The sequence below is a fragment of the Microbacterium sp. genome (assembly GCF_047607465.1).
In the GTDB taxonomy this organism is placed as follows: Bacteria; Actinomycetota; Actinomycetes; order Actinomycetales; family Microbacteriaceae; genus Microbacterium.
The window spans coordinates 1-56,381 of record NZ_JASGCY010000033.1; the positions used below are offsets into that span (position 1 = coordinate 1).

The window sequence follows — 56,381 nt, forward strand, 5'->3', positions numbered from 1 at the left end:
GCCGCGATCGGCGCCGGCGCGCGACGCGGCGCCGACCCGCGGCGCGCTCAGTACCAGTTGACGGCCTGGGAGTGCTCCCAGGCGCTGCACGGGGTTCCGTAGACCGACGAGATGTAGCCGAGCCCCCAGGCGATCTGCGTCGCGGCGTTGTCGGCCCAGTCGGCACCGGCCGAGGACATCTTGCTGCCGGGAAGCGCCTGCGGGATGCCCGTCGCCCCCGAGGAGTTGTAGGCCCGGTAGTTCCAGCCCGACTCCTTGTTCCACAGCGAGTTCAGACACTGGAACTGGTCCTCGCCCCATCCGTACCGACTCGCCGCCATCTCCCGGGCGGTGGCGCGGGCGCCATCGGGGGTGTTCGCCGCCGCGAGGGCGGCTGCGGCCACTGCCGCCTGCTCGGCGGCGAGCTTCGCAGCATCCTCTGCCGCCTTCTTCTCGGCGGCGGCCGTGAGCTGCGCCTGCAGCCGCTGGGTGTCCGCGACGAGGGCTGCCGTCTTCTCGGCCGTCGTGCCCTCGAGCACGGCGAGGAGGATGACCGCGCGCTCGTCGCCGTACTCCAGCGCATTGACGTCGCGCTGCAGGTCTCCGGTGTCGAGCGACATCGCCGCGTCGCCCAGGTCCAGACCGGAGAGCACCGCCCGCGCGCTGAGATCGATGGCCGCGTCGATGGCCGCGTGCGCCGCGTCGAGCACGGGCGAGGTCTGCACGGCCGCCTTCGCCGGGGTCTCCTCCACGGCGTCTTCGCCGCCCGCAGCCGGCGCCGCGACGAAACCGACGGAGAGGGTGATGCCGATGAGGGCGGCGGCGATCAGAAGGACAGGCCGCCGTGCGGCCACGGGGGCGTGGGCGGATGCCGCGGCGGAGGCGCGCCGGAGCGCACGGGTGTTCTCGAGCATGGTGGAGGGGCTTCGACTTTCGGGTCGTCGTTCGGGTCTTCGTGCGCGTCTCGGAGACGATCCGTCGGGAGCTCCGCTGAAGGGAGCGGCCCCGGCACGAGTCATCGAGTCTGGGTGACGCTCCTGAACGAAAAATCCGCATCGCCTGGACGAACCATGAGAAAAAGGGCCCTTCACCGCCGTTTAGGCGGTGAAGGGCCCTTTTCGCAGAGGTCGCGCTGGGCGATCTCTCAGGCGGTTGTCACGCGTTCGCGTCCTGGCGCTTGAGGCGCGAGGCCTCGCGACCGCGGACGGTCTGATCGAGGATCACCTTGCGTATGCGCACCTTCTCGGGGGTCACCTCGACGCACTCGTCGTCACGGGCGAACTCCAGGCTCTCCTCGAGGGTGAGCAGACGCGGCGGCGTCATCGACTCGAAGTTGTCGGCCGTGGAGGAGCGCATGTTGGTGAGCTTCTTCTCCTTGGTGATGTTCACGTCCATGTCGTCGGCGCGGGAGTTCTCGCCGATGACCATGCCCTCGTAGACCTCCTCTGTGGGCTGCACGAAGAACGACATGCGCTCCTGCAGGGCGATCATCGCGAAGGGGGTGACGACACCGGCGCGGTCGGCGACGATCGAACCGTTCTGACGCGTCGTGATCTGTCCAGCCCACGGCTCGTACCCGTGCGAGATCGCGTTCGCGATGCCAGTGCCGCGGGTCGTGGTGAGGAACTCGCTGCGGAAGCCGATGAGGCCGCGCGAAGGCACGATGAACTCCATGCGCACCCAGCCGGTGCCGTGGTTCGTCATGTTCTCCATGCGACCCTTGCGGTTCGCCAGCAGCTGGGTGATCGCGCCGAGGTGCTCCTCCGGCGTGTCGATCGTGAGGTGCTCGAAGGGCTCGTAGGTCTTGCCGTCGATCTTCTTCGTGACCACCTGGGGCTTGCCGACGGTGAGTTCGAAGCCCTCGCGGCGCATGTTCTCGACGAGGATCGCGAGCGCGAGCTCGCCGCGCCCCTGCACCTCCCACGCGTCGGGGCGGCCGATGTCGACGACCTTGATCGACACGTTGCCGATGAGCTCGCGGTCGAGGCGGTCCTTCACCATACGGGCGGTGAGCTTGTGCCCCTTGACCTTGCCCATCAGCGGCGAGGTGTTCGTGCCGATCGTCATCGAGATGGCGGGGTCGTCGACCGTGATCGCCGGCAGCGGACGGACGTCCTCGGGGTCGGCGATGGTCTCGCCGATCGTGATGTTCTCGAACCCGGCGATGGCGACGATGTCGCCGGGGCCGGCCTCCTCGGCCGGGTAGCGCTCGAGGGCGCGGGTCTTCAGCAGCTCGGTGACACGGGCGTTGCTGGTGGTGCCGTCGGAGCGCACCCAGGCGACGGTCTGACCCTTCTTCAGAGTGCCGTTGAACACGCGCAGCAGGGCGAGGCGGCCGAGGAACGGGCTGGAGTCGAGGTTCGTCACCCACGCCTGCAGCGGCGCCTCGTCGTCGTACGAGGGCGCAGGGACGTGCTCGAGGATCGCCTGGAACAGCGGCTCGAGGTCGTCATTGTCCGGCAGCGATCCATCGGCCGGACGGTTGCGCGATGCAGCACCAGCGCGCCCGGAGGCGTAGACCACCGGCACGTCGAGGAGCGCGTCGACGTCGAGGTCGGGCACGTCGTCGACGAGGTCGGATGCCAGACCAAGCAGCAGGTCGTGCGCCTCCTCCTCGACCTCGGCGATGCGGGCGTCAGGGCGGTCGGTCTTGTTGACCAGCAGGATGACGGGGAGCTTGGCCTCGAGCGCCTTGCGCAGCACGAAGCGGGTCTGCGGCAGCGGACCCTCCGAGGCATCGACGAGCAGCACGACGCCGTCGACCATGGACAGGCCGCGCTCGACCTCGCCGCCGAAGTCGGCGTGACCGGGGGTGTCGATCACGTTGATCGTGATCTCCTTGCCGCCGGCGTGCTCGCCCTTGTAGGTGATCGCCGTGTTCTTGGCGAGGATCGTGATGCCCTTCTCGCGCTCGAGGTCGTTCGAGTCCATGGCGCGCTCTTCGACGTGCGCGTGCTCGCCGAACGAGCCGGTCTGGCGGAGCATCGCGTCGACGAGGGTGGTCTTGCCGTGGTCGACGTGGGCGACGATTGCGACGTTGCGGAGGTCAGAGCGGAGGGCGTGCGCCATGCAGGAATCCTAAGAAGGTGGGTGGGAAACGCCGGGAAGCCGACGTTCCAGGATACCGTATGCACGACCCCGGTTCCTGAGCGAGGAGCCCTTCGTCTCGCTGCGCTCGCTCAGGAACCACGAAGCGACGAGACGAAGTGCGCTCAGCAACCGGACCCGGCAGCCGTCGTACGATCGGGACGTGATCATGACCCCGGTGCCTGAGCGAGGAGCGCAGCGACGAGACGGAGGGCGCGCCCGCCTCTGGTGGGAGATCGCCATCGTCCTCGCGCTCGGGCTCGGGCAGGCCGGCGTCTATGCCGTCGTCCGGCTCGCCTACCTCGTCACCGACACCACTCCCCTGGCCGAGACCACCACGACGCTGAACCCCTCGCGCAGCGACCGGGAGGTGTTCGACCTGATCTACCAGCTGCTCTCGATCGGGTTCTCGATCGTCCCCGCCCTACTGGTGTGCTTCCTGCTCTGGCAGAACGCGCGCCCGCACCTCGGACGCCTCGGCCTCGACGGCACACGGATCGGGAGGGACGCCGGCCGCGGCATCCTGCTCGTCCTGGCCATCGGCATCCCCGGCCTCGCCCTCTATCTCGGCGGTCGGGCGCTCGGGCTCTTCGTCGGCGTCGATCCGGCCGGTCTCGACGCGCACTGGTGGACCGTTCCCGTGCTGCTCCTCGCAGCGGCGCGCGCGGCGGTGCAGGAGGAGTTCGTGCTCCTCGGCTACCTGTTCACGCGGTTACGGCAGCTCGGCTGGGGGCCGTGGCCGATCATCATCGCGACCTCGGCGCTGCGCGCGAGCTACCACGTCTACCAGGGGCCGGGAGCGTTCATCGGGAATTTCGCGATGGGGATGCTGTTCGGATGGCTGTTCCAGCGCTCCGGGCGCCTGCTGCCGTTCCTCGTCGCGCACTTCCTCATCGACGCGGCAGCCTTCGTCGGCTACGACTGGGCGGCGGCGACATGGCCGGCGCTGTTCGGGCTGCCTGGCTGACTCTCAGGAGTTCGCGATCGCGATCGCTGCCACCGCCCACACGGCGATGACACCGAGCGCGATCAGCGCCGGCACGTCCCACGAGCGCCTGATGGCGGCATCCGCCGCGGCAGGGGCCGCCTGCCAGCGGTCCCTGATCTCGGTGAGCTCCCGGATGCCCGCCGGGGCCTTAGCCTCTTCGTCTTCGCGCGAGCGGCGCACTGGCCGTGACCTGGCCGGTCCTCCGAAGCAGGTGAGGTCCTTGCCGTCGGCGAGCGTGAACACCAGCTGCCAGCGCAGATCGATATCACGCACCTGCGCCCAGCCGAACGTCGTGCGCCGCAGCAGGTTCTGCACGACGGCGCCCTGCGCGTCGATGCGCACGCACGAGGCCCACGTGAACTCGTAGAGGACCCACAGCGCCAGGAGCACCCACGGCGCGAGCAGGAACGTCTGACCCCAGCCGCCGCGGACGACCGCGTCTCCCAGCAGGAACAGCGCCACGAGCGCGCACAGGACGAACGAAGCGAGGCCGGTGGCCGCGCGGAACGTCCGCGCGGCCACCGGCCGTATCGCATCGCTCACGCGCCGTGCCCACCCAGGGCGATCGACACGCCGGGAATCGCCTGCAGCAGGCGCTCCGTGTACTCCTGCTGCGGGTTGGCGAAGATCTCATCGACCGTGCCCTGCTCGACGACGCGGCCCTTCTCCATGACGCAGACGAGGTCGCTCGACACGCGGACGACGGCGAGGTCGTGCGTGATGAACAAGTAAGTGAGATCGAGCTCCGACTGAAGTTCGGCGAGCAACTGCAGCACCTGGTCCTGCACGAGCACGTCGAGGGCCGAGACGGCCTCATCGAGCACGATGATGTCGGGCTTGAGCGCCAGAGCGCGTGCGATCGCGACACGCTGACGCTGACCACCGGACAGCTCGTTCGGATACCTGGTCGCCAGCACGCGGGGCAGCGCCACCTGGTCGAGCAGCTCCTCGACGCGCTGACGTTGCGAGGCCCTGTCTCCGACGCCGTGGATCTGCAGCGGCTCTGCAATCGTGTTGCCGATGTTGCGCAACGGATCGAGCGAACCATACGGGTCCTGGAACACGGGTTGCATACGGCGGCGCAGACCAAAGGCCTGAGCGCTCGACAGTCGCGACACGTCTTTGCCGTCGATCTCGATCGTGCCGCTTGTCGGCTCCTCGAGCTTGAGCACCATCTTCGCCACGGTCGACTTCCCTGAACCGGACTCGCCGACGAGAGCCAGCGTCTTGCCCTTGGGGATTTCGAACGAGACATCGTCGACCGCACGGAAGTCCTCGCTGCGGAAGCCTCCCTGCCGGATCTTGTAATCCTTGGTCAGCCCTGCCACGCGCACGGTCGGCGGGATGTCGGCGAGATCATCGAGCGTCTCGATTCCTCGATCCTCCACAACCGCCTGAATGCGCTGCGACGCGATGCTCGGCGCAGCGGCGACCAGGCGCTTCGTGTACGGGTGTTGCGGGTTCTCGAGGATCTCGCGGCTGGGACCGGCCTCGACGATGTTGCCGCCGTTCATCACGATGATCTTGTCTGCACGCTCGGCAGCGAGCCCCAGGTCGTGGGTGATCAGCAGCACCGATGTGCCCTTGTCGCGGGTGAGCGAGGCCATGTGATCGAGGATCACGCGCTGCACCGTGACGTCGAGGGCAGAGGTCGGCTCGTCTGCGATGAGGAGCTTCGGGTCGGCTGCGAGACCGATGCCGATGAGCGCGCGCTGGCGCATACCGCCGGAGAACTGGTGCGGGAACTGGTGCAGACGCCGCTCGGCGTCGGCCAGGCCCGCCTGCTGCAGCACTTCGATAGCGCGTTCCTTGACCGCCTTGCGCCCCTGGGCAACGCCGTTCGCGCGGATCGCCTCCTTCACCTGGAAGCCGATGCTCCATACCGGGTTCAGGTTCGACATCGGGTCCTGCGGCACGAAGCCGATGTCGCGGCCGCGTACCCCTTCCATCGCGGCGCGGTCGAGGGTCGTCAACTCACGCCCCTCGAGGGTGATCGACCCGGCCGTGATATGCCCGGTGCCTGGCAGGAGGTTCAGGATCGCGGTCGCGGAAGTCGACTTCCCGGAGCCGGATTCCCCGACGATCGCCACGGTCTCACCGGGCATCACGTCGAAGCTAACGCCGTGCAGGACCTCCTTGACGCCGTCCTGCGTACGGAACGCGACGGCGAGGTCGCGCACGCTGAGCAGCGGGGTTTTCCCGCTGGTGTTCTCGAGACCGCTCATCGCCGAGCCCTCGCCTTCGGGTCGATGGCGTCTCGGATGAGCTCGCCCAAGGTGACGAACGCGAGCACCGCGAGAGTGAGCGCGATCGACGGATAGATGAGCGCCATCGGCGCGACGCGGAGCGAGTTCTGCGCCTGGCTGATGTCAAGGCCCCACGACATCACGTCACTGCCCAGACCCACGCCGAGGAACGACAGCGTCGCCTCGGCGACGATCGATCCGGCAAGGCTGAGCGTCGTGACGACGAGGAGCGGGGCGATCGCATTCGGGATCACGTGACGCAGCAGCGTCTTGAACCGGGAGAGGCCGAGCGACTCCGACGCCATCACGAAGTCCGCCTGCCTGACCCGCAGGATCTCGGCTCGGACGACACGAGCAGTGGACGCCCAGGCGAAACCACCGATCGCGACCGCGAGCACCGGAATCGAGCGGATGTCACGGAATACCGTCATCACGACGACAGCCGCGAGGATGTACGGGACGGCGAAGAAGATGTCGCCGATCCGAGAGAGGACCGAGTCGATCCAGCCACCGTAGTAGCCGGCCAGCGCACCCATGAACAACCCGAGAACAGACGAAACAAACGTGGCGAGCAGGCCAACGGAGAGCGACGTCTGCGAGCCCCAGACGATGCGCGCATAGATGTCACAGCCCTGGAACGTGAACCCGAGCGGGTGCCCGGCCGTCGGCTCCCCGTTGCTGTTGGCGAGCTGACAGTCCAGGTTGGGTGGCGTCTGCGTGAACAGCGTCGGGAACAGCGCCATCGCCACGAACAGCGTGGCCAGCGCGACAGAGAACCAGAACAGCGGACGGCGGCGCAGGTCGCTCCATGCGTCGCGCCAGAGGTTCGTCGGCTTCTCCCCGACCTTCACGGCATCGACGGCGATGCTCTCGGTTTCGACCGGTGCGACGTAGTGCGTAGGGGTCGTGAACTCAGACATAGCGGATCCTCGGGTCAAGCAGGCCGTACAACAGGTCGACGAGCAGGTTGACGAGCACATACAGGATGACGAAGACGGTCACGAAAGAGACGACGGTCGGGCCCTCCCCGCGTTTGATGGCCTCGAACAGCACCTTGCCGACACCGGGCACGTTGAAGATGCCCTCTGTGACCGTCGCGCCGACGAGCAGTACGCCGAAGTTGGTCGCCGAGTTCGTGATCACCGGGATCAGCGAGTTGCGCAGCACGTGCACCGGGATGACCCGGCCGCGCGAGAGCCCCTTGCTGTAGGCGGTGCGCACCCAGTCCTGGTTCAGCGTGTCGATCATCGAACTGCGCATCAGACGCATGCTCACGGCGAAGAGGCTCACGCCGAGCACGATGGCGGGCAGCCAGAGCCCGTCCCAGCCGTTGTCCGCACCGACGGTCGGTTTGAACCAGCCCCACTGGATGGCGAGGAAGAACTGGGCGAGGAAGGCGAGGACGAAGATGGGCACGGCAATCGCGATCAGTGCCACGATGAGCGCGACGTGGTCGAAGAGCTTGCCCTTGCGCAGCGCCGAGATGGTGCCGATGATGATCGCGAGCGTGAACTCGATGGCGATCGCCATCACGGCCAGGCGTCCGGTGACCGGCAGCGTCGCGCCGAGCACCTCGGCAACAGGGCGACCGGAGAACGAGGTACCGAGATCGCCGCGGAACACGCCGGTGATGTAGTACCAGTACTGCACGATGAACGGCTCGTCGAGGTGGTACTGCGCCCGCAACTGGGCGAGGACCGCCGGGTTGGGCGTCTTGTCTCCGAACAGGGCGAGGATCGGGTCGCCGGGCATGGAGAAGACGAGGAAGTAGATGAGCAGGGTGGCCCCGAAGAACACCGGGATCACCTGCAGAAGACGTCGGAGGATGTAACTGAGCATCCGCTGTCCCTTCGGTGGAACGCGAGTAATACGGCACAGCATACGAGGCGGTGACGAATCCGTCACCGCCTCGCGTGCTGTCGGTGGCCGTTGTTACTCGGCTGCCTTGGTGATCTCGTAGAAGATCGGCACGGAGTTCCAGCCGAACTTCACGTTGTCGACGTTCTCGCTGAATCCACCGGTGACGTTGGAGTACCACAGCGGGATCGCGGGAAGGTCCTGGAACAGGATCTCCTGCGCCTTCGTGAAGTCCTCGAGCTGGCCGGCCGGGTCAGCGTTGCTGATGCCGGCGGCGATGGTCTCGTCGAACTCGGGGTTCGAGTAGTCGCCGTCGTTCGAGCCTGCGCCGGTCGCGTAGAGCGGGCCGAGGAAGTTGTACAGACCCGGGTAGTCCGCCTGCCAGCCGGAGCGCGCAGCCGTCGTGATGGTGCGGTCGTTGACCTTGGAGCGCAGATCCTGGAAGGTCGGGTACGGGTCGCCTGATGCGTCGATGCCGAGCGTGTTCTTGATCTGGTTCGACACCGCGTCGACCCAGGCGTCGTGACCGCCGTCGGCGTTGTACGCGATCTTGAAGGTGCCCTCCCACGGCGCGATGGCGTCGGCCTCGGCCCACAGCTTCTTCGCCTCTTCGGGGTTGTACTCGAGCACCTCGGAGCCGGGCACCGAGTCGGACCAGCCGTCGATCACCGGGGAGGTGAAGTCGGATGCCGGGGTGCGGGTGTCGGAGAAGATCGTCTTGGTGATCTCCTCGCGGTTGATCGCCATCGAGATCGCCTGACGACGCAGCTGTCCCTCTTCGCCGCTGAAGTGCGGGAGGAACTGGCCGATGGTGAACGACTGGAACACGGCGGCGGCCTGGTTCACAGCACGGTCGCCGAGCTCATCCTGGAAGACGGGGAGCGAGTTCGAGGGGATCGCGTCGATGACGTCGACCTCGTTGGAGAGCAGGTCGGCGTATGCCGCTTCCTGCGTGGCGTAGGAGACGATCGTGAGGCCGCCGTTGGCGGGCTGGCGGCCGCCCTCGTAGTCGTCGTTGCGCACGAGGTCGATCTGCACATCGTGCTGCCACGCGTCATCGCCGTCGAGCTTGTACGGGCCGTTGCCGATCGGGTTCTCCCCGAAGGCCTCCAGGTCTTCGAATGCGACGTCGGGCAGCGGGTAGAACGCCGAGTAGCCCAGGCGCAGCGCGAAGTCCGACGCCGGCTTGTTCAGCGCGATCGTGAAGGTGTAGTCGTCGACCTGCTCAAGGCCCGTGAGCTCCGAGTCCTCGTCGTAGCTGAAGCCCTCGATGTCCTCGAAGAAGTAGCTGGACAGGTGTGCGTTGGATGCCTTGGCGCCCTCGTTCCAGGCCTTGATGAAGTTGTCGGCGGTCACCTCTTCGCCGTTGGTGAAGGTCTGCCCCTTCTTCAGGGTGACCGTCAAGTGCTGCGGGTCGTCGGTGACGATGGATTCAGCCATGTCGTTGACCGGAGCGCCGTCGGCGTCGTAGTAGATGAGGCCAGCGAAGATGCTGTCGAGGATCTTGCCGCCGCCCACTTCGTTGGTGTTCGTCGGGATGAGCGGGTTCTCCGGCTCCGATCCGTTGGTCGTGATGATGGCATCGGCGTTGACGCCGCCGCTGGTGCTGCCATCTTCGGTGGTTTCTCCACCACCGGATGCGCAACCCGCGAGGGCGAGCACGCCGATCACGAACAGTGCGGTGCCCGCGAGGGCGATCTTGTTCCGCTTCACTTTTGTGTCCTCCTGTGGACGAATCTCAGTCTGCGCACGCATCATCGGGCGCGCAGGGATAATTGAGCGTAACCCGCGCTGAACCCCCAGAACGAATCAGGTGAATGAACCGTTACTGAGTTGCGATCAACGCGTCACATGCCAGAAACCCGGCGCCGGGGAAGCAGGCGCACGACGACGCGGCGCCCCCGGGGATCCGGGGCGCGCAGCGCCGTCGTGGGTGCTCAGATCGTCAGGCGAAGGCCTCCACCGGCGGGCAGGCGCAGACGAGGTTGCGGTCGCCGTAGGCCTGGTCGATGCGCCGAACCGGCGGCCAGTACTTGCCCGAGACGAGGGCGGGCACCGGGTACGCGGCCTCCTCGCGGGTGTAGGCGTGCTCCCACTCCCCCGAGATCAGCGACACGGCCGTGTGCGGCGCATTCACGAGCGGGTTGTCGTCGGCCGGCCAGCGACCCGCCGCCACGGCATCCGCTTCGGCCTTGATGAGGATCATCGCCTCGATGAAGCGATCGATCTCGCCGAGGTCCTCGGATTCGGTCGGTTCGACCATGAGGGTCCCGGCGACCGGGAACGACATCGTCGGCGCATGGAAGCCGAAGTCGATGAGGCGCTTGGCGACGTCGTCGACGCTGATGCCGGTGGCCTCCTTCAGCGGGCGCAGGTCGAGGATGCACTCGTGCGCGACGCGGCCGTTCTCCCCCGTGTACAGCACCGGGTAGTGCTCGGCGAGGCGCGCGGCGATGTAGTTCGCCGAGAGCACCGCGGCGGCGGTCGCATCGCGCAGGCCGTCCGCGCCCATCATCCGCACATACGCCCAGGAGATCGGCAGGATGCCCGCAGACCCGTAGGGCGCTGCCGACACCGGTCCGCCCTCGAAGACGAACCCTCCGGCGTGCTCGGCGCGCTGCGCGAGCGGATGAGAGGGCAGGAACGGCGCGAGGTGCGCCTTGGCCGCGACCGGGCCCACGCCGGGCCCGCCGCCGCCGTGCGGGATCGCGAAGGTCTTGTGCAGGTTGAGGTGCGACACGTCGCCGCCGAGGTCGCCGAAGCGCGCGTAGCCGAGAAGCGCGTTGAGGTTGGCGCCGTCGACGTACACCTGGCCGCCGGCCTCGTGCACCGCAGAGGTGATCTCGACCACGTCCTGCTCGTAGACGCCGTGCGTCGACGGGTAGGTGATCATCAGCGCCGCGAGCTCATCGGCGTGCTGGGCGATCTTGGCCCGCAGATCTCCGAGGTCAACGTTGCCGAGCTCGTCGCAGGCCACCACGACGACCTTCATGCCGGCGAGCACGGCGGATGCCGCGTTCGTGCCGTGCGCGGAGGAGGGGATCAGGCACACGGTGCGCTGCGTGTCGCCGTTCGCGTGGTGATAGCCGCGGATCGCGAGGAGACCAGCGAGCTCGCCCTGCGAGCCGGCGTTCGGCTGCAGCGATACGGCGTCGTAACCTGTCGCCTCGGCGAGCCAGCCCTCGAGCTGAGTGATGAGGTCGAGGTACCCCTGGACGTCGGATGCCGGTGCGAACGGATGGATGCCGGCGAACTCCGGCCAGGTGATGGCGGCCATCTCGGTGGCGGCATTGAGCTTCATCGTGCACGAGCCGAGCGGGATCATGCCGCGATCGAGCGCGTAGTCGCGGTCGGCGAGGCTCTTCAGGTACCGCATCATCGCCGTCTCGCTGCGGTACGAGTGGAAGACGGGGTGGGTGAGGTACTCGTCCTGGCGCAGCAGGGCTGCGGGCAGAGCACCCGTGGTGCCTGCGCCGAGGAAGCCGAAGACGCGCTCCTGCGCGCCGCCGAAGACCATCGCGACCTGGTGCAGCTCGCTGACGCTCGTGGTCTCGTCGACGGAGATGCCGATGGTGTCGGCATCTGCGACGTGCAGCAGGATGCCGTAGCCATCGCGCGCCTGGGCGGCGTACTCCGCCGCACGCCCCGGAACGCGCACCTGCAGCGTGTCGAAGAACTCGCCGTGCACGATCTCCGCCCCGGCATCGACCAGCCAGTCGCGCAGCAGCGCGGCCTTCGCGGCGACCTCCGCGGCGATCGCCCGCAGCCCGTCAGGCCCGTGGTACACCGCGTACATCGAGGCCATCACGGCCAGCAGCACCTGGGCGGTGCAGATGTTCGATGTCGCCTTCTCGCGACGGATGTGCTGCTCGCGGGTCTGCAGCGAGAGCCGGTAGGCGGGCTTGCCGTCGGCATCCACCGAGACGCCGACGAGGCGCCCTGGCAACTGACGCTCGAGGCCAGCGCGCACGGCCATGTAACCCGCGTGGGGCCCTCCGAAGCCCATCGGCACGCCGAAACGCTGGGTGGTGCCCACCGCGATGTCGGCGCCGAGCGATGCGGGCGAGGCGATGAGGGTGAGGGCGAGCAGGTCGGCCGCGACGACGGCGAGGCCCCCAGCGAGGTGCGCGGCGTCGATCACGGCCGCGGGATCCCAGACCCGGCCGGAAGCCCCCGGGTACTGCACGAGCACGCCGAACAGGTCGGCCGGCAGCGCGTCGCCCGCGGCGAAGTCGACGGTCACGAGCTCGATGCCGACAGCATCCGCTCGTGCCGCCAGCAGCGCCTTCGTCTGCGGGAGGGCGTCGGCATCGACCGCGAACACGTTCGAGGTCTTCTTGGATGCGCGGCGCGCGAGCAGCATGCCCTCGACGACGGCGGTCGACTCGTCGAGCATCGACGCGTTCGCCGTGACGAGCCCGGTGAGCTCGGCGACCATCGTCTGGAAGTTGATGAGCGCCTCCAGGCGCCCCTGGGAGATCTCCGGCTGGTACGGCGTGTACGCCGTGTACCAGGAGGGGTTCTCGAGGACGTTCCGCTGGATCACGCTCGGGGTGACCGTGCCGTAGTAGCCGAGGCCGATCATCGAGCGGTTCACGGTGTTGCGCGAGGCGAGCGCCCGCAACTCGGCAAGAGCCTCGGTCTCGCTCGCGGCGCGCGGGATGACGCTGTCCGCTCGCGCCTCCGTGAAGATCGCGGACGGCACCGCCTGGCGCATCAGCGCCTCGACGGACTGCTCCGAATCGGTTGCTGAGCCCTCCGAGAACCCGAGGGCATCGAGCATCCGCCGCTGAGCGGGTTCCGGGGTTCCGATGTGACGATCGGCGAAAGAGACCACTGGTGGATCAGCCCTCCGTGTGCGCGACGTAGGCGTCGCGGTCGAGCAGGCCGTCGAGTGCGCCGTCGGCGACCTCGATCTTGATCAGCCAGGCGTCCTCGAACGGCGAGGAGTTCAGCAGGGACGGGTCGTCGACGACGGCCTCGTTGATCTCCGTGACCGTGCCCGCCACGGGCGCGTAGAGCTCGGAGACCGACTTGGTCGACTCCGCCTCGCCGAACACATCGCCACGGGCGAACGTGGTACCGACGGCGGGAAGCTCCACGAAGACGATGTCACCGAGGGCGTCGGCGGCGAAGTCGGTGATGCCGACGGTCGCCACGGCGCCGTCGAGGGCGACCCACTCGTGCTCTTCGCTGTACTTGAGGGTGGTCAGGTCGGTCATTTCGTCCTCCGGTAGAAAGGCAGAGCGGTCACGGTCGCGGGGATCTTCGTCCCCCGCACATCAAGGAATACTGCGGTTCCCGCTTCAGCGGAAGACGGATCGACGTAGGCCATCGCGATGGGATGGCCGAGAGTCGGGCTCAGGGCGCCGCTGGTGATCTCGCCGAGGACGGCGCCGTCCTCGGCGACCACGGCGTAGCCGGCGCGGCCGGCGCGCTTGCCCTCGGCTTCGAGGCCGACGAGAACCGGGGCATCGGCTGCGGCCTCGACGCCGTCCTTGCCGACGAAGCTCTCCTTGGCGGTGATGACGACGCGGCCGAGACCAGCCTGGGCCGGCTTCGTGTCGAGGTTCAGCTCGTGGCCGTAGAGCGGCATGCCCGCCTCGAGGCGCAGCGTGTCACGGGCCGCAAGGCCGGCCGGCACGAGCCCGTGGGCCTCCCCTGCCGCGAGGACCTCATCCCACAGCGACGCCGCGTGGCCCGCTGGGACGAGCAGCTCGAACCCGTCCTCGCCGGTGTATCCGGTGCGGGCGAGCAGCAGCGGCTCTCCGGCGTACACCGCGGACGCCCAGGCGTAGTACTTCTGCTCCGACCACGGGATGCTGACATCGGCGATGCCTGCGGTCTCCGCGAGGATCGCCTCGGCGTTCGGTCCCTGCACCGCGATCAGCGCGTAGTCGTCGGAGACGTCGACGACCTCGACATCGCGGCCGTCGGCACGGGCGAGGAGCGCCTCGCGCACAGCATCCCGGTTGCCGGCGTTGGAGATGATGAGGAAGTCGTCGTCCTGCAGGCGGTAGACGATGACGTCGTCGATGATGCCGCCGGTCTCGGCGAGCAGCAACGAGTACTTCGCCTTGCCGACGGCGAGGGCCGACAGCCGGCCGGCGAGCGCGTAGTCGAGGTAGTCCGCGGCGCCGGCGCCGCGGATCGTGAACTCGGCCATGTGCGAGATGTCGAAGATGCCAGCGGCCTCGCGCACCGCGTGATGCTCGGCGAGGTCGGAAGTGTAGCGGACGGGCATCTGCCAGCCGCCGAAGTCGGTGAAGGAGGCGCCGAGCGCCTCGTGGCGCTCACGCAGGGGGGTGTAGCGAGGGTCGGACATCGAGTTCTCCCGGGCTGGAACGGGTGGAGCGGCGTCGCCGCTCCTCGGAACTCCCCCTCTGTCATGGGCCTGAGAGCTTCGCCCGCAAGGGGCTTTCACCGTCGGCGGATTCGAAGAATCGCTTTTCAGAGTGGCCGGACGCGAGCGGTGGGGGTACCTGAGAGATTGGCGGGGAGGCTTGCTCCTTCGGTGCCCGGCCGCATTCACCGGGCTCTCCCGCACGCGTCGTGCGGCCTGTGTTCTGTTGTGGCTCCATTCTAGCGGGTCGCCCCGCATCGCTCATCCCTTCACGGCCCCCGACACCAGTCCGCCGACCATGCGCCCCTGGACGAACATGAAGAAGATGACCACGGGAAGGGCGATCAGGGTCGCTCCCGCCATCACGGCGCCCCAGTTGGTCGCCTCGGTCGCCGACTGGAACGAGTTCAACCACGGCATGAGCGTGAGGTTGTACCCCTTCATCAGCAGCAGCGCCATCGTGAACTCGTTCCACGACTGGATGAACGCGAAGATGCCGGTGGAGACGAGACCAGGAGCGAGCAACGGGAACGTCACCCTCCAGAAGGCCTGGGTCTTGGTGCATCCGTCGATCATCGCCGCCTCTTCGAGGTCGGCCGGCACACCGGCGACGAAGCCGCGCAACGTCCAGATCGTGAAGGGGATGACAGCGGCCGTGTAGACGATGCCGAGACCGAGGAGCGTGTTCAGCAGGCGCCAGTCGTCGATCATCCCGTAGATGGTGAACATCATCGCCTCACAGGGGATCATCTGCACGATCAGCACCGAGATGATGAATCCGCGACGCCCCCGGAAGTGGAAGCGGGCGACGGCGACCGAGGCGAGGAACGCGAACAGCAACGTGACGATGAGCACGCCGACAGTGACGATCGCCGTGGACATCAAGCCGTGCGGGAAGTCGGTCTGGCCCTGGGCCGCCTCCTTCGTCCAGGCGGTGACGAAGTTCTTCCACGTGAAGTCCACCGGGAACATGCTCGGCGTTCGGCTGATGATCTTGTTGCTGGGGGTGAACGCCATGTTCACCATCCAGTAGACGGGGAACACCGAGCATGCGAAGACGATCGCGGCGGCGCAATTGAGCAGGGTGCGGTTGACCGCCTTGCGCGGCGAGGTGGCGCTCACAGCTCTTCCTCCTTGAGAGTGGTGCGGACGTATCCCCAGGACAGACCGAGCAGCAGGATCACCATCAGCACTCCGATCGCGCTCGTGACACCGAACTCTCCGACGCCCTGACGGAACAGGTACGTACCGAGCACGTTCGTCTCGCTGGCCACGCCGCCGCGCGACTGGAGACCGTAGACCTGGGTGAAGATGCGCAGGTTCCAGATGATCTGGAGCACGAGCACGACGGTGAGCACGCTGCGGATGTGCGGGAAGACGATCTCGCGGAAGCGGCGGAATCCTGTCGCTCCGTCGAGAGAGGAGGCCTCGAGCACCTCGTCCGGCACCTGCCCCAGTGCCGAGTACGTGGTGAAGGCGACGAAGGGAACGCCCTGCCACACCACGATGATGATGAGCACGACGAAGAACGTCCACGGATCGGCGAGCCAGGAATGGTTCGTGAAGTCGCTGGATCCGGTGATCGTGTTCAGGACGTAGTTCACCAGGCCGTACTGCGTGTCAAAGATCCACCCCCAGACGACGGTGGCGGCAAGCGGCGGCATGGCCCACGCGAGGAGGAGCCCGATCGACACGGTCGTGCGCCACGCCTTGCCGAGGCTGCGCATGAGCGCCGCGATCGAGACGCCCAGCACGATGATGAGAGCCGACATCACGACCATCAGGCCGAGGCTGCGCGCGAGCACAGCGAGGAAGTCCGACGCCGTGAACACCTCGATGTAGTTGTCGAACCCGATGAAGTCGGCCCAGGTGCCCTGCACCTTGTTCTTGATCGAGTAGTTCGTGAACGACTGGTAGATCATCACGCCGGCGGGATAGCCGACCATGACGGCGAGGATGATCACGGAGGGCGACAGCAGCGCCCATCCTCCGCTGTTCTCGCGCCGTTGTTTCCGGCGCTGCACGGCGTCGGGATGCCGACGCTCGTGCTCCGACGCCCGGCGGGGCGCTTCGGTCAAGGTGTTCATGGGTACTCCACTCCAGGCATATTCCACACGGCCCCGGCGCCGCGTTTTCGGGTCAGCGCCCTGAACAGATGCCGGGGGCATCCGGTCTCGGATGTCCCCCGGCACAGGCTGATCAGATCAGCCGTTGAGGATCGACTCGATCTCCTTGTCGAGGTCGGTGGCGATCTGCGTGACGTCGCCGCCCTGCGCGATCTTCACCAGCGCGTCGGGGATGACCAGCGAGGACTCGACCTCCGACCACTTCGGGGAGGCCGGGACCGACTTCGACGAAGCCGTGGCCGTGGCCGCTGCCGCCGTGATCTCGTCGTCGGGCAGGAACTCGGCGAAGGACTTGAGCGCCGGGATGAGACCGTTCGCCGCGAGCTCCTTCTGGTAGCCCTCCGAGAGGAGGATCTTCAGAGCTTCCGCAGCCTTGTCCTTGGCATCGCTCTTGGCGGCGATCGCGACGTTCGATCCGCCGGCGAACACGGGAGCGGCTTCTCCGGCCTTGATGCCGGGCAGCGGGAACGCGTGCAGGTCCGATCCGAAGGTGTCGGGGCAGCCGGGGTTCTCGGCATCGGTCGGAGCGAGGATCGACCACTTCACCCACGACGGGGCGGAGAGGTAGCCGGTCTCACCCGCGCAGAACGGAACCTGCGGGTCCTGCTCGTTCGAGTCGGCGGGCGCGACGTTCGCGTTGAGGTAGACATCCTGCAGCATCTCGAGACCCTTGACGGACTCATCGCTGGAGAACTGCGCGTCCCAGTCATCGCCGTCCTTGACGGCGATCTCTCCGCCGTTGGCCCAGACGAACGCCAGAGCGTTGTACCAGTCCTTGCCCGGAGCCCAGATGCCCGAGCGCGTGTCGGTCTTGAGCGACTTGCCCTTGGCGACGTACTCCTCGAGGGTCTGCGGCTGCTCAGCGCCGGTGACCTGCTCGGAGTAGAAGACGATGCGGGATCCCGCGTAGTACGGCACGGCGTAGGTCGCGCCGTCGGCCGACCCCAGGTCGACGAAGCTCTGCAGCAGGTCGTCGCCGCCGAGGTCGGCGACCTGGTCGGTGATGTCTTCGAACAGTCCCTGCTCGATGAAGCCCTGCGACTGGGTGTTGCCGACCTCGACCACGTCGGGCGAGTCGCTGGAGGACAGCGCTGCCACGTACGCCTCGTTCGTGTCGGCCCAGGTCTTCTCCTCGATCTGGAGGGTCCAGCCCTCGTTCTCGGCTTCGAAGGTCTTCTTCAGGTACTCGCGTGCCGAATCCGGGGTATCGGATCCGACGAGCCACACGGTGAGTTCGCCGGTCTCGGCAGACTCGCCGCCGCCGTTGTCGGTGCCCGACTGGCAGCCGGTCAACGCCATGGTCAGGAGCGAAGCTCCAGCCACGGCGGTGAGTGCGATCTTGCGCTTCCCGTTTCTGATCATTCTGATATTTCCTCTCGGTGCTGCACTGCAGGAGGGATCTCCGGGTGGAGTGAACCCCGACCGGGGTTCGCGGATACCCCTGTTGGGGTTTGTTAGGACAGTAACCTAACAAACCCCACCGAGACAGACAAGCCTCATCGGCGATTGTAGATAACGTTTCGGACTCGGCATCCGGGGCTACTCTGCATTGACAGAAAAGGTGCGACTGACACTAAGATGGATCCGGAGGTTAAGGTGATGATGACTCAAAGCATCAGGGTTGCGGTCTCGACCGTCATCCTCACCCTGCGGCGCACCGAGCGCGGCGAACGGGTGCTCGCCCTGCCCCTCGTGCTGCGCACTCGCGAGCCGTTCGCCGACCAGTGGGCGCTTCCTGGCGGCTGGCTCACCCCCACAGAGTCGCCGGTCGATGCGGCCGCCCGCACCCTCGCCGAGACCACCGGCCTCGCACCCAGCTACCTCGAGCAGCTCTACGCCTTCGGCGCTGTCGACCGCTCCCCCACCAGAGTCGTCTCGATCGTGTACTGGGCGCTGCTGCGTCAGGACGAGGTCGATAAGCACAGCGCCGCCCACCACGCATCCGGTCACGCCCCCGAGAACGTCCGCTGGTTCGACGTCGACGACCTGCCGCCCCTCGCCTTCGACCACGCGGCGATCATCGAGTACGCCCTCTGGCGCCTGCGGAACAAGGTCGGCTACAGCCGCGTCGCCCACGGGTTCCTGCCGGCCGAGTTCACCCTCGCCGACCTCCGCGAGGCCTACGAGGCGATCCTCGGAAAGAGCCTGGACCCCGCGAACTTCCGCCGTCAGGTCGAGGCGTCCGGAAACCTCATCCCCACCGACGGCTTCCGTACCGGAAGCCACCGCCCCGCCCGCCTCTACCGCTACAACACCGATGTCGCGTTGGCCGATCGCGGCCCGCTCAGACCCGAAGAAACGAGCATGCGATGAGCATCACCTTCGTCCCCGTCACCCGGCTCGACCCCTCTGTCGACCATCATCTGCAGGCGATCGTGCAGGGCACGTCGACCGACGCGACCTGCAGCACCGATCTCGCCGCAGGCCCCTGGGACTTCGACACCCGTCCCGGGTACGGCCCCGGTTCATCGATGGGCGACGTGATCCCCGCCGGGGCGCCCCGCCAGGGCGAGCTGCCTGCCGAGTACCGCGAGGCGAGCGAGGCCGAGCTCGACGAGCGGATCCGCGCCGCGAAGCGCACTCTCGGCGACCGCGTCGTCATCCTCGGCCACTTCTACCAGCGCGAAGAGGTCGTGCAACACGCCGACTACGTGGGCGACTCGTTCCAACTCGCGACGGCCGCGAAGGGACGCACGGATGCCGAGGCGATCGTCTTCTGCGGCGTGCACTTCATGGCCGAGACCGCTGACCTCCTCTCCACCCCCGAGCAGGCGGTCATCCTGCCGAACCTCGCCGCCGGCTGCTCGATGGCCGACATGGCCGACATCGACCAGGTCGAGGACTGCTGGGAGCAGCTCTCCGAGATCTACGGCGACATGGACGCGGCCGACGCCGACGGGCGGGTGCCGGTGATCCCGGTGACCTACATGAACTCCTCCGCAGCGATCAAGGGCTTCGTCGGCCGGCACGGCGGCATCGTGTGCACCTCCTCGAATGCGAAGACCGTGCTGGAATGGGCGTTCGAGCGCGGCCGGCGGGTGCTGTTCTTCCCCGACCAGCACCTCGGGCGCAACACCGCGAAGGCGATGGGCGTGCCGCTCGAGCGGATGCCAATGTGGAACCCGCGCAAGGCGCTCGGCGGCTCGACGGTCGCAGAGCTCGCCGAGGCCCAGGTCATCCTCTGGCACGGCTTCTGCTCCGTGCACCGGCGCTTCACGGTGGCGCAGATCGATCAGGCCCGCGCCGAGCACCCCGGCGTGCGCGTGATCGTGCACCCCGAGTGCCCGATGGAGGTCGTCGACGCCGCCGACGAGGCGGGTTCGACCGACTACATCCGCAAGGCCATCGACGCGGCGACCGAGCCGACGACCTTCGCGATCGGCACCGAGATCAACCTCGTCCGTCGGCTCGCGGCCCAGTACCCGCAGCACGAGATCTTCTGCCTCGACCCGGTCGTCTGCCCCTGCTCGACGATGTACCGCATCCACCCCGGCTACCTCGCCTGGGTGCTCGAAGAGCTCGTCGCCGGACGCACACCGAACCGCATCACGGTGTCGGACGACGTCGCAACCCCTGCCAGGGTCGCTCTCGAGCGGATGCTGGCGGCGAAGCCCCCGGTCGCGGCGGGTGCGAAGTGAACGTCGTCGTCGTCGGATCCGGCATCGCCGGGGCGACCGCCGCGCTGCACGCGCACGAGGCCGGCCACGACGTCACCGTGGTGACCAAGGGCGCGCTCGGCGACGGCAGCACCGGTTTCGCCCAGGGCGGCGTCGCCGGCGTCTACGGACCCGGCGACTCGGCGGCCCGGCATGCCGCCGACACGCTGGATGCCGGGGCAGGGCTCTCCGACCCCGCAGCCGTCGACGTGCTCGTCGCCGAGGGCTCGGCGCGCATCGCCGAGCTCATCGCGCGCGGTGTCGCCTTCGACCGCTCCCCCGACGGCGACCTGCTGCTCGGACGCGAGGCCGCGCACAGCCATGCGCGCATCGTGCACGCGGGCGGCGATGCGACTGGAGCGGCGATCTCGCGCGCTCTGAGCGCGCGGGTGCGCGAGAGCGGGATCACGATCATCGAGGGCGGTTTCCTCTCAGACCTCTCCGTCCGCGATGGCGCGGTGCGCGGCATCCGTCTGCTCCTGGACGGCGCGCCGGTGCAGCTCGACGCGGATGCCGTCATCCTCGCCACCGGCGGCGCCGGCCACCTCTACGCGCACACGACGAATCCCGCTGGTACGACGGGTGACGGGATCGCCGCGGCGATCAGGGCGGGCGTCGAGGTCGCCGACCTCGAGTTCGTGCAGTTCCACCCGACGATCCTCGCCACGGGCCCCGCGTTCCTCGTCTCCGAGGCCGTCCGAGGAGAGGGCGCCGCACTCATCGACGACGAGGGGCGGCGATTCGTGTTCGACAGCCACCCCGATGGCGAACTCGCTCCGCGCGATGTCGTCTCCCGAGCGATCGCGCGGCAGGCCGCAGCTCAGGGTTCGCCGGTGCGGCTCGATGCGACGGCGCTGGGCGCGGAGCGTCTGGCCGCACGGTTCCCCACGATCGATCGCGTCACCAGGGAACGCGGCTTCGACTGGAGCCGGGAGCCGATTCCGGTGACGCCGGCCGCGCACTACCTCATGGGCGGGGTCGTGACCGATCTCGACGGGCGCGCATCGCTGCCTGGGCTCTTCGCCGTCGGCGAGACCGCGCGCACCGGCGTGCACGGCGCGAATCGCCTCGCCAGCAACTCGCTGCTCGAAGGGGCCGTCTTCGGCGCCCGTGCCGCCGCCGCGCTCGGCGCAGGGGAGCGGCCCCTCAGCGAGCGCAGCGAGACGAACCGCCTCGACCCCCGGCCCCTGAGCGAGCGCCCCGACCCCCGGTCCCTGAGCGAGCGCAGCGAGACGAAGGGCGCCCGAGCGGCCCTGCAGCAGCTCATGTGGCACGAGGTCGGGCTCATCCGCACCGCCGCCGGGCTCGAGCACGCCCTCGCGACGCTCCGTGCGTGGCGCGCCGCCGCCGCGCCACCGGTCACCGTCGCCGACCACGAGGACGCGAACCTGCTCCTGCTCGCCGAGGCGACGGCATCCGCCGCCCTCGGGAGGACCGTCAGCGTCGGCGCCCACTACATCGAAGCCCCCGAACTGGAGAGAGTCTGATGCTCACCGCCGCCACCGTCGCCCGCGTCGTCGGCGCCGCCCTCGAAGAGGATGCGCCGTGGGGCGACCTCACGAGCACCGCGCTGCTGCCCGCCGAGGCGACCGCCACCGCCGATCTCGTCGCGCGCGAGGCGGGCGTCTTCAGCGGCGGCGAGGTGTTCGCCACCGCATTCGCCCTCACCGACCCGCACGTGAGCGTCGACGTGCACGTCGGCGACGGCGACGAATTCGCTCCGGAGGACGTCCTCGCCTCGGTGAGCGGATCGGCCCGCAGCATCCTCACCGCCGAGCGCGTCGCGCTGAACTTCACGCAGCGCATGAGCGGCATCGCGACCCTCACCGCGGCGTACGTGCGCGCCATCGACGGCACCGGCGCACGGATCGCCGACACCCGCAAGACCACCCCCGGCCTGCGTGCCTTCGAGAGGCATGCGGTCGCCTCGGGAGGCGGGCGCAACCACCGCTACTCCTTGTCGGATGCGGTGATGGCGAAGGACAACCACCTCGCCGTGCTGCAGCGCTCGGGCGCGGATCTGGCATCCGCCCTGCGCGAAGCCTTCTCCCACCTGCCGCACACCACGCACATCGTGATCGAGGTCGACCGGCTCGACCAGATCCCGGCCGTGCTCGACGGCGGCGCGCACACGGTGCTGCTCGACAACTTCTCGCTCGACGATCTGCGCTCAGGCGTCGCCCTCATCGGCGACCGCGCCCAGGTCGAGGCATCGGGAGGGGTGAACCTCGACACCGTCCGCGCCATCGCCGAGACCGGTGTCGACGTGATCTCCGTCGGCGCCCTCACCCACTCGGCCCGCGCTCTCGACCTCGGTCTGGACGTCAGGATCGGCTGATGCTGTACCTCGACCACGCCGCGACCTCACCGGTCAGACCCGAGGTGCTCGAGGCGATGCGCCCGTACCTCACCGGCGTGTTCGGCAACCCGTCGAGCCACCACACCGCCGGAGAGGCCGCGGCGAGCGCGCTGGACGATGCACGGGCGCGCGTCGCCCAGACGCTCGGGATGCGGGCAGGAGACGTCGTCTTCACCAGCGGCGGCACCGAGGCGAACAACCTTGCGCTCAAGGGCATCGTGCTCGGCTCGGCGAAGCGGCATCTGATCGTCTCATCGATCGAGCACGAGTCGATCCTCGAGTCGGCGGCGTATCTGCGCAGGCTCCACGGCGTCGAGGTGACGGCGGTGGATGTCGACGGGTGCGGTCGCATCTCTGCGGATGCCGTCGCCGCGGCCCTGCGCGACGACACGGCGCTGGTCGCCATCGGCCACGCGAACAACGAGATCGGCACCGTGCAGGACATCGCGGCGGTCGCCGCTGTGACGACGGATGCCGGTGTGCCGCTGCACGTCGACGCCGTGCAGTCCGCGGGCTGGCTCGCGCTCGACGGGCTCGGAGCGGATGCCGTCGCCATCGCCGGCCACAAGCTCGGCGCCCCCAAGGGCATCGGGACGCTGGGGGTGCGCGGTCGGGTTCCGCTCGAGCCGCTCCTGCACGGCGGAGGCCAGGAGCGCGGCCGGCGCTCTGGCACGGAGAACGTCGCAGGGGCCGTCGCGCTCGCGACCGCGTTAGGGCTCGCCGAGGCCGAAAGGGACGGTGTGGCAGCGCAGGTGGCCGAGCAGACGGCGCGCTTCATCGCGGCCGTGCTCGCGGCGGTTCCCGAAGCCGCGCTGACCGGCGATCCGGTGCGCCGGCTCCCCGGCACGGCGAGCTTCACGTTCGCCGGGGTCAGCGGAGAGGCGGTGCTGCTGGAACTCGAGCGCCGCGGGGTGATCTCATCGAGCGGATCCGCGTGCGCCGCCGGCAGCGACGAGCCATCGCACGTCCTGCTCGCGTGCGGCATCGCGCCCGAGGTGGCGCAGACCTCCGTGCGCTTCACCTTCGGCCGCGAGCCCCTGCCCGCCGATGCCCCCGAGCACCTCGCGGCCCTCGTCGCCGCATCGATACGCGCGGTCTCCGCCCTCTGAGCGGCCCTCTCTCGCCGGGCCCGTGCGGCGGCGAGGTGGCAGACGTTCCGTGATCCCGCGCTTCAGGGCGGCACAACGGCCACCTCGCCGGCACAACTGCCACCCGCCAGCGCAGCGGCGCCCCGACGCGGACCACCAAGCGCCCCAGCCGCCATAGACTCGGCTGGTGCCCGCATCCGCTCCGATCGTGACGATCATCGTGCCGGGGCGCGACGTCGCCGCGTTCGCACCCGCGGCTCTGGACTCGTTGCGGGCGCAGACCGAGCCGCGATGGCAGGCGATCCTCGTCGACGACGGATCCGTCGACGAGACGGGCGCGATCTTCTCGGATGCCGCTTCCTCCGACGCGCGGTTCCGGATGCTCCGCAACGACGAGCCGCGGGGCCTCGGCGCCGCGCGGAACCTCGGACTCGATCACGTCGACACTCCCCTGCTCGGCTTCCTCGACGGCGACGACGAGCTCACCCCCACCGCGCTGGCACGCCTGACCGGCACCCTCGACACCACCGGCAGCGACTTCGCCGTCGCCGCCTACACCCGCGCCCGCTTCGACGGCACCGCCTATGCACCCGGGCGCGTGCAGCCCTGGGTCGCCGCCGCCACATCGCCCGAGCGCCTCGGCACGACGATCCTCGCGCATCCGCAGGCGTCGGGGAACATCGTCGCCTGGTCGAAGATCAGCCGCACCGCGTTCTGGGGCGACCTGCGCTTCCCGGAGGGCGTCGCCTATGAGGATCAGGTGATCGCGCAGCGCCTGTACACGAGGGCGCGGGCCTTCGATGCGATCCCCGATGTTGCGGTGCACTGGCGAGTGCGCGCAGACGGCACCTCGATCACGCAGGGCAAGGCGCAGCTCCCCGTGCTCCGCGACTACCTCGCCGCCCTCGACGGCGGCATCCGCGTGCTGCACGACGCCGGAGCGTCCGCCGCTGTCGTCGCCCGTCTCGAGCTGATCCTCGCCATGGACGTCCCTCCCCTGCTGTCCATCGCCGCAGAGCACCCCGACCCCGAATACGCGGCCGCGGTCACCACCTTCATCGACGGCCTGAAGGCCTACCCCGAGTTCACCGACGCCCGTCCCGACCACACGCTCGCCGAGGCGCTCGCCTGGTGAGCCGAGGAGCCCCCATGAACGCCTACCTCGATTCCCTGTTCGGCCTCGCAGAGCGCGTCGCGATCGTCACCGGGGGGCAGCTCGGGCATCGGCCGCGGCATCGCGACCGCGCTCGCGCGCGCGGGCGCTGCGACCGTCATCGTCGCGCGCGGCGAGGACCGCATCGACGATACGGTGCGGGAGCTGACTGATGCCGGATGCCGCGCCGCCGGTGTCGTCGGCGACCTCGGCACGCGTGCCGGCATCCGTGCCGCGGCGGATGCTGCGACCGTGCCCTTCGGTGAGCCGGACATCCTCGTGAACTCGGCGGGCATCAACATCCGCCCGCCGTTCGCCGAGATCAGCGACGACGACTGGGACGCCACGATGACAGTCAACGCTCTCGCCCCGTTCCTGCTCGGGCAGCGCTACGCGCCAGGGATGGCGGAGCGCGGATACGGACGCCTGATCCACATCAGCTCGCAGCAGGCGCATCGTGCCTTCGTCGGCAGCGGCGTCTACGGTGTGTCGAAGGGCGCAGTCGAGTCGCTGATGCGCTCGGAGGCCGAGGCGTGGGGCGGCACCGGGGTCACCAGCAACACCCTCGTCCCCGGCTTCGCGCTGACCCCGCTGAACGCGCGCCTCCAGGAGGATGCCGAGAAGGTCGCCGCCCTCGCCGCGCGCACCATGATCGGCCGCAACAGTCTGCCCGCGGACTTCGCGGGAGCCGCCGTGTTCCTTGCCGGCGCCGGATCGGCGTACGTCACCGGGCACTCGCTGTTCGTCGACGGCGGGCTGTCTGCGCACTGACCGGGCTCACCCCGTACGAACCCCGCCGACCCCGGCGCGCACCCCGCGCACGCGCCCGGCGCCGTTCACACCTGGGCGTCGGGGACCTCGAGCCTCGATGCGTCGAGGAGCGGGATCGGCGAGGTGAGAGCGGCCACGGCATCCGCCGCCGCTGAGTCCTTCGGGGCTCGGTCGGCGCGCCGATCCGACGGCGGCTCGCCGTCGATCAACGAGGCCGCCACCTGCTGGGCCGCGAGCTCCGCGTACAGCCCGCCGCGTGCGATCAACTGCGCGTGAGTGCCCGATTCGACGATGCGCCCGGCCTCGAGCACGTGGATCGTGTCGGCGCCCATGACCGTGGACAGCCGGTGGGCGACGGTCAGCGTCGTGCGTCCCTTCGCCGCCTCGTCGAGCGCCTCCTGCACGACGCGCTCCGAGACGGTGTCCAGCGCCGAGGTCGCCTCGTCGAGCAGCAGCACCGGCGGATCCTTCAGCAGCACGCGCGCGATGGCGATGCGCTGCTTCTCACCGCCGGAGAGCCGGTATCCGCGTTCGCCGACGACCGTGTCGTAGCCGTTCTCGAAGCCCTCGATGACATGATGGATGTTCGCCGCCGTGCACGCCGCGACGAGTTCCTCCTGCGTCGCGCCCGGCTTCGCATAGAGCAGGTTCTCGCGGATCGTCGCGTGGAACAGGTAGGTCTCCTGCGAGACGATGCCGATCTGGTCGATGATCGACTCCTGCGTCAGGGTGCGAACGTCAGCCCCCGCGAACGTCACCGCGCCGCCTGCCGCCTCGTAGAGCCGTGACGCGAGGTAGAGGATCGTGGTCTTGCCGGCGCCGGACGGACCGACGAACGCCACGTGCTGCCCCGGCTCGGCGACGAAGGAGACCCCGCGCAGCGTGGGCCGGGCGGCCGGCACGGAGTCGGGATAGCGGAAGACCACGTCGTCGAAGTCGATCCGCCCCCGCGGACCCGGCGCGGCGGAGACGGGTACCGCGTCGGGCGCGTCGGTGATCTCGGGCACGAGGTCGAGGTACTCGAAGATGCGCGCGAACAGCGCCGACGAGGTCTGCAGGTCGAGCGCCACCCGCATGAGCCCCATCAGCGGCATGAGCAGGCGAGCCTGCACCGTCGTGAACGCCACGACCGCGCCCGCCGTGATCGCGCCGGTGCCGCCGGCGATCAGGTAGCCGGATACGAGGTAGATGATCGCAGGCACCGAGGACATGAGCACCTGCACGACGGCGAAGAACCCCTGTCCGCTCATCGCCCGCCGCACCTGCAGCTTCACCTGGTTGCGGTTCTCCGCCTGGTAGCGCGCCGACTCGGTGCGCTGACGGTTGAAGGACTTCGACAGAAGGATGCCGGAGACGCTCAGCGTCTCCTGCGTGATCGAGGTGAGCTCCGACAGCGACTCCTGCGTCTCGCCGGCGATGCGGGCCCGCAGCTGGCCGACCCGCCGCTGGACGATGATGAGGAACGGCATCATCACGATGGCGATGAGGGTCAGCCGCCAGTCGATGAGGATCATCGCGACGAGCGAGGCGACGACGGTGACGGCGTTGCCGATGATGCTGGTGACCGTGTTCGTGAGCACGCCGGAGACACCGCCCACGTCGTTCTGAAGGCGCGACTGGATGACGCCGGTCTTGGTGCGGGTGAAGAATCCGAGCTCCATCGCCTGCAGGTGCTCGAACAGGCGCACCCGGAGATCGCCGGTGACGCTGTTGCCGACGGTCGAGGTCAGCCAGGTCTGCAGGACACCGAGCCCCGCCGAGAGCAGGAACAGCCCGATCATCGCGACGACGAGCCAGGTCAGCGGCTCGAGGTGCGGACCGCCGCCCGCCACCGGGAACAGCGCGTCGTCGAAGATGCGCTGGACCAGCAGCGGCGGCACGACGGCGATGGCCGCGCCGACGATCACGAGCACGGCGGTGAAGCCGATGCGCCAGCGGTAGGGGCGGAACAGCGACACCACCCGGGAGCGCAGACCGGCGATCCGCGGCGCCGCCGCGTTCAGCCGGCGCTGCGCCTCGGCATCCACCGGGCGGAATCCGCCGCGCCCGCCACCGCCCATGCTCATCCTGTCAGCGTAGCCACGGCCTCGGACACCGCGTCCCCCGATCCGCTCACAGCGGATCCGGCTGACCCGGGAATGGAATGTCCGCGGTCGCCGTTACGCTCATAACCTGCTCATCGACGCGGGGCCTTCCCGCCCGCGCCGGCTCCCCCACCACCCGCTTCCCGGAGGTCGCCCATGTCTGCCGTCGATTCCGGCGCCATCTCCGTGGCCTCCGCCTCGCCGTCGGCGCAGGCCGACATGATCCCCCGCAAGGACATGCGCGTGATCTGGGTGCTGCTCACGGCCGCGTTCGTTGCGATCCTCAACGAGACCACCATGGGCATGGCGATCCCCCACCTCATCGATGACCTCGCCATCACGCCGATCGCCGCCCAGTGGGTGAGCAGTGCCTTCATGCTGACGATGGCGGTGGTGATCCCGGCCACCGGCTTCCTGCTACGCCGGTTCACCACGCGCCAGGTGTTCCTCTCGGCTCTCGCACTGTTCTCCGCAGGCACGCTGCTGGCGATCGTCGCGCTCGGCTTCGAGATGCTCCTGGTCGCGCGCGTCGTGCAGGCCGGCGGCACGGCGATGATGATGCCGCTGCTGATGACCACGATGATGAACCTCGTGCCGAACGAGTCCCGCGGGCGCATGATGGGCCGCGTGAGCATCGTCATGTCGCTCGCGCCGTCGATCGGCCCGACGATGTCGGGGTTCCTCCTCGACCACTTCGGCTGGCGCTCGGTCTTCGTCGTGGTGCTGCCGATCGCCCTGGCGGCGATGTTCGTCGGCTGGCGCTGGCTGACCGATGTCGGCGAGACGACGGATGCTCCGCTGGACGTGTTCTCGATCGTCCTGTCGGTGTTCGGCTTCGGCGGCATCGTCTACGGACTCAGCCAGATCGGCTCCCTCGCCGAGGGCTCTGGCAGCGCACTGCCGCTGATCATCGCGCTCGTGATCGGCGTCGTCGGACTCGGCGCCTTCCTCTGGCGGCAGGTGGTCCTGCAGCGTGCGGACGACGCCCTGCTCGATCTGCGGGTCTTCTCGTCGCTGGGCTTCTCGCTCTCGATGGCGCAGATGTTCCTGCTGTCGCTGGCCTTCTTCGGCACGATCACCATCGTGCCGCTGTTCCTGCAGAAGGCGCTGATGCTGCCCACCCTCGACGCCGGTCTCGTGGTGCTGCCAGGGGCGCTTGCGATGGGCCTGCTCGGTCCGTTCATCGGCCGCATCTACGACGCCCACGGCACCAGGGTCCTGCTCGTCCCCGGGGCGATCCTCGCAGCCGGAGCGCTCTGGTTCTGCGCGACGCTCACCGCCCAGACGCCGGTGTGGGTGGTGCTCGTCGCGCAGACCGTGCTGTCGATCGGCCTCGCGCTGTCGTTCACCCCGCTGTTCACGGCGTCGCTGGCCTCGCTGTCGCCGAAGTTCTACTCCTACGGCAGCGCGGTCATCGGCACCGTGCAGCAGGTCGCGGGAGCTGCGGGCATCGCGGTGATGGTTGCCGCCTACACAGTGGTCGCGAACGCGAATGGCGCCACCGGCTCACCGGTGGCCGTCGCCGAGGGTTCGCGCGTGGCTTTCCTCATCGGCGCGGTGATCGCCACGATGACCGTGGTGGGCGCCTTCTTCATCCGCAAACCCGACGACGCGACGGGAGAGCACGCCCCGATCCACTGACGCGGCGCCTGCGGAGAAGAAGAACGACTTCGGCGAGGGAGTTCTCGCCGGTCAGGCCGACGGCGTCGCGCAGGAGCCGCCGCAGCATCCGGCTGCGTCGAGCAGATTCGGCGTGCCCGGGAGCGGCTGGAGACCCTCGGGGGTCTGAAGGTCGTCGGCGGTCTGCGAAGAATCAGTCATGATCCGATGGTACGCCCGTCCGGCGGGTCGGAGCCTTCTGCGACCCGGCGGGCGGCGACGGCATCCGCTCTGGAGAAGAGCGCCAACGCTCTGCGCGGCGCTCGCCCGCTCGCGCACTACCGTGGAGAGATGCTGAAACGCTCCATCGCCCGCCTGTACTGGGCACTGAGCCGGTGGCGGCTCGTGTCCGAGCCGGCGCCGACCCGGCCGACCGTGCTCGTCGGCGCTCCGCACACCTCGAACTGGGACTTCGTCCTGATGCTCGCCATCGCCTGGCGACTCGGGGTCGACGTGCACTGGCTGGGCAAGAAGAGCCTGTTCGCGGGCTGGCGCGGGCCGATCATGCGCGCGCTGGGCGGCATCGCCGTCGATCGCGCGGAACCTGCGGCCGTGGTCGGCGACGTGGTGGCGCAGGTGCGCTCCGGGTCGGTCTTCGGACTCGTCGTCACTCCCGACGGCACGCGCGGCGGCAACGCGTACTGGAAGAGCGGCTTCTACCGCATCGCCAGACAGACGGGCATGCCGGTGACGCTCGGCTTCGTCGATCGGACCACCATGACCTGCGGGCTCGGCCCGACCATCGACCTCACCGGCGACGTCACGGCCGACATGGATCGCATCCGCGCGTTCTACGCCGACAAGGCCGGAGTCCGCCCCGAACGGCGCACCGAGCCACGTCTTCGCGAAGAGGGCGACGCCGGGTAGAGGAGCTGAAGATCGGCCTCGTCGCGAGCGGCATCCGCTCCTGCGCGTCTCGGACGCTCACCCGATGCCGACGACGAGATTGATCGTCGAGGCGAGGATGACGGTGCCGAAGAGGTAGCCAAGGAGGGTCTGCGCGATGACGACCCGCCGGAACTCGTTGCGGGTGACGTTCGTGTCCGCCACCTGGTAGGTCATTCCGAGCCCGACCGAGAAGTAGACGAAATCGGTGTACTCGGGGTCTTCGTCCTGATTGAACTCGATGCCGCCCACCGGCTCGGCGTAGTACATGCGCGCATAGCGCAGCACGTACTCGGTATGGATCAGGGCCCATGAGGAGATGACGCTGAGCACGCAGACGCCGGCGAGCGCGTACTTCTCGACGCCGGGCGCGCTCTGCGCCTGCGTGAGCACGACGAGCACCGCGGCAAGGCTCATGAGGCTGCCGACGATGGAGGTCAGGCGGGCGACGCGCCGCCCCGGCGCCTCGACGGTCGCGTGCGAACGGGTGGCGACGGCGTCCATCCGCCAGATCAGCGACAGCACCCAGGCGACGTTCAGGATCGCGAACGCACCCCAGCCGGCGAGGATCCCTGCGGCGACACCGAGCACGGGGGCGACGGCGACGCCGCAGGCGACGCCGGCGACGATCGAGACGACAGCCCGCAGCCGGACGAAGGCGCGGGCTGTCGGAGTGCTCATGATCGGATGCTGCCGCTGCCGCGTCAGTCCCAGTCGAGGTACTCCTCGATGACCACGGCCGTCTCGATCGGGTGGTGCATCGGGAAGAGGTGATCGCCGGGGATCGGCTTGATGCTCGCGCGGTCGGGCACCGTGGCGTACAGCTTCTCCGCGTTCGCGGCGGGGGTGACGGTGTCGTCGTCGCCCTGGATGATGAGCACCGGGATCGCCGGGGCGAGCGGGACGTCGACATCCTCGACGCCGAGCATCAGCAGACCGTTCGCGCGCTCGGAATGAGCGGCGACGAGTGCGCGCGCGACCGTGCCGCCGAATCCATGACCGCCGAACCAGGTGTCCTGGATGCCGACGTGATCGATGACGGCGAGCGCATCGGCGACGCGGTCGTCGAACGAGGCCTCCGCGGCGTCGACGCGGTGCCCGATCCGCAGCACGTGGAAACCCGCCTCTTCGGCCAGGTAGTGGCCGACCACGCCGAGGACATCGGCGGCCAGAGCGTCCTCCTGGATCAAGACGAGCTTGACGGGGCCGTCGCCCTCATCGACGAAGGGGATCGCGCGGCCCTCGGGCTCGAAGATCTGGGTGTCGGTCATCGGTGCGGGACTCCTCGGTGCAGAAGACTGGACGATCCAGCCTAACCCGCGGCGGCGGGCGCGCCGACGGAGCTACCGGTTCTTCCCGGCTGACGAACCCGGACCACGATCACAGCGACTGCATCCACTCATGCTGTTCGTCTCATGCTGTTCGTCTCGCGATGGATAGCGACGATGCGCAGAACAACTGCCGGTCTCAGCTGACGACAGCATCCTGCCGCCGCCCCACCCCTCGCACGATGAAGACGGTCACGATCGCGACGAGCGCACCACAGAAGGCGAGCGACTGCCGGGGCTCTCGCAGCGTGGGCAGCATCAACCCGAGGAGCGCGAAGAACCCCGCGCAGAGGAGCACCGTCGCGATGACTGCCACCACGTCAGACCAGATGCGGGATGAGCTCACCCACCGCCGCGCGAGATGGAAGCACGCCCACGCCAAGAGCGTGAGGACAAGACACAGAGGGACCGCCACGATCGCGCCGAGGAATGCCAGCGTCAGCGACCAACCCGTCGCGCCAACAGATGTTCGCTTTGTCACGGCGTGCGTTCCCTCTCCAATACGTCTCGAAAGCTCTCTGCCTGCAGGGACGATGTGTCCGTTTCGCCAAGAATAAACACCATCGAGGATCGCACTGACCTTGGCCTGGTCGAGCCACTCCACCAGCGCCGTGGTCTCCGGCTGTGAGATGAGAAGCGCTCCGAGTGCGGACGTGTCGACGTAGACACGTGGAGTGCCGCCCTGTCTCAACCGCCCGGAACCACCGCAACCCGCACGCCTACGGCTTCATAGGTGGATCGGGCACGCGCATCCCGCGTCGCGAGCATGAGATCGTATCGCTGAGCGGCCAATGCGACCAGACCGTCATAGGCCGCCCCGCCCGCGATGCCGAGGCGAGCGAGATCCCGGTGAGCCGCAGACGCCGCTTCGGGCGGAAGCGCGACATTTCTGGCGAAGTTCTCGTCGATCAGCACAACAGCATCCGCGGGGGTCAGGCGCGCATCGCCAGGCAGACGAGTCAGCACGGAATAGGTCTCCGCGAGGGCATGACCACTGAGGGCAAGGGTTCGCCCTCTCGCCCATTGTTTGACCGCCTCATGCGCCTCATGCGATGCAACGAGTAGCGGAACGGCCACACTTGTGTCGACTGCGCAACGCGAATCGTCGGTCAACGTCGCCCGGAATCGATCAGTGCAAAAATCTGCTCATCCGTGACGACGGTGTCGGCACGAGAGACCAGACGACCATCGGCGTCCCGCTCGAGCCGGGCCGTTCGACCGCCCGGCGTGATCTGCACACCGCTACCGTACGGCGAGACGTCCACCTTCGAACCAGGAACCAGCCCCAACGAGTCACGCACACTCTTGGGCAGCAGCAGCCGACCTCCGGAATCGATTGTAGCTTCCATGGGATTACTCTACCATTCTCATCCCATTCCAACTTCGAGGACCCCGTCAGCAATTCGCTGTCGTCGACCACCGCCGAGAACCTGAGCTCGATCCGCGCCGAACCTCCTTGGATGTTGCGGATCGCGAGCGCGAATCAGCAAGCGAGAGCCGTCTCGGCGATGAGCGCGTCCATGCCCGGCGTCGGGTCGGGAGCGCGGAGGAGCGTCTGACCGCTCATCGAGCATGCTCCTGGTCGGGAGCGATGACATCAATGCCAGCGACCGTCGCCGCTTCGGCAAGTCGGTGGTCGTAAGTGAGGACGGCATCGACGTCGAGGCGCATCGCCGCCTCCAGATGAAATGCATCGAGAGTGCGCAGACACGGCATCGGCAGGAACCCCGCCGAGCGGTAGGTCGCACGATCGAGTGCTGCGAGCGAAACACCATCGATGAGCGCACTGACCATGGCCTGATCTCGCCCCTCCCGCATAGCCATCCGACGCAGCTCCGTCTCCAGAAGGTCGCTCGACACGAGGCTGACGTCCGCCTGGTCGAGCCACTCCACCAGCGCTTTGGTCTCCGCCTGTGAGATGAGAAGCGCTCCGAGTGCGGACGTATCGACGTCGACGAGTGGAGTGCTGCTCACACCCGATCCTCTCGAAGCTCGTCGACGATGCGAGACATCGGTCGATCGCTCTCGGTCGGCTGAGGACTCAACGCCGCCCAGCCCCCGACACGCTTCGCAGCCCGAACGATCGGCAGAGTGGCGGCGGGCGCGTCAAGCGGGACGATGCGACCGACGGCGACGCCTCTGTTGGTCAGAACGAACGACTGACCCTCGCTGACAAGACGAAGAACGCGCCCGGACTCGTTACGCAACTCGCGCTGCGAGAGGCTCTCTATCTGTGGGTCAGTCGCGCCCATGAATCAAATGTAGAACGCGCGCTACACGTTGAGGCGGAACTCCACCACGTCGCTGCGATGAAGTGCATCTCCGACAGCGATTTCGCCGTGAACGCTGAACCCGGCGCGGCCAGGCCCGTCCGCCGCCGTGACCAGGAGCGAGCCCGGCATCACCGCTCGTACACGTCGCGGCGATGGCCGAGGGCCACGACCACGACCAGCAGCTTGCTGTCCTGGATTGTGTAGATGATCCGGTAATCGCCGACGCGGATCCTCAGTCCTGGGCGGCCGCGCAGAGCCTTCGCTCCTGGCGGGCGGGGATCGACGGCGAGCAGGGCGATTGCGCCGCGGATGCGCGCCTGGTCCTGACGGTCGATCTTCTTCAGGGCACGCAGGGCGGCAGGGCGCACCTCGATCTCGTAGGCCACGCTGGTCTACCAGCCCAGGTCAGCCTTGACCTGCTCCCAGGGGATGTTCGGGCCCTCCTCGGCCATCGCGGCGTCGAACGCGGCGATGTCTTCGGCTTCCTCGGCCGCGCTCTTCAGTCGCTCATACTCTGCAGGGGACAGCACGACCGCCTGTGCCTCGCCGCGGCGCTCCACGACCACTGCCTCGTGCTGGGCGGTCTCGATGAGCGCGGCGAAGCTCTTGCGCGCTTCGGAAGCGTTGATCGTGGACATGCAGATATTGTACAAGAGCGGCGGCGAGATGTACATGTTTGGGTAGAAGGCAGAGTCTGCCTCCCCGACCGGCAGCGGGCCACGCTCGGCGAACACCTGCTTCGCAGCCGCCGGAGGCCGTGAGGATGCCGAGTGTGACGAGCTGCCGGTCCCGCGACTCCCAGCCCCGGATGGGTGTAGATCTCGCCAAACGCCCACGCGACGGTCTGGTGCCCGAGCTCTGCAGAGACGTCCTGAAGCGCGTCGATGACCTTCCGGCCGGCCTGGCCGTCGATCGCATCGAACGCCGCCGTGCCATGGCCTGACATCCCACGTTCGATCGCCCACCTCACCTGATAGCGTCCGAAGATGATCGATCGGCTCGAGTATCTGGCCCGCACACTCTCGCGGACGAAGCGCAAGGACTACGAGAACTACGTGATCAACGCGGTGTGGAACCGACTCGATACCGAGACTCGTTCGAAGCTGAAGCCGGTATCGCAGCAGACGATCCGCACGCGGGACGGCACCCTGCGCTACATCGACCTGCTCTTCCCGCAGCTGAACCTGGCGATCGAGTGCGACGATCGCGGAGCTGTGCAATGTACTCCTCGACACGAGCTACAAACCGGGGCGTACGCGTTCGTACTTCACGCCGGCGACTCTCCGGAGCACCCGCGGCAGTGAGCGCGACCTTTCGCAGTACAAGATCTGGTGCCCGAAGAATATGGCCGCCGCGGGCGCCAAGCGCGAATGGACCAACGTCCTGTCGTCGAGCGGGGAGGAGATCCGCGAACGCCGAGCGAGCGTCGCCGACCGCAGCGTCGGGCTGTCATCCATCGTCCATCCGGCCCTCACATTCCTGCGGGTGAAGGACCAGGTGACGGGAGAGCGCGGGCTGCGGTTCATCGGCGTCTTCGAACGGGACAGGGTCGAGGGTGACACCGTCGTGTACCGGCGCACGGACACCGAGTTCACTCTGCCGGGCGCAGCTTCACGTCGATGATCGAGTGCTGGAGAAGCAGCTGGCTGCTCCCTGCTTCTCCGCCGCGCGACGGATCGTCGGATTCATCGGGTCGAAGCATCGCTCTCGACACGTTTCGTCGCGCCTGCGGCTCGCTCAATGACGAGAGGATAGTTCAGACGTTGAACCGGAACTCCACCACGTCACCGTCCTTCATGACGTAGTCCTTGCCCTCGAGGCGAGCCTTGCCCGCGGCGCGAGCTGCAGCCACCGAGCCGGTCTCGACGAGGTCGTCGAACGAGATGATCTCCGCCTTGATGAAGCCCTTCTCGAAGTCGGTGTGGATGACACCCGCGGCCTGGGGCGCCTTCCAGCCCTTGCCGATCGTCCACGCGCGAGCCTCCTTGGGGCCCGCCGTGAGATAGGTCTGCAACCCTAGTGTGTCGAAGCCGATGCGGGCGAGCTGGTCGAGACCCGACTCGTCCTGCCCGGTGGCGGCGAGGAGCTCCGCGGCATCCTCCGGATCGAGGTCGATGAGCTCGGACTCGATCTTCGCGTCGAGGAAGATGGCCTTAGCCGGCGCGACGAGGGCTGCGAGCTCGGCCTTGCGCCCGGCATCCGTCAGCACCGCCTCGTCGACATTGAAGACGAAGATGACCGGCTTCGAGGTGAGCAGGCCCAGCTCGCGGATCGGGGCGAGGTCGATGCCGGACACCGACAGCAGCACGCCGCGCTCGAGGGCGTCCTTCGCGGCGATCGCGGTCTCGAGGACGACGGGATCGATCTTCTTGCCCCGCACCTCCTTCTCATAGCGCGTGATCGCCTTCTCGATCGTCTGGAGGTCGGCGAGCATGAGCTCGGCGTTGATGGTCTCCATATCGGATGCCGGATTCACCGCACCGTCGACGTGCACCACGTCGTCGTCGGTGAAACCGCGCACCACCTGGGCGATGGCATCCGCCTCTCGGATGTTCGCGAGGAACTGGTTGCCGAGGCCCTCGCCCTCGCTCGCGCCGCGTACGATGCCGGCGATGTCGACGAACGACACCGCTGCGGGCAGGATGCGCTCGCTGCCGAAGATCTCCGCGAGCTTCTCAAGACGCGGGTCCGGCAGGTTGACCACGCCGACGTTCGGTTCGATCGTCGCGAACGGGTAGTTCGCCGCGAGCACGTCGTTCTTGGTCAGAGCGTTGAAGAGGGTGGACTTGCCGACGTTGGGCAGGCCGACGATCCCGATTGTAAGAGCCACGGAAGACGAGCTTACCGCCGCGGCTGCCATCGCCTCACCGAGCGCGCGACACCTGCGCCGTCAAGGGCGCACGGCGCGGAATGCCGTCGTGACGTACGGCAGGTCGATGGTGTCGTCCCCGTGCAGACCGAGTTCGTCGAACAGCGCATCCATATCGCGCGCGATCTGCGCGCGCTCGTCGACGGATGCTGTGATGATGTAGCTGCGCGAGAGCGCCATCCGATGCAGCATCTGCCTCGTCATCGGTCGCGCCCACTCCCAGCTCCGCTTGTCGACGTCGCCGAAAGGAGCCGCGATGTTCGGGCCGGTCGGGCCGTTCACCATGTTCTCCGCTGGACTGCTGTGCATGATCTCGGTGAGCCGCCGCACCCACGCTGCACGCTCGTCGCGGATGTTCCAGATGAGGCCGAGCACTCCCCCTGGTCGGATCACACGGGCGACCTCGGCGGAGGCGGCGACGGGGGCGACCCAGTGCCAGGCTTGGCCGAGCACGACCGCGTCGACGGCGGCATCCGGCAGCGGCAGCGCCTCCGCTGTGCCCACGAACGCTGGCACGCCCGGCACCGCCTCGCCGAGAGCGGCGAGCATCGCGGGGTCGGGATCGACGGCGACGACCTCGGCATCCGGCGCCGTGACCAGCGCACGGGTGAGCTTGCCCGTCCCTGCCCCCACGTCCGCGACGCGCCGCGGGCCCTCCGGGAGCGGATCGAGCATCCACGCGACCGCGTCGAAGGGGTACTCCGGCCTACCCGCTTCGTAATGGGCGGTCTCGGTTCCGAACGACGTCGCGCGCTCTGCGGCCATGCAGCCAGCCTACGGCGAGCCTGCCGGAGGAGCGCCGACGGAGAGGAGAGAGTGAAGACGTGCCCCTGGATTTCACCGCCATCGACTTCGAGACCGCGAACTCCAGCCCGGCGTCGGCCTGCTCCGTCGGTCTCGTCCGCGTCCGCGACGGCCATGTCGTGGCGACGGCGGGATGGCTCATCCAGCCGCCGGCGGGGCACGACGAGTTCCAGGAGTGGAACGTGCGGATCCACGGCATCCGCGCCGAGGACGTGCGCGGCGCCGCCACCTGGCGCGAGCAGTTCGACCGGCTGTGCTCCTTCGCCGGAACCGACGTGCTCGTCGCGCACAACGCCGGATTCGATCTCTCCGTGCTGCGGCGCGCGTCGCAGGCCACCGCGCTCGACTGCCCGCCCTATCGGTCGCTGTGCAGTCTGCAGGTGGCCCGCAAGACGTACGAGCTCGACTCGTACCGACTGCCGAAGGCGGCAGCCGCCGCCGGATTCGCCGAGTTCGCGCACCACGACGCCCTCGCCGACGCCAGGGCCTGCGCGCAGATCGTCATCGATGCGGCGAGGCGCGCCGGCGCCTGCGATGTGCACGAGCTCGCGCAGATCCTCGGCATCCGGATCTCCGAGCCCGCCGTCGCAGCCCCGGAGCGCGCCGTCGCCTGAGATCGCGATGTGCCTCTCAAGCGCGTCGTCGCTAACATGAGGGCGTACAAAGAGGGGGCTCCGTGTCGCAATCCGATGCACATGTGGTGAACAACGATCCGTTCTGGTCTGCGGTGCGTCGACGGCATCCGGATCTTGACATCGTCATCCTGCCCCCAGAACCGGAGCCGGTCGCCGATTCCACACTCCCGGTGCGCGCTCCCGAGCCCTTCGCCGCGCTCGAGATCGCGGAAGCGGATGGATGCTGGCAACGCCTTGTCGGGCATGGGATGCCGACCAGCGTGCGCCGCTGGATACCCGGCCCGACCCGAGATTCCGTGCGGCATGCAGTCACGCTCACGCTCGACGGAGTGAGCGCCGCTGCCGGGCTCGGGCACCTGCGCGAAGCATCGGCACCGCTCAAAGCCGACGGCTGGCAGGTGTTCATACCGCCGACCGGCATGCCCCGAATCGCAGCAGACCGGGCGGGCGAGATGGGAGCCGAGAGCCTGCTGTTCGGATACGCCACCGAGACCGGCCGCCTGTTCCTGCGCCTCACCTCGACCGGCCTGCCGGTAAGCGCGGGACGCGCGCGCGAGCTGATCGGATCCGTGTCGTGACCGACGGCGTGTACTACGACCCGCTCGCAACCGAGCTGCTGGTCCCTCGATGGTCCGATCAGGCATCCCAGTTGCGCAGCGCGGCCAACGGGCTCTCTGGGGTGTCGACGAGCGGGCTCCCCTCCGCCGCGCAAGGACCTGCGCGCATCTTCCTGGAGATGTGGGAGAACACCCAGCGGAAGGCATCTGTCGCCGCCGACGTCTACGCTGACGAACTGCGCTCCATCCACGGCGCGTATACGAGCTTCGACGAAGAGATCGCCCGCCGCCTGGAGCAGTTGGAGCCGCATTGACGACGATCGATCTTCCAGGGACCATCGCTCCTGTAAAGCGCCCCGATGGCACGCCATCCGACGCAGAGTCGCTGGCCGGTGTCTTGCTGTCGAACGCTGCACGCATCAATGAGTTCGCCGAGGAGGCGGCAGCCCTCGCCTCTCCCAATTACCTCTGGCTGGGAGAGGCCGCATCGGCGTACTCGGAGCACGCCGCAGCTTTCGCGAAGAAGCATGAGCCTATGGCGGCGACGCTCAAGCGCGTGGCCCGCGGCATAGACGTCTTCGCCGAACAGCTGCGGACGCTCTTGAGCGAGCACACCGACCTCACCGGCGAGATCTCCGCCTACCACCGCGATCGCAACGACCTCATTGCCGACGTGAATGCCGCCGTCGATGTGACCGAGGCTGCAATGGCCGAGCTTCAGGATCGCACCCGCAGCCTCGCCACACGGCACGCCGGACTCGTGGATGAAATCGCGCGTTTCACGCAGCGGGTGAGCGCGAACGAGGACTTCCTCGTGCAGCTGTTCACCGGCGCCGACACAGTCTCTGAAGCCGCGAGTGCCGACGGCGGGATCGCCCCTCTCGCCCTGAGCGCCATAGGTGGGATGCCCTCGGTGAGCGACGGGCCGGAGAAGATGGCGCAATGGTGGGCCGGTCTCTCCGAGGCCGAGCAGGATGCGCTGATCGCGGCATACCCGGAGCGGCTCGGCAGCGCCGATGGTCTGCCAGCGCGGGTACGCGACGATGCGAACCGGCTCCTGCTCGACAGCGAGCTTGCAGAGCTTCGAAGGAAAGACGAGGCCGGCACGCTCACCTCCGACGAGCGACAGCGCCTTGAGAACGCGGAGGCCGCGGCAGAGGCTCTGAAGCTCGCGGACGACTACGTCGTGCCGGGCACCGACGAGAAGCCGGGCGGGACTCTCTGGCTCTACGACCCCGACGCTTTCGACGGAGATGGCCGCGTCGCGATCGCTGTAGGCGACCTTGACACGGCCGATGACGTCTCGATTCAGATACCCGGCATCCGCACGGAAATGGACGATTCTCCGGCCTATGCGCAGCAAGCCGCCGATCTCTACGAGAGCGCGCGGTATAGCGGCGACGGTTCGAGCGTGGCGACCATGTTCTGGCTCGGGTACGACACTCCTGCCGGCGATCCTCTCGAATGGGGCGAGGTTCCACTGGAGCGATACGCCGCCGACGGTGGCGAGCGACTTGCGGATGCGGTCGACGGGCTCAGAGCATCGCGAGCGGACAACCCAGCACACATGACGGCAATCGGCCACAGTTACGGGTCGACTACAACGGCGTACGCGGCCACGGAGCACGGTCTCGCGGTCGACGACATCGCCCTGGTCGGCAGCCCGGGAACGGGCCCTGCCGAGAGTGCATCCGACTTCAGCGTCGGCGCCGATCACGTCTACGTCGGCCGCAACAGCAGTGACGTCGTCGCAGCCTTGGGTGATGAAGGATGGCTCGGCAAGGACTGGCTCTTCGATGCAGGACTCGGCGTCGACCCATCTTCGGAGGATTTCGGCGCGCACAGATTCGAGGCTGAGGCCGTGGACAGGCATCGAAATGTGGCCGTGGTGAGAGGCCATCACTACGAAAGCCCGAGCTACAACATCGATGATCACATCAAGTACTTCGACCGCGACACCGAGTCGCTCTACAACCTCGGTCGCATCGTCGACGGACACGGCGGTGATGTCAATGCAGCCGAACAGTCGTACGATCCGTGGTGGGATCTTGCGCAGGATCCGGAGGCGAATCGCACGCCGACCTCTGACGAAGACGGTCAGTCGAATACAGGACTAAACCCATGAAACGTACAGGACCGGTGATTACGGCCATATGCCTTTTCACGGTGCTCTTCACCGGTTGCGCATCCACGCCAGAGAGCGCCCGTGGGGAACTCGAGCGCCGAGCCGACGAGTTGGACGACGCCACTCAGGACATCCTCCAGGCGCTCGAGTCCGCCGGGACTCAAGCTGCATCAGCTGCCGGACATATCAACTACTGTGGCGGCAGCATGCTGCCCGGAATGGCATACACCACGTCCGCACACGCGACGGTCTCCGGAGACTTGTCCGAGGCGATGAGAGCTGTCATCGATGAGCTCACGACACTCGGATGGAATCACGTCGGCGAGATCGGGACAGACGATCTCTCTGCACGCTTCACACGAGACGACATCACCATCGACGTCAAAGCCGGCGGTGCCACGATCGGCGGGAAGCGATACGGAGAAGACGAGATCGAAGCCGGCACCACTCAGCCCGACAATTGCGTGCGAGTCCCCGACGGGACCTACGCCGACGAATTCGCGGACCTCGAAAAGGAGATCCTCCCACGTGAGTGACGACATCGATCGGGCGCATCGTCGACGGGCAGGGCAACGAGATCAACGCAGCTGAACAGTCGTACGATCCCTGGTGGGGCTTTGCGAAGGACCCGGAGGCGGATCGTATGCCGACGAGCGACGTTCTTGGACGGTCCGACACCGCGGAGTCGGAGGAAGAGCGATGAGAAGCACAGCGGTGGTCAGGCTGGGAGCGGGGCTGCTCGCACTCATTCTCGTCGGTTGTTCCCCGGTGCCTGCGGATCCGCATGCGGTGCTCGAGGAGAAAGCAGCGTCGGTCGACGCTGCGACCCAGGATGTCCTCGAATCTCTCGATGCCGCCGGATTGAGCGGCGCATCCGCGCACGGTAGCGTCGACGGCTGTCAGAGCGAACCCGCCCCCGGTGCCGCGTACCGCGCCGGCATCAGCGTAACCCTCGGCGAAGACCTCGTCACCGGATTCAACGCGCTCGTCGAGCAATTGGAGATGACCGGGTGGGCAGACACTCACACTTACGACGACGTGGACATACCCGCCGAGACCCCTGCCGGACGGCTCACGCGAGACGACATCACCCTCGACATCAAGACCGGCGGATCCACGGCAGGAGGAGTCCAATACGGCGCCGACGAGATGGATCTCGGGATCACGATCGCGGACGACTGCGTACGAATCCCCGATGGCGCCTACTTCACGAAGATGGTCGACCTCGAAAAGGAGATCCTCCCGCGTGAGTGATCCTGCGCGATGTCGGATGCCGGGGGCATCATGATCCTCATGGATGCTCTGACCCTCGTTCTCGCCCTCGCCGCCCTCGTCATCGGGGCCGCGTTCGGATGGTTCCTGCGGGCATCGCGCGGCGCGGCTGAGCGCGCGCGCCTGCAGGCCGAGCTCGCCGCAGCCCGTGACGACCGGGATCGCCAGTACGACCTGTACCGCGACACCGTGGAGCATGCGCGCGAGCAGCAGCGCGCCGAGGCGCACCGCGTGCAGCAGCAGAACGCGGTGCTGACCGCTCTCGCTCCCGTGCGCGAGAGCCTGCAGCAGATGCAGAACAAGGTCGCCGCGATCGAGCAGGAGAGGCATGCCCAGTTCGGCTCCCTCGCCGAGCAGCTGCGCAGGGCGCAGGAGTCCGACGAGGCCCTCCGTGCCACCACCGACTCGCTCGCCGGTGCGCTGCGATCGACCGCGACCCGCGGGGTGTGGGGCGAGACCCAGCTGCGGCGGGTCGTCGAGGCTGCGGGTCTGACCCGGCACGTCGACTTCGACCTCCAGTCGACCGTGTCGTCCGATCGAGGCACCGGACGTCCCGACATGGTCATCCGGCTCGCCGGCGGCGCCTCGGTCCCCGTCGACGCGAAGGTGCCCCTCGACGCCTACCTCGAAGCATCGGCGCTGCCCGTCGGCGACGCCAACGAGAGCCAGCGCCGGGCACTCATGCAGAAGCACGTGAAGGCCGTCAGGGCGCACATCGACGCCCTGACCAAGAAGGCGTACTGGTCGGGCCTCGACACGGGCCCCGAGTTCGTCATCTGCTTCCTGCCGAGCGAATCGCTGCTCGCGGCGGCGATCGATGAAGATCCGACGCTGCTCGACTACGCGTTCAGCCGCCGCGTGGCGCTCGCGTCGCCCGTCAACCTCTGGGCGGTGCTGAAGACCGTCGCCTACACCTGGACCCAGCAGGAGGTCTCGACCGAGGCCAAGGCGCTGCTGAGCCTGGGCACGCAGCTGTACGACCGCCTGGGAGTGCTCGCCGGTCACGCCGATGATCTGCGCCGGGCGCTGGAGCGCACGGTCGACAGCTACAACAGGTTCGCAGGCTCCCTGGAGAACCGCGTGCTCGTGACGGCCCGACAGTTCCCCGGCATCGACTCCTCAGCGCTCGATGCAGCACCTCAGGTGATCGAGAGCGCCCCGCGCCGCTTCACCGCGAGTGAGCTGGCCGCGGCGGCCGATCCGTCGCGCGGCGACGACCCCGATGGCACCGCCGCGACCGCGCGTGCGGAGCTCGGCGACCTGCGTCACCGTCTCGACGACGAATGATCCGATCGGTGGAAGACGACTGCGCGTCAGGCCACGCCGGGAACGCCCGAGAGCAGGAGGATGACCAGGCCGCTCGTCGCGAGGAAGGCGCCGATCATCCACCAGGCGCTGATCTCGTGGCCCTCATCACGACGCTTGCGGAAGAGCACGTCGGCGCGACGCGCCGGATCCGTCGCGTGAACATCGGGCGCCGACGTGCGGGCCGCAGCCTCCAGCTGGTCGGGGTTCACGCGAAGGATGCGGCCGGTGTTCGTCGTCACGAACTTCGTCTCGGCTGCCTTCGCACCCTTGGTCTGCTGCGCGGTCATGTGCTCGCCCTCCTGTGCCTGCGGATCGTCGCCGGTCCATCGACGGTGAGAAACCCCCGTGACAATTGTGTCACGAGGCATGCGGAGAGCCCGGTCAGCCAGGTCACGGCGGGTTCCGGCTCGATAACGATGCCCGTCCGGGTCACGCCGACGGCGCGGCGGAGCCCGCCGACCGGCTGCACCGGATCATCGTGCGGTCAGAGCCACTTGGAGACGAGGTGCTCCGAGGCGATGCGGCGCAACGTCCCCGACGCGCCGCGCAGCACGACGCTCTCGGTGTAGATGTAACCGGCCTCGCGCCGCACGCCGGCGACGAGCTGCCCGTCGGTGACACCCGTCGCGACGAAGATCGTGTTGTCGCCCTTGACCAGGTCATCGGCCTCGTAGATCTTGTCCATGTCGAGCCCGGCGTCGATTCCGCGCTGACGCTCGTCGTCATCGCGCGGCCACAGCCGTCCCTGGATGTGTCCGCCGAGCGCCTTGATCGCGCACGCGGTGACGATGCCCTCCGGGCTGCCGCCCACGCCGACGCACATGTCGGTGCGCGCACCGTGACGGGCGGCGTTGATGCCGCCGGCGACGTCGCCGTCGCTCATCAGTCGAGTTCCCGCCCCGGCGTCACGGATCTCCTGGATGAGCTTCTCGTGACGGGGGCGGTTCAGCACAGACACGACGATCTCGTCGACCGGCTTGCCGAGGGCCGCGGCGAGGTTGCGGATGTTCTCACCGACGGGCTTGCGGATGTCGACGACGCCGACACCGGCCGGGCCGGTGACGAGCTTGTCCATGTAGAAGACACTCGAGGCGTCAAGCATGGTGCCTCGATCGGAGACGGCGATCACCGACAGCGCGTTCTGACGACCGGCCGCCGTGAGCGAGGTGCCATCGATCGGATCGACCGCGATGTCGCAGAGCGGGCCGGTCCCGGTGCCGACGACCTCGCCGTTGAAGAGCATCGGCGCATTGTCCTTCTCGCCCTCGCCGATGACGACCCTCCCCTGGAACGAGACTGTCCCGAGGAAGGCGCGCATCGCGTCGACGGCAGCACCGTCGGCCGCCTCTTTGGCGCCGCGTCCGATGAACGGCACCGCGCGGATGGCCGCGGCCTCCGTCGCTCGAACGAGCTCCATCGCGAGGTTGCGATCGGGGCGCAGCGGACTCAGGTCACCTGTCAGACTCACCATGCCGCCACAGTATCCAGTCATGAATCCGATTTCCTTCGTTTTCGACGACATATCGATGAAGGATTCGGGATTCTTAACAACCTAGCAGAGCGTCCCGTTACGACGCGTCATCCCCACGGCATCCGCTCCCCGACCGGATAGAGTGACTGCTGTCCCGGCTTCACCTATCGCAGGAGTTCTCATGCCCGTCGCCACCCCGGACCAGTACGCAGAAATGCTCGATCGCGCGAAGGCAGGCGGCTTCGCTTATCCCGCGTTCAACGTTTCCAGCTCCCAGACCATCAACGCCGTCCTCCAGGGCCTGACCGAGGCCGGCTCCGACGGCATCATCCAGGTGACCACCGGCGGCGCCGACTACTTCGCCGGCCACACCGTCAAGGCCCGCGCCACCGGCGCCCTCGCCTTCGCGCGCTACGCCACCGAGGTCGCCAAGAACTACCCGATCACCGTGGCCCTGCACACCGACCACTGCCCGAAGGACGCCCTCGCCGGCTTCGTCGAGCCGCTCATTGCCGCCAGCGAGGAAGAGGTCAAAGCCGGCCGCAATCCGATCTTCCAGTCGCACATGTGGGACGGCTCGGCCGTTCCCCTCGCGGAGAACATCGAGATCGCGAAGGACCTGCTCCCCCGCGTGAAGAACATCAACGCCATCCTCGAGGTTGAGATCGGCGTGGTCGGCGGCGAGGAGGACGGCGTCCAGCACGAGGGCTCGAACGAGGCGCTCTACACGACCTTCGCCGACGTCGACCAGGCCGTCCAGGCGCTGGGCCTCGGCGAGCAGGGCCGCTACATCGCCGCCCTCACCTTCGGCAACGTGCACGGCGTCTACAAGCCGGGCGGCGTGAAGCTGCGCCCCGAGCTGCTCGGCGAGATCCAGGCCGAGGTCGCCCAGAAGTACGGCACCGGTCCGAAGCCGCTCGACCTCGTCTTCCACGGCGGCTCCGGCTCCACCGACGAAGAGATCGCCCTCGCCGTCGCGAACGGCGTCATCAAGATGAACATCGACACCGACACGCAGTACGCCTACACGCGCGCGATCGCCGACTACATGTTCAAGAACTACGACGGCGTGCTCAAGGTCGACGGCGAGGTCGGCAACAAGAAGCAGTACGACCCGCGCGCCTGGGGCAAGATCGCGGAGTCCGCGATGGCCGCCCGCGTCGTCGAGTCGACCCGTCAGCTGGGCTCGCACGGCCAGTCGAAGAGCTGACGCACACGTCACGGCGCGATGCCCCGGTCGTCTTCGCGACCGGGGCATCGCGCTGTGCAGAACCTGATCCCGCGTCGGTTCCGCGGTGCACGGCGCACCGCCAGGAGGTTCCTACCGGCCGCCTCCGGCGAGGTACGCGACGAACGCCGGGTCTCCGAGCATCGGGACGGTCAGGATGACGCCCGTGACGACGGAGGTGATCACGGCGCCGACGACGGGTACCCACCAGGTCAGCCGACCGCGCCGCAGCCGTCGGATGGCGAGAGCGGCGGTCAGCGTCCAGCCGAGGACGAGGACCACGGCCGCGACCGTGCCCCACAGCCGCCCCTGGGCGTAGTTCGTGAACTCGCCCTCGATGCCGAGCACCCCCATGACCTCGTTCATGACCCCGGGCAGGTCCAGGTAGGACAAGCCGGTGGCGATGACGTTGACGAGGCCGTAGGCGAGCAGGACGATCGTCACGAGCCGATCGACCGGGCGCTTGCGCGGAGCCGTCTGCGCAGCATCCGTCGTCTCCGTCGTCAGCGGCTCCGACGACACGAGCGCCGGGGCGATCTGCACCGACGGAAGGCCGGCTGCCCGGCGCTGCTCTTCGGGGGTCGCCAACTCGCCGTACCGGGGCAGATTATCACTCATCACGCCATGCTAACCGGCATCCATCGGAGCGGGCTCCGAACGTGCGCTCCCCGGAGGACTCGGAAAAACACGGCGGCCCCGGCGAAGTGGGGACTCCTCGGGGCCGCGGATTCGGAGCGCTGGGGACACTCGTTATCCAAGTGGACCGCAAGACGCTGGGGACGTCGTTGCTGCCAGTAGCGTCGTCGTTCGGACTGCTACATCACCGATGATAGAAAAGCGCGTGACCGACGTCCAGCGGCATTTTTTCAGATGATGAACCATGCCCAGGAATCGGGTCACAGGCGGTCGGCGCCCAGCTGCAGGGCGAGCCGTCCGGCCACGCCGCGGAGCTGACGGGCCGCCTGCTCCGGCGTCAGCAGACCCTGGCCGTGCGGGATCGACACGGCGAGCGAGGCGGTGATGCCCGGCGCGATCACCGGCACCGCGATGCACGTGTGCCCCATCACGTACTCCTCCCGGTCGATGCTCCACCCCGGCCCGTGCTCGAGCTGGGCGAGGAGCGTGCGCCGATCGCTGATCGTGTGCGGGGTGAGCTCGCCGAGCGGATGCCGGGAGAGGTAGTCCAGCCTCTCCGCGACGGGCAGATCTGCCAGGATCCTCTTGCCGAGGGCGGTGGCATGGGCGCTGTCGTGCAGACCAACCCACAGCTCCACACGCGGGTTCTCGACGGCGTCCACGATGTCGACCAGGTGCACCTCCCCGTCCGTGAAACGCGACAGGTACGCGGCGACGCCGGTCAGCTCCGTCACGGTGTTCAGGCTCTCTCTGACCCGCGAGACGAACATGCCGGCACCGCCCGCCGGAGCGGAGAAACCCGGAAATCGCGCACCGAGGACGACGCCGTCGGGCTCGGTGCGCAGATACCCCTCGTGCACGAGCGTGCGCACGAGATTGTAGGTGGTCCCCGACGTGAGCCCACTGGAGACCGCCAGCGACTTCACCGGAACCGGACGCGCCGAGTTCGCCACGATATCGACCAGTGACAGCGCGCGCTGCACCGAGCCGATCAGCGTCTGCTCACCCTGAGAACTCATGGATGCCAGCCTCCCGCGACGATCCTATCCATCGTTGGAGGAGCGGTCAGGACGCCGAGCCCGACGCCCTCCCGCCGAGGGCGCGCGCGTCGCGCTGGCCCGCGGCATCCTGGCGCAGCTCCTTCGGCAGCGAGAACATGAGGTCCTCCTCCGCCGTGCGGATCTCCTCGACGTCGTGGTAGCCGGCGCCGTCGAGAGCTTCGAGCACCTCGCGCACGAGGACCTCGGGAACGGATGCTCCGCTGGTGACCCCGACCGTCGCGACTCCGTCGAGCCAGGCCTGCTCGACCTCTTCGGCGTAGTCGACCCGGTAGGCCGCCTTCGCACCGTATTCGAGGGCCACCTCGACGAGGCGCACGCTGTTCGACGAGTTCGACGAGCCGACGACGATGACGAGGTCGGCTTGCGCGGCGACCTTCTTGATCGCGACCTGGCGGTTCTGCGTGGCGTAGCAGATGTCGTCGGAGGGCGGGTTGTGCAGCTCGGGAAAGCGGGTGCGCAGACGGTTGACGGTCTCCATGGTCTCGTCGACCGAGAGCGTGGTCTGCGAGAGCCACACGACTTTCGACGGGTCCTTCACCTGCACAGTGTCGGCCTCAGCGGGCGAGTTGACGATCGTGACGTGGTCGGGCGCCTCGCCCGCGGTGCCCTCCACCTCCTCGTGCCCGTCGTGGCCGATGAGCAGGATCTCGTAGTCGTCGCGCGCGAAGCGCACAGCCTCGCGGTGCACCTTGGTCACCAGGGGGCAGGTCGCGTCGATCGCGTGCAGACCGCGATCGGATGCCGCGTCGACCACGGCGGGCGAGACGCCGTGCGCGCTGAAGACGACATGAGCGCCTTCGGGGACCTCGTCGACCTCATCGACGAAGATCGCCCCCTTCGCCTCGAGCTCGGTGACGACGTGGATGTTGTGCACGATCTGCTTGCGCACGTAGACGGGCGAGCCGTAGCGTTCGAGGGCCTTCTCCACGGCGACGACGGCGCGGTCGACGCCGGCGCAGTAGCCGCGGGGGGCGGCGAGCAGGACGCGCTTGTGTCCGTCGACCGGGTTATCCTGAAGCCGCCCGGCCACCGCACGCACTCGAGGAACACGCGGAGCGGGAAGATGAACGGCAGTCGAGGTCACCCGAGGATTCTACCGCCGCCAACCTGAGCACGGCCGGGTAGAGGAGGGATCACATGACAGTCTTCGAAGCGACGACCGGGCCCGGCGAGACGCCCGCGTCCGACGCCGTGGCCCCTCGCGATTCCACGGCGGACGCCCCCACGTCGGTGGCGCGGCTGAACGCCACGATCCGCGACTTCGTGGCGCGTTGGAACACCGTCTGGGTCGAGGGCGAGATCACGTCGTGGAACGTGCGCGCCGGCAACGTGTTCGCCCGGCTCAAGGACACCCGCTCCGACGCGCAGATCTCGATCCGGATCTGGTCGAGCGTGCGCACGCGCATCCCTGAAGATCTCGGTGTCGGCGACCACGTCGTCGCGGCGGTGAAGTCCGACTACTTCGTCAAGAGCGGCGATTTCAGCTTCACCGTCTCCTCGATGAGGCACGTCGGTCTCGGCGACCAGCTCGAACGGCTCGAGCGGCTGAGGGCGCAGCTGCGCCAGGAGGGCCTGTTCGACCCAGCACGCAAGAAGCGGCTGCCCTTCCTGCCGCACACGATCGGCCTCATCACGGGCGAGAGATCGGATGCCGAGAAGGACGTGCAGCGCAACGCCGAGCTGCGCTGGCCCCAGGTGCGCCTGCGCACCGAGTACGCCGCCGTGCAGGGCGAGCGCTGCGTGCCCGAGGTGCTCACCGCGCTGGCGCGACTGGATGCCGACCCCGAGGTCGACGTCATCATCATCGCCCGCGGCGGAGGCGACCCGCAGACCCTGCTGGGGTTCAGTGACGAGCGTCTCGTGCGGGCGGTGGCTGCGGCATCCACTCCCGTCGTCAGCGCGATCGGGCATGAGAACGACCGCCCGCTGCTCGACGATGCGGCCGACCTCCGGGCGTCCACGCCGACCGACGCGGCCAAGCGGGTCGTGCCAGACGTGGGCGAACAGCGCGCGCTCATCGCCCAGCTGCGCTCCCGCGCGACGATGAGGCTCACCCAGCGCGTCGGCCACGACATCGCCCAGCTCGAGCAGCTGCGGTCGCGACCGGCGCTGCGCTCCCCCGACCCGATCATCGACTCCCGCGCGCAGGAGCTCTGGCTGCTCCTGTCGCGCGGCCGCGACACGGTGACCCGTCAGCTCGACGGCGCCGCGCGCAAGACTGCGGAGCTGCGGGCCTCGCTGCGGGCGCTGTCACCGGCTGCGACTCTCGCCCGCGGATACGCGATCGCGCATCTCGACGGCGGAGCGATCCTCCGCGATGCGGCAGACGCCCCCGCCGGCACGCGCCTCACGATCACCGTCGACCGCGGCTCCATCGCCGCGGTCTCCGACGGCGAGGTGCCCGAGGGTCGCTGACCCGCGGGCTGGCACCCCGGCACGCCGTAGGGAAGCCCCGACGGCACGCCGTAGGATGGAGGGGTGAGCGCGCAGAACGACACCCCGGTGGAGATCCTGTCGTTCGAGGCCGCTCGCGACGAACTCGTGCGCGTCGTCGCCGAGCTCGAGCAGGGCGCCCCCACCCTCGAGCAGTCGCTCGCCTTGTGGGAGCGCGGCGAGGCGCTGGCCGCCCGCTGCGAGGAGTGGCTCCTCGGCGCGAAGCGCCGGCTGGACGCGGCCCGCGCAGCATCCGCGGAGGACGAATCGTGAACAAGCCCGCACCGATCGTCGCCGAGCTGGGTCGCCCGGAGACCCCCGAGGAGACCGCGGCCCGCAAGGCGGCGTCCAGCCGGGCGTACCAGTCGAGCCAGAACGTGCGCAGCCTCATCGCTGCGCTCATCGTCACGCTCGCGGTCCTCGTCGTGATCGTTTTCGCTGTGCCTCGCGGCGAACCGGCATCCGCCCCTCACATCGATGTCGCGGCCATCGCCGCCGACGTCGAGTCGACGATGGACCGCCCGGTCGTCGTGCCCGACCTCGACGACGGATTCTGGCGCGTCAACGCCGCCGAGCTCACCAGCGGCAATCCCGTCGTGTGGGACGTCACGATCGCCCCCAGCGGCGAGGACGAGCGCGGCTTCATCAAGCTCTCCCAGGCGTTCGACGCCGATTCCTCGTGGGCGCCGCAGCGCCTCAACGGCGTCGCCGCCACCGACACGATCACGATCGCCGGACGCGAGTGGGACGTGTACCGGACCGGCGACAAAGGCGACGAGCAGAACATCACCTACGCCATCGGCACGCAGGCCGGCCCCGACTACGTGCTGCTGCGCGGATCGCGGTCGGCCGAATCGACCGGCGATGTCGCCGAGGACCTCTCCGCTCAGCTCGAATCCCTCTCGGAGGAAAGATGACTGAGGCTCTCACTCCCGCCGCTGCCTGGAAGCAGATGCAGGAGGGCAACGCCCGCTTCGTCGCCGATGAACCCCGTCACCCCAATCAGGACGTCGCCCGTCGGCACCACCTGGCCGCCGCGCAGCATCCGGTCGCCACGCTCTTCGGATGCTCGGACTCGCGCCTCGCCGCCGAGATCATCTTCGACCTCGGCCTCGGCGACCTGTTCGTAGTGCGCAACGCCGGGCAGGTGATCGGCGAGTCGATCGTGGCGAGCCTCGAATACGCCGTCGCCGTGCTCGAGGTGCCGTTGATCGTCGTGCTCGCCCACGACTCCTGCGGGGCGGTGCGCGCCGCGATCGACGGCACCGCGATCGATGCCGCTCCCCTGCCTCCGCACATCTGGAAGCTCATCGCCCCGATCGTCCCCGCAGCGCGCAAAGTGCTCGCCGAGGCCGGTGGCACGACCGTCGCCGACATCGACGCCGAGCTCGTCGGCCGCGAGCACCTGCGCAACACCGTCAGCGACCTGCTGCAGTCGTCGGAGCTCATCTCGACCGCCGTCGAAGCGGGACGCCTGGGCATCGTCGGCGCCAACTACCGGCTGGCCGAGGGCACCGCGGTCCCGGTGGTCACCGTCGGCCTCGACTGATCCGCGTGTCTCAGACCATGACCACACCCGCAACCAAGGAAGGTTCGCCATGACCGACATCGAATACCGCATCGAGCACGACACCATGGGTGAGGTGCGCGTGCCCGTGAACGCACTGTACGGGGCGCAGACCCAGCGCGCAGTGGAGAACTTCCCGATCTCGGGCAAGGGCCTGGAGTCCGCGCAGATCGCCGCCCTCGCCCGCATCAAGAAGGCGGCGGCGCTCGCGAACAAGGAGCTCGGCACGCTGGACGGCGCGATCGCCGATGCGATCGCCCAGGCGGCGGATGCCGTGGCATCGGGCGCGCACGACGGGGAGTTCCCCGTCGACACCTACCAGACGGGCTCCGGCACCTCGTCGAACATGAACATGAACGAGGTGCTCGCGACCCTCGCCACCCGCATCCTCGGGGCCAACGTCCACCCGAACGACCACGTGAACGCCTCGCAGTCGTCGAACGACGTGTTCCCGACCTCGGTGCACATCGCCGTCACCCAGGCGCTCATCGACACCCTCATCCCGGCGCTCGACCACCTCGCCGTGGCACTGGAGACGAAGGCCGAGCTGTGGAAGGACGCCGTCAAGTCCGGGCGCACCCACCTCATGGATGCGACCCCCGTCACCCTCGGCCAGGAGTTCGGCGGCTACGCCCGCCAGATCCGCCTGGGCATCGAGCGCGTGCAGGCCGCCCTCCCCCGCGTGGCCGAGGTCCCCCTCGGCGGCACCGCCGTCGGCACCGGCATCAACACCCCGCTCGGCTTCCCGCAGAAGGTCATCGCGCTGCTCGCCGCCGAGACCGAGCTGCCCATCACCGAGGCGAAGGACCACTTCGAGGCCCAGGCCAACCGCGACGGCCTCGTCGAGGCATCCGGCGCGCTGCGCACGATCGCCGTCTCGCTGACGAAGATCAACAACGACCTGCGCTGGATGGGCTCCGGCCCCAACACCGGCCTCGGCGAGTTGCACATCCCCGACCTGCAGCCCGGCTCCTCGATCATGCCCGGCAAGGTCAACCCGGTGGTCCCTGAGGCCGTGCTCATGGTGTGCGCGCGTGTGATCGGCAACGACGCGACCGTCGCCTGGGCCGGTGCCTCCGGATCTTTCGAGCTGAACGTCGCGATCCCGGTCATGGGCACCGCGCTGCTGGAGTCGATCCGTCTGCTCGCCAACGCCTCGCGCGTGCTCGCCGACAAGACCATCGACGGCCTGCAGGCGAACCTCGAGCGCGCCGCCGCGTTCGCGGGCATGAGCCCGTCGATCGTCACGCCGCTGAACAAGCTCATCGGTTACGAGGCGGCGGCGAAGATCGCCAAGCACGCGGTCGCCAAGGGCATCACGGTGCGCGACGCGGTCATCGACCTCGGCTACGTGGAGCGCGGCGAGCTGACGCTCGAGCAGCTCGACGAGAAGCTCGACCTGCTGTCGATGACGCACGCCGGCTGACGTCCGGGCCCCGGTACACCTGCCGCGGGGCAACTGCCCCGGTACACCTGCCGCGGGGCACCCGCCGCGGTACACCTGCACGCCCCGGGTACACCTGCACGACCGTTTCGCCGATTCGGCCGTGCATCTGTGCCCGTGGCGTGCATCTGTACCCTGGGGACTCTCTCTGCACGGATCACGATGCGGAGGATTTTGCCCGATCCCCTGTGGACAGTGCCCCACGGGGGTTTCGGATGCGTCAGAGTCTGTCCCATGCTCGATCCCGCCACTGTCATCACTCGCCTCGGAGGCGTCGCCCGCGGCACGCAGCTGCAGCGCCACGGGATCTCGCGCAAGCGCCTCGCCCAGGAGGTCGGCACCCGGCGCATCCAGCGCGTGCGCGCCGGCGTCTTCGCCGCACCGAGAACGGATGCCGGCATCCGCACCGCTGCCGCGCACGGCGGCGCACTCACCTGCGGTTCCGCGCTGCGACTGCATGGGGTGTGGGTCCTCGATGACGATGCCTTGCATGTCTGGCTCGGTGAGAACGGCCGCAGGCATCCGCACCCAGGCTGCGCCTGCACCGTGCACAACTTCCGCGGACGAACCCGCTTCAGCGCAGTCGATGTCGAGACGGCGCTCGTGCACCTGCACGCCTGCGGCGGGGATGAGGCGTTCTTCGCCGCGTTCGAGTCAGCATGCAACCGCGGCCTGCTGCCGCGCGCTGCCCGAGCCCGGATCCGCCTGGCCCTGCCGGAGGGCGCCCGATGGCTGGTTGATCTTGCGCGCGGAGATGCGCAGAGCGGGCTGGAATCGCTGTTGCGGCTGCGCCTGCACATACTCGGCATCCAACTGGAATGTCAGGTGCAGATCGACGGTGTCGGCCGCGTCGACTTCGTGCTCGGCGGCCGGCTCATCCTCGAAGCCGACGGCAAGGAGAACCACGACGGTCTGTCGAAGCGTCACAAAGATCTGGTGCGGGATGCCGCGGCGTCCCGCCTCGGCTACGAGACTCTGCACTTCGACTACGCACAGATCGTCTACAACTGGGACACGGTCCAGTCCGCGATTCTCGCCGCGCTCGCGCGGCTTCGCGCCTGACCGACCCCGATCCCAACACGGCTGCGGCCTCGGCACGGCCCGGCCCGGCACAGGTGCACGACCGGGACACAGATGCACGACCGAATACCCGAATCCGCCGTGCATCCGTTCCCAGGTCGTGCATCTGTGCCGAGAGAGGACCCCGGCAACGGATGCCGCGGCGCCCTGTGTCCTCAGCTGAGCTCGGACCCCTCGAGCAGCTCCGTGACGAGAGCCGCGATCGCGGAGCGCTCGGAGCGGGTCAGGGTGACGTGGGCGAACAGGTCGTGACCCTTGAGCGTCTCGATCACGCTGGCGATGCCGTCGTGCCGGCCGACGCGCAGGTTGTCGCGCTGACCGACATCGTGGGTGAGGATGACCCGCGAGTTCTGGCCCATGCGGCTGAGCACCGTGAGCAGCACGTTGCGCTCCAGCGACTGCGCCTCGTCGACGATCACGAACGCATCGTGCAGAGAGCGACCGCGGATGTGCGTCAGCGGAAGCACCTCGAGGATGCCGCGCTCGACCACCTCCTCCATGACGTTGCCCGAGACGACGGAGCCGAGGGTGTCGAAGACCGCCTGGCCCCACGGACCCATCTTCTCGTCGCGGTCTCCGGGGAGGTATCCGAGATCCTGCCCGCCGACGGCGAAGAGCGGACGGAAGACGATGATCTTCTTCTGCTGCTGACGCTCGAGCACGGCTTCGAGTCCGGCGCACAGCGCCAGAGCCGACTTGCCTGTTCCCGCCCGACCGCCGAGCGAGACGATGCCGACATCGGGGTCGAGCAGCAGATCGATCGCGATGCGCTGCTCCGCCGAGCGCCCGTGCATCCCGAAGACCTCCCGGTCGCCGCGCACGAGCCGGTACTCGCCGTCGCCGGTGACCCGGCCGAGCGCGGATCCGCGCTCGGAATGGATGATAAGCCCCGTGTTGACCGGCAGACCGCGCGCGTCATCGCTGAGGCCGACCTCGCTCTCGTAGAGGTCGCTGATCTCGTCGCCGGAGAGGTCGAGTGTCGTGATGCCGGTCCACCCGGAGTCGACCGCCTGCTCGGCGAGGTACTCCTCGGCGCGGAGTCCGAGCGAGGCCGCCTTCACCCGCATCGGCAGATCCTTGGAGACGATCGTGACGTCCTGGCCGTCCTGCGCGAGATGCATCGCGACGGAGAGTATCCGGCTGTCGTTGTCGCTGAGACGGATGCCGGCGGGAAGGACCGACGTGTCGGCGTTCGCGAGCTCAACGCGGAGCGTACCGCCCTCGCCCACCTCCACCGGGAAGTCCAGGCGCCCGTGCTCGATGCGCAGGTCATCCAGGTGACGCAGCGCCTGACGGGCGAAGTAGCCGATCTCCGGGTCGTTGCGCTTGCCCTCGAGCTCGCTGATGACCACGACGGGCAGCACCACCGAGTGCTCGGCGAATCGGAAGAACGCCTGCGGATCGCTCAGCAGCACCGAGGTGTCGAGCACGTAGGTGCGGAGGTCCTGATCGAGGCCATCGGATGAGGCCCGTCGCGGCGTCTTGCGGGTGGACTGCTGCTGCGCGGTGCCGTTGTGCTGCGCTGTACGTGAGGTCACGACCACTCCCGACCCGGGGGATTCCCGGCTATGCGAACGAGTCGACCAGGGGGTCACGAGTCGCGAACCTGGAGGCCGACTCGACCGGGCGCCTTGCCCGATGCCTTGACCGTACGTCGGCGGGCCGGATTAACCGCGGCTCGACACGCCGCCGATCGTTACGGGCGGATGAACGTCTCGTTGCCGAACGCGATCAGCGGCCGAAGCGGCGATCTCGGTCGGCGTAGTCGCGGATGGCGCGGAGGAAGTCGACCTGCCGGAGGTCCGGCCCCAACGCCTCGACGAAGTAGAACTCGCTGTGCGCGCTCTGCCAGAGCAGGAAGTCGCTGAGCCGCTGCTCGCCGCTGGTGCGGATCACGAGATCGGGATCGGGCTGCCCGCCCGTATAGAGGTGCTCGCCGATCATCTCGGGCGTGAGGTGCGCCGCCAGCTCCTCGAGAGTGCCGCCCGATGCCTCGTGGCCGGCGATGA

General features: G+C 68.4%; 60 protein-coding genes and 1 riboswitch (1 of these 61 running past the window's edge). Of the genes, 27 read left to right on the forward strand and 33 right to left on the reverse strand.

What is annotated here, in order from left to right:
• Positions 1-47 precede the first annotated feature (47 nt).
• Together QM568_RS04060 and typA are read right to left on the reverse strand one after the other, a co-directional pair.
• Positions 48-893, reverse strand: a complete 846-nt coding sequence (locus QM568_RS04060; protein WP_415136081.1) for a phospholipase — start codon at positions 891-893, stop codon at positions 48-50.
• 241 nt (positions 894-1,134) lie between these two features.
• Positions 1,135-3,048 carry a translational GTPase TypA gene (gene typA / locus QM568_RS04065; protein ID WP_415136083.1) on the reverse strand — a complete coding sequence of 638 codons (1,914 nt, stop codon included), beginning with the start codon at positions 3,046-3,048 and terminating at the stop codon, positions 1,135-1,137.
• A gap of 187 nt (positions 3,049-3,235) precedes the next feature.
• Between typA and QM568_RS04070 the strand changes: the two genes are divergently transcribed.
• Positions 3,236-4,033: a CPBP family intramembrane glutamic endopeptidase gene (locus QM568_RS04070; protein WP_415136280.1), complete on the forward strand. Its 798-nt coding sequence runs from the start codon at positions 3,236-3,238 to the stop codon at positions 4,031-4,033.
• 3 nt (positions 4,034-4,036) lie between these two features.
• Here QM568_RS04070 and QM568_RS04075 read toward each other — a convergent pair whose 3' ends face one another.
• The 11 genes from QM568_RS04075 to QM568_RS04125 all read right to left on the reverse strand — a co-directional run bounded on the left by QM568_RS04075 (position 4,037) and on the right by QM568_RS04125 (position 17,988).
• Positions 4,037-4,597, reverse strand: a complete 561-nt coding sequence (locus tag QM568_RS04075; RefSeq protein ID WP_415136085.1) for a PH domain-containing protein — start codon at positions 4,595-4,597, stop codon at positions 4,037-4,039.
• Positions 4,594-6,279, reverse strand: coding sequence for a dipeptide ABC transporter ATP-binding protein (locus QM568_RS04080; protein ID WP_415136087.1), 1,686 nt, complete (start codon positions 6,277-6,279; stop codon positions 4,594-4,596). The genes QM568_RS04075 and QM568_RS04080 overlap by 4 nt, the downstream gene beginning before the upstream one ends.
• Entirely contained in the window at positions 6,276-7,220 is a 945-nt protein-coding gene (locus tag QM568_RS04085; protein ID WP_415136089.1) for an ABC transporter permease, read from the reverse strand. Before QM568_RS04085 ends, QM568_RS04080 begins: the two co-directional genes overlap by 4 nt.
• On the reverse strand, positions 7,213-8,139 hold the full coding sequence (locus QM568_RS04090; protein ID WP_415136091.1) for an ABC transporter permease: 927 nt from the start codon (positions 8,137-8,139) through the stop codon (positions 7,213-7,215). The genes QM568_RS04085 and QM568_RS04090 overlap by 8 nt, the downstream gene beginning before the upstream one ends.
• A gap of 93 nt (positions 8,140-8,232) precedes the next feature.
• Positions 8,233-9,870: a peptide ABC transporter substrate-binding protein gene (locus QM568_RS04095; protein WP_415136093.1), complete on the reverse strand. Its 1,638-nt coding sequence runs from the start codon at positions 9,868-9,870 to the stop codon at positions 8,233-8,235.
• Positions 9,871-10,102: 232 nt separating this feature from the next.
• Positions 10,103-12,940 carry an aminomethyl-transferring glycine dehydrogenase gene (gcvP, locus tag QM568_RS04100; protein ID WP_415136282.1) on the reverse strand — a complete coding sequence of 946 codons (2,838 nt, stop codon included), beginning with the start codon at positions 12,938-12,940 and terminating at the stop codon, positions 10,103-10,105.
• 61 nt (positions 12,941-13,001) lie between these two features.
• Complete coding sequence (gcvH, locus tag QM568_RS04105) at positions 13,002-13,379, reverse strand: glycine cleavage system protein GcvH (protein WP_415136095.1); 378 nt, start codon at positions 13,377-13,379, stop codon at positions 13,002-13,004.
• Positions 13,376-14,482, reverse strand: coding sequence for a glycine cleavage system aminomethyltransferase GcvT (gcvT, locus tag QM568_RS04110; protein ID WP_415136097.1), 1,107 nt, complete (start codon positions 14,480-14,482; stop codon positions 13,376-13,378). Before gcvT ends, gcvH begins: the two co-directional genes overlap by 4 nt.
• Positions 14,483-14,617: 135 nt before the next feature.
• Positions 14,618-14,711, reverse strand: a riboswitch (glycine riboswitch).
• 50 nt (positions 14,712-14,761) lie between these two features.
• The gene (locus QM568_RS04115; protein ID WP_415136099.1) at positions 14,762-15,622 is read right to left on the reverse strand and encodes a carbohydrate ABC transporter permease; all 861 of its coding nucleotides are present in this window, start codon (positions 15,620-15,622) and stop codon (positions 14,762-14,764) included.
• Entirely contained in the window at positions 15,619-16,587 is a 969-nt protein-coding gene (locus QM568_RS04120) for a carbohydrate ABC transporter permease (protein ID WP_415136101.1), read from the reverse strand. The genes QM568_RS04115 and QM568_RS04120 overlap by 4 nt, the downstream gene beginning before the upstream one ends.
• Positions 16,588-16,704: 117 nt before the next feature.
• Positions 16,705-17,988, reverse strand: coding sequence for an extracellular solute-binding protein (locus tag QM568_RS04125; protein WP_415136103.1), 1,284 nt, complete (start codon positions 17,986-17,988; stop codon positions 16,705-16,707).
• Positions 17,989-18,228: 240 nt separating this feature from the next.
• On the opposite strand from QM568_RS04125, the gene QM568_RS04130 reads away from it, so the two are divergent.
• The 7 genes from QM568_RS04130 to QM568_RS04160 all read left to right on the forward strand — a co-directional run bounded on the left by QM568_RS04130 (position 18,229) and on the right by QM568_RS04160 (position 25,653).
• Entirely contained in the window at positions 18,229-18,939 is a 711-nt protein-coding gene (locus QM568_RS04130) for an NUDIX hydrolase (RefSeq protein WP_415136284.1), read from the forward strand.
• Complete coding sequence (gene nadA, locus QM568_RS04135; RefSeq protein WP_415136105.1) at positions 18,936-20,264, forward strand: quinolinate synthase NadA; 1,329 nt, start codon at positions 18,936-18,938, stop codon at positions 20,262-20,264. The genes QM568_RS04130 and nadA overlap by 4 nt, the downstream gene beginning before the upstream one ends.
• The gene (nadB, locus tag QM568_RS04140) at positions 20,261-21,769 is read left to right on the forward strand and encodes an L-aspartate oxidase (RefSeq protein WP_415136107.1); all 1,509 of its coding nucleotides are present in this window, start codon (positions 20,261-20,263) and stop codon (positions 21,767-21,769) included. The genes nadA and nadB overlap by 4 nt, the downstream gene beginning before the upstream one ends.
• A complete protein-coding gene (gene nadC, locus QM568_RS04145) occupies positions 21,769-22,620 on the forward strand; it encodes a carboxylating nicotinate-nucleotide diphosphorylase (protein ID WP_415136109.1) in 852 nt (283 codons plus the stop codon). Before nadB ends, nadC begins: the two co-directional genes overlap by 1 nt.
• Positions 22,620-23,750, forward strand: a complete 1,131-nt coding sequence (locus QM568_RS04150) for a cysteine desulfurase family protein (protein ID WP_415136111.1) — start codon at positions 22,620-22,622, stop codon at positions 23,748-23,750. The genes nadC and QM568_RS04150 overlap by 1 nt, the downstream gene beginning before the upstream one ends.
• 166 nt (positions 23,751-23,916) lie before the next feature.
• On the forward strand, positions 23,917-24,864 hold the full coding sequence (locus QM568_RS04155) for a glycosyltransferase family 2 protein (protein WP_415136113.1): 948 nt from the start codon (positions 23,917-23,919) through the stop codon (positions 24,862-24,864).
• 99 nt (positions 24,865-24,963) lie between these two features.
• Entirely contained in the window at positions 24,964-25,653 is a 690-nt protein-coding gene (locus tag QM568_RS04160; RefSeq protein ID WP_415136286.1) for an SDR family NAD(P)-dependent oxidoreductase, read from the forward strand.
• 65 nt (positions 25,654-25,718) lie between these two features.
• Here QM568_RS04160 and QM568_RS04165 read toward each other — a convergent pair whose 3' ends face one another.
• On the reverse strand, positions 25,719-27,713 hold the full coding sequence (locus QM568_RS04165; RefSeq protein WP_415136288.1) for an ABC transporter ATP-binding protein: 1,995 nt from the start codon (positions 27,711-27,713) through the stop codon (positions 25,719-25,721).
• Between the two features lie 180 nt (positions 27,714-27,893).
• Between QM568_RS04165 and QM568_RS04170 the strand changes: the two genes are divergently transcribed.
• On the forward strand, positions 27,894-29,378 hold the full coding sequence (locus QM568_RS04170; protein ID WP_415136115.1) for a DHA2 family efflux MFS transporter permease subunit: 1,485 nt from the start codon (positions 27,894-27,896) through the stop codon (positions 29,376-29,378).
• 51 nt (positions 29,379-29,429) lie between these two features.
• Here QM568_RS04170 and QM568_RS04175 read toward each other — a convergent pair whose 3' ends face one another.
• Positions 29,430-29,558, reverse strand: a complete 129-nt coding sequence (locus QM568_RS04175) for a hypothetical protein (protein WP_415136117.1) — start codon at positions 29,556-29,558, stop codon at positions 29,430-29,432.
• Between the two features lie 129 nt (positions 29,559-29,687).
• Between QM568_RS04175 and QM568_RS04180 the strand changes: the two genes are divergently transcribed.
• Positions 29,688-30,263, forward strand: coding sequence for a 1-acyl-sn-glycerol-3-phosphate acyltransferase (locus QM568_RS04180; RefSeq protein ID WP_415136290.1), 576 nt, complete (start codon positions 29,688-29,690; stop codon positions 30,261-30,263).
• 57 nt (positions 30,264-30,320) lie between these two features.
• Here the strand turns inward: QM568_RS04180 and QM568_RS04185 are convergent, their stop codons facing one another.
• The 9 genes from QM568_RS04185 to QM568_RS04225 all read right to left on the reverse strand — a co-directional run bounded on the left by QM568_RS04185 (position 30,321) and on the right by QM568_RS04225 (position 34,520).
• Entirely contained in the window at positions 30,321-30,962 is a 642-nt protein-coding gene (locus QM568_RS04185) for a DUF1345 domain-containing protein (RefSeq protein WP_415136119.1), read from the reverse strand.
• Between the two features lie 23 nt (positions 30,963-30,985).
• Positions 30,986-31,552, reverse strand: coding sequence for an alpha/beta fold hydrolase (locus QM568_RS04190; RefSeq protein ID WP_415136121.1), 567 nt, complete (start codon positions 31,550-31,552; stop codon positions 30,986-30,988).
• 196 nt (positions 31,553-31,748) lie between these two features.
• A complete protein-coding gene (locus QM568_RS04195) occupies positions 31,749-31,925 on the reverse strand; it encodes a hypothetical protein (protein WP_415136123.1) in 177 nt (58 codons plus the stop codon).
• 371 nt (positions 31,926-32,296) lie between these two features.
• Positions 32,297-32,686 carry a PIN domain-containing protein gene (locus QM568_RS04200; RefSeq protein ID WP_415136292.1) on the reverse strand — a complete coding sequence of 130 codons (390 nt, stop codon included), beginning with the start codon at positions 32,684-32,686 and terminating at the stop codon, positions 32,297-32,299.
• 32 nt (positions 32,687-32,718) lie between these two features.
• Positions 32,719-32,958 (reverse strand): AbrB/MazE/SpoVT family DNA-binding domain-containing protein, encoded by a 240-nt coding sequence (locus QM568_RS04205; protein ID WP_415136125.1) that lies wholly within the window; start codon positions 32,956-32,958, stop codon positions 32,719-32,721.
• 214 nt (positions 32,959-33,172) lie between these two features.
• Entirely contained in the window at positions 33,173-33,583 is a 411-nt protein-coding gene (locus tag QM568_RS04210) for a type II toxin-antitoxin system VapC family toxin (protein ID WP_415136127.1), read from the reverse strand.
• Positions 33,580-33,861: a type II toxin-antitoxin system Phd/YefM family antitoxin gene (locus tag QM568_RS04215; RefSeq protein ID WP_415136129.1), complete on the reverse strand. Its 282-nt coding sequence runs from the start codon at positions 33,859-33,861 to the stop codon at positions 33,580-33,582. Before QM568_RS04215 ends, QM568_RS04210 begins: the two co-directional genes overlap by 4 nt.
• Before the next feature lie 149 nt (positions 33,862-34,010).
• Positions 34,011-34,268: a type II toxin-antitoxin system RelE family toxin gene (locus tag QM568_RS04220; protein WP_415136131.1), complete on the reverse strand. Its 258-nt coding sequence runs from the start codon at positions 34,266-34,268 to the stop codon at positions 34,011-34,013.
• Between the two features lie 6 nt (positions 34,269-34,274).
• A complete protein-coding gene (locus tag QM568_RS04225; RefSeq protein WP_415136133.1) occupies positions 34,275-34,520 on the reverse strand; it encodes a type II toxin-antitoxin system Phd/YefM family antitoxin in 246 nt (81 codons plus the stop codon).
• Between the two features lie 348 nt (positions 34,521-34,868).
• Between QM568_RS04225 and QM568_RS04230 the strand changes: the two genes are divergently transcribed.
• Together QM568_RS04230 and QM568_RS04235 are read left to right on the forward strand one after the other, a co-directional pair.
• Positions 34,869-35,186 (forward strand): AbaSI family restriction endonuclease, encoded by a 318-nt coding sequence (locus QM568_RS04230; protein WP_415136135.1) that lies wholly within the window; start codon positions 34,869-34,871, stop codon positions 35,184-35,186.
• Positions 35,095-35,505 carry a hypothetical protein gene (locus QM568_RS04235; protein WP_415136294.1) on the forward strand — a complete coding sequence of 137 codons (411 nt, stop codon included), beginning with the start codon at positions 35,095-35,097 and terminating at the stop codon, positions 35,503-35,505. Before QM568_RS04230 ends, QM568_RS04235 begins: the two co-directional genes overlap by 92 nt.
• A gap of 133 nt (positions 35,506-35,638) precedes the next feature.
• Here the strand turns inward: QM568_RS04235 and ychF are convergent, their stop codons facing one another.
• On the reverse strand, positions 35,639-36,712 hold the full coding sequence (ychF, locus tag QM568_RS04240) for a redox-regulated ATPase YchF (RefSeq protein WP_415136137.1): 1,074 nt from the start codon (positions 36,710-36,712) through the stop codon (positions 35,639-35,641).
• 60 nt (positions 36,713-36,772) lie between these two features.
• Positions 36,773-37,516: a class I SAM-dependent methyltransferase gene (locus QM568_RS04245; RefSeq protein ID WP_415136139.1), complete on the reverse strand. Its 744-nt coding sequence runs from the start codon at positions 37,514-37,516 to the stop codon at positions 36,773-36,775.
• 59 nt (positions 37,517-37,575) lie between these two features.
• Here QM568_RS04245 and QM568_RS04250 point away from each other — a divergent pair, with 59 nt between their 5' ends.
• The 8 genes from QM568_RS04250 to QM568_RS04285 all read left to right on the forward strand — a co-directional run bounded on the left by QM568_RS04250 (position 37,576) and on the right by QM568_RS04285 (position 43,431).
• The gene (locus QM568_RS04250; RefSeq protein WP_415136141.1) at positions 37,576-38,169 is read left to right on the forward strand and encodes a 3'-5' exonuclease; all 594 of its coding nucleotides are present in this window, start codon (positions 37,576-37,578) and stop codon (positions 38,167-38,169) included.
• Between the two features lie 86 nt (positions 38,170-38,255).
• On the forward strand, positions 38,256-38,768 hold the full coding sequence (locus QM568_RS04255; protein ID WP_415136143.1) for a hypothetical protein: 513 nt from the start codon (positions 38,256-38,258) through the stop codon (positions 38,766-38,768).
• Entirely contained in the window at positions 38,765-39,061 is a 297-nt protein-coding gene (locus QM568_RS04260; RefSeq protein WP_415136145.1) for a hypothetical protein, read from the forward strand. The genes QM568_RS04255 and QM568_RS04260 overlap by 4 nt, the downstream gene beginning before the upstream one ends.
• A complete protein-coding gene (locus tag QM568_RS04265) occupies positions 39,058-40,872 on the forward strand; it encodes an alpha/beta hydrolase (RefSeq protein ID WP_415136147.1) in 1,815 nt (604 codons plus the stop codon). The genes QM568_RS04260 and QM568_RS04265 overlap by 4 nt, the downstream gene beginning before the upstream one ends.
• Complete coding sequence (locus tag QM568_RS04270; protein ID WP_415136149.1) at positions 40,869-41,408, forward strand: hypothetical protein; 540 nt, start codon at positions 40,869-40,871, stop codon at positions 41,406-41,408. Before QM568_RS04265 ends, QM568_RS04270 begins: the two co-directional genes overlap by 4 nt.
• Complete coding sequence (locus QM568_RS04275) at positions 41,405-41,575, forward strand: hypothetical protein (RefSeq protein ID WP_415136151.1); 171 nt, start codon at positions 41,405-41,407, stop codon at positions 41,573-41,575. Before QM568_RS04270 ends, QM568_RS04275 begins: the two co-directional genes overlap by 4 nt.
• Entirely contained in the window at positions 41,572-42,126 is a 555-nt protein-coding gene (locus tag QM568_RS04280; protein WP_415136153.1) for a hypothetical protein, read from the forward strand. The genes QM568_RS04275 and QM568_RS04280 overlap by 4 nt, the downstream gene beginning before the upstream one ends.
• A 39-nt stretch (positions 42,127-42,165) precedes the next feature.
• A complete protein-coding gene (locus tag QM568_RS04285; protein WP_415136296.1) occupies positions 42,166-43,431 on the forward strand; it encodes a DNA recombination protein RmuC in 1,266 nt (421 codons plus the stop codon).
• A 26-nt stretch (positions 43,432-43,457) separates the two neighbouring features.
• On the opposite strand, the gene QM568_RS04290 is transcribed toward QM568_RS04285, so the two are convergent.
• Together QM568_RS04290 and glpX are read right to left on the reverse strand one after the other, a co-directional pair.
• Positions 43,458-43,739 carry a hypothetical protein gene (locus tag QM568_RS04290; protein ID WP_415136155.1) on the reverse strand — a complete coding sequence of 94 codons (282 nt, stop codon included), beginning with the start codon at positions 43,737-43,739 and terminating at the stop codon, positions 43,458-43,460.
• Positions 43,740-43,936: 197 nt separating this feature from the next.
• Positions 43,937-44,923, reverse strand: coding sequence for a class II fructose-bisphosphatase (gene glpX, locus QM568_RS04295; protein ID WP_415136157.1), 987 nt, complete (start codon positions 44,921-44,923; stop codon positions 43,937-43,939).
• 181 nt (positions 44,924-45,104) lie between these two features.
• Between glpX and fbaA the strand changes: the two genes are divergently transcribed.
• Positions 45,105-46,133: a class II fructose-bisphosphate aldolase gene (fbaA, locus tag QM568_RS04300; protein WP_415136159.1), complete on the forward strand. Its 1,029-nt coding sequence runs from the start codon at positions 45,105-45,107 to the stop codon at positions 46,131-46,133.
• A 111-nt stretch (positions 46,134-46,244) separates the two neighbouring features.
• Here the strand turns inward: fbaA and QM568_RS04305 are convergent, their stop codons facing one another.
• From QM568_RS04305 to QM568_RS04315, 3 genes are all read right to left on the reverse strand, one after another.
• Positions 46,245-46,769 carry a DUF6264 family protein gene (locus QM568_RS04305; RefSeq protein ID WP_415136161.1) on the reverse strand — a complete coding sequence of 175 codons (525 nt, stop codon included), beginning with the start codon at positions 46,767-46,769 and terminating at the stop codon, positions 46,245-46,247.
• A gap of 278 nt (positions 46,770-47,047) precedes the next feature.
• Positions 47,048-47,806 carry an IclR family transcriptional regulator gene (locus QM568_RS04310; protein ID WP_415136163.1) on the reverse strand — a complete coding sequence of 253 codons (759 nt, stop codon included), beginning with the start codon at positions 47,804-47,806 and terminating at the stop codon, positions 47,048-47,050.
• Between the two features lie 46 nt (positions 47,807-47,852).
• Positions 47,853-48,878, reverse strand: a complete 1,026-nt coding sequence (locus QM568_RS04315; RefSeq protein ID WP_415136298.1) for a 4-hydroxy-3-methylbut-2-enyl diphosphate reductase — start codon at positions 48,876-48,878, stop codon at positions 47,853-47,855.
• Positions 48,879-48,985: 107 nt separating this feature from the next.
• On the opposite strand from QM568_RS04315, the gene xseA reads away from it, so the two are divergent.
• The 6 genes from xseA to QM568_RS04345 all read left to right on the forward strand — a co-directional run bounded on the left by xseA (position 48,986) and on the right by QM568_RS04345 (position 54,354).
• Positions 48,986-50,263, forward strand: a complete 1,278-nt coding sequence (gene xseA, locus QM568_RS04320) for an exodeoxyribonuclease VII large subunit (RefSeq protein WP_415136165.1) — start codon at positions 48,986-48,988, stop codon at positions 50,261-50,263.
• Positions 50,264-50,326: 63 nt separating this feature from the next.
• Positions 50,327-50,554, forward strand: coding sequence for an exodeoxyribonuclease VII small subunit (locus QM568_RS04325; RefSeq protein WP_415136167.1), 228 nt, complete (start codon positions 50,327-50,329; stop codon positions 50,552-50,554).
• The gene (locus QM568_RS04330; protein ID WP_415136169.1) at positions 50,551-51,198 is read left to right on the forward strand and encodes a DUF4245 family protein; all 648 of its coding nucleotides are present in this window, start codon (positions 50,551-50,553) and stop codon (positions 51,196-51,198) included. Before QM568_RS04325 ends, QM568_RS04330 begins: the two co-directional genes overlap by 4 nt.
• On the forward strand, positions 51,195-51,830 hold the full coding sequence (locus tag QM568_RS04335) for a carbonic anhydrase (RefSeq protein ID WP_415136171.1): 636 nt from the start codon (positions 51,195-51,197) through the stop codon (positions 51,828-51,830). The genes QM568_RS04330 and QM568_RS04335 overlap by 4 nt, the downstream gene beginning before the upstream one ends.
• Before the next feature lie 49 nt (positions 51,831-51,879).
• Positions 51,880-53,274, forward strand: a complete 1,395-nt coding sequence (locus QM568_RS04340) for a class II fumarate hydratase (RefSeq protein WP_415136173.1) — start codon at positions 51,880-51,882, stop codon at positions 53,272-53,274.
• Positions 53,275-53,526: 252 nt separating this feature from the next.
• Positions 53,527-54,354 (forward strand): endonuclease domain-containing protein, encoded by an 828-nt coding sequence (locus QM568_RS04345; RefSeq protein ID WP_415136175.1) that lies wholly within the window; start codon positions 53,527-53,529, stop codon positions 54,352-54,354.
• Between the two features lie 173 nt (positions 54,355-54,527).
• Here the strand turns inward: QM568_RS04345 and QM568_RS04350 are convergent, their stop codons facing one another.
• A complete protein-coding gene (locus QM568_RS04350; protein WP_415136300.1) occupies positions 54,528-55,802 on the reverse strand; it encodes a PhoH family protein in 1,275 nt (424 codons plus the stop codon).
• A gap of 301 nt (positions 55,803-56,103) precedes the next feature.
• Positions 56,104-56,381, reverse strand: the final stretch of a protein-coding gene (locus QM568_RS04355; protein ID WP_415136302.1) for an isoprenyl transferase. 502 nt of this gene lie beyond the right edge of the window; 278 of the gene's 780 nt are visible here — the last part of the coding sequence; its start codon lies beyond the right edge, outside the window; it ends in the stop codon at positions 56,104-56,106.

Coding starts and splice junctions, on each gene's coding strand:
- QM568_RS04060 (WP_415136081.1), bottom strand. CDS start 893: ATGCTCGAGAACACCCGTGCGCTCCGGCGCGCCTCCGCCGCGGCATCC.
- typA (WP_415136083.1), bottom strand. CDS start 3,048: ATGGCGCACGCCCTCCGCTCTGACCTCCGCAACGTCGCAATCGTCGCC.
- QM568_RS04070 (WP_415136280.1), top strand. CDS start 3,236: ATGACCCCGGTGCCTGAGCGAGGAGCGCAGCGACGAGACGGAGGGCGC.
- QM568_RS04080 (WP_415136087.1), bottom strand. CDS start 6,279: ATGAGCGGTCTCGAGAACACCAGCGGGAAAACCCCGCTGCTCAGCGTG.
- QM568_RS04085 (WP_415136089.1), bottom strand. CDS start 7,220: ATGTCTGAGTTCACGACCCCTACGCACTACGTCGCACCGGTCGAAACC.
- QM568_RS04090 (WP_415136091.1), bottom strand. CDS start 8,139: ATGCTCAGTTACATCCTCCGACGTCTTCTGCAGGTGATCCCGGTGTTC.
- gcvP (WP_415136282.1), bottom strand. CDS start 12,940: ATGCTCGATGCCCTCGGGTTCTCGGAGGGCTCAGCAACCGATTCGGAG.
- gcvH (WP_415136095.1), bottom strand. CDS start 13,379: ATGACCGACCTGACCACCCTCAAGTACAGCGAAGAGCACGAGTGGGTC.
- gcvT (WP_415136097.1), bottom strand. CDS start 14,482: ATGTCCGACCCTCGCTACACCCCCCTGCGTGAGCGCCACGAGGCGCTC.
- QM568_RS04120 (WP_415136101.1), bottom strand. CDS start 16,587: ATGAACACCTTGACCGAAGCGCCCCGCCGGGCGTCGGAGCACGAGCGT.
- QM568_RS04125 (WP_415136103.1), bottom strand. CDS start 17,988: ATGATCAGAAACGGGAAGCGCAAGATCGCACTCACCGCCGTGGCTGGA.
- QM568_RS04130 (WP_415136284.1), top strand. CDS start 18,229: ATGACTCAAAGCATCAGGGTTGCGGTCTCGACCGTCATCCTCACCCTG.
- nadA (WP_415136105.1), top strand. CDS start 18,936: ATGAGCATCACCTTCGTCCCCGTCACCCGGCTCGACCCCTCTGTCGAC.
- nadC (WP_415136109.1), top strand. CDS start 21,769: ATGCTCACCGCCGCCACCGTCGCCCGCGTCGTCGGCGCCGCCCTCGAA.
- QM568_RS04150 (WP_415136111.1), top strand. CDS start 22,620: ATGCTGTACCTCGACCACGCCGCGACCTCACCGGTCAGACCCGAGGTG.
- QM568_RS04165 (WP_415136288.1), bottom strand. CDS start 27,713: ATGGGCGGTGGCGGGCGCGGCGGATTCCGCCCGGTGGATGCCGAGGCG.
- QM568_RS04170 (WP_415136115.1), top strand. CDS start 27,894: ATGTCTGCCGTCGATTCCGGCGCCATCTCCGTGGCCTCCGCCTCGCCG.
- QM568_RS04175 (WP_415136117.1), bottom strand. CDS start 29,558: ATGACTGATTCTTCGCAGACCGCCGACGACCTTCAGACCCCCGAGGGT.
- QM568_RS04180 (WP_415136290.1), top strand. CDS start 29,688: ATGCTGAAACGCTCCATCGCCCGCCTGTACTGGGCACTGAGCCGGTGG.
- QM568_RS04185 (WP_415136119.1), bottom strand. CDS start 30,962: ATGAGCACTCCGACAGCCCGCGCCTTCGTCCGGCTGCGGGCTGTCGTC.
- QM568_RS04190 (WP_415136121.1), bottom strand. CDS start 31,552: ATGACCGACACCCAGATCTTCGAGCCCGAGGGCCGCGCGATCCCCTTC.
- QM568_RS04205 (WP_415136125.1), bottom strand. CDS start 32,958: ATGGAAGCTACAATCGATTCCGGAGGTCGGCTGCTGCTGCCCAAGAGT.
- QM568_RS04215 (WP_415136129.1), bottom strand. CDS start 33,861: ATGGGCGCGACTGACCCACAGATAGAGAGCCTCTCGCAGCGCGAGTTG.
- QM568_RS04225 (WP_415136133.1), bottom strand. CDS start 34,520: ATGTCCACGATCAACGCTTCCGAAGCGCGCAAGAGCTTCGCCGCGCTC.
- QM568_RS04230 (WP_415136135.1), top strand. CDS start 34,869: ATGATCGATCGGCTCGAGTATCTGGCCCGCACACTCTCGCGGACGAAG.
- QM568_RS04245 (WP_415136139.1), bottom strand. CDS start 37,516: ATGGCCGCAGAGCGCGCGACGTCGTTCGGAACCGAGACCGCCCATTAC.
- QM568_RS04270 (WP_415136149.1), top strand. CDS start 40,869: ATGAAACGTACAGGACCGGTGATTACGGCCATATGCCTTTTCACGGTG.
- QM568_RS04280 (WP_415136153.1), top strand. CDS start 41,572: ATGAGAAGCACAGCGGTGGTCAGGCTGGGAGCGGGGCTGCTCGCACTC.
- QM568_RS04285 (WP_415136296.1), top strand. CDS start 42,166: ATGGATGCTCTGACCCTCGTTCTCGCCCTCGCCGCCCTCGTCATCGGG.
- QM568_RS04290 (WP_415136155.1), bottom strand. CDS start 43,739: ATGACCGCGCAGCAGACCAAGGGTGCGAAGGCAGCCGAGACGAAGTTC.
- glpX (WP_415136157.1), bottom strand. CDS start 44,923: ATGGTGAGTCTGACAGGTGACCTGAGTCCGCTGCGCCCCGATCGCAAC.
- fbaA (WP_415136159.1), top strand. CDS start 45,105: ATGCCCGTCGCCACCCCGGACCAGTACGCAGAAATGCTCGATCGCGCG.
- QM568_RS04305 (WP_415136161.1), bottom strand. CDS start 46,769: ATGAGTGATAATCTGCCCCGGTACGGCGAGTTGGCGACCCCCGAAGAG.
- QM568_RS04310 (WP_415136163.1), bottom strand. CDS start 47,806: ATGAGTTCTCAGGGTGAGCAGACGCTGATCGGCTCGGTGCAGCGCGCG.
- xseA (WP_415136165.1), top strand. CDS start 48,986: ATGACAGTCTTCGAAGCGACGACCGGGCCCGGCGAGACGCCCGCGTCC.
- QM568_RS04335 (WP_415136171.1), top strand. CDS start 51,195: ATGACTGAGGCTCTCACTCCCGCCGCTGCCTGGAAGCAGATGCAGGAG.
- QM568_RS04340 (WP_415136173.1), top strand. CDS start 51,880: ATGACCGACATCGAATACCGCATCGAGCACGACACCATGGGTGAGGTG.
- QM568_RS04345 (WP_415136175.1), top strand. CDS start 53,527: ATGCTCGATCCCGCCACTGTCATCACTCGCCTCGGAGGCGTCGCCCGC.